The organism is Streptomyces sp. NPDC107575, assembly GCF_055657265.1.
On sequence record NZ_JBVKBG010000012.1, the window covers coordinates 111998 to 168721 of the forward strand.

General features: G+C 70.2%; 50 protein-coding genes and 3 pseudogenes (2 of these 53 only partly in view). 30 read left to right on the forward strand and 23 right to left on the reverse strand.

Annotation, left to right across the window (positions count from 1 at the left end; translation table 11 throughout):
* A protein-coding gene (locus ACZ7L4_RS40800) for a VOC family protein (protein WP_472110132.1) crosses the window boundary here: on the forward strand, positions 1-157 show its end. 182 nt of this gene lie to the left of the window's left edge; 157 of the gene's 339 nt are visible here — the last part of the coding sequence; its start codon lies off the left edge, out of view; its stop codon occupies positions 155-157.
* Positions 158-329: 172 nt separating this feature from the next.
* Here ACZ7L4_RS40800 and ACZ7L4_RS40805 read toward each other — a convergent pair whose 3' ends face one another.
* From ACZ7L4_RS40805 to ACZ7L4_RS40815, 3 genes are all read right to left on the reverse strand, one after another.
* Positions 330-2366, reverse strand: a complete 2037-nt coding sequence (locus ACZ7L4_RS40805; protein ID WP_472110133.1) for a hypothetical protein — start codon at positions 2364-2366, stop codon at positions 330-332.
* 40 nt (positions 2367-2406) lie between these two features.
* Positions 2407-3648 carry an ATP-grasp domain-containing protein gene (locus tag ACZ7L4_RS40810; RefSeq protein WP_450817435.1) on the reverse strand — a complete coding sequence of 414 codons (1242 nt, stop codon included), beginning with the start codon at positions 3646-3648 and terminating at the stop codon, positions 2407-2409.
* Positions 3649-3825: 177 nt separating this feature from the next.
* Positions 3826-4221, reverse strand: coding sequence for a DUF3662 domain-containing protein (locus ACZ7L4_RS40815; RefSeq protein WP_472110134.1), 396 nt, complete (start codon positions 4219-4221; stop codon positions 3826-3828).
* A gap of 219 nt (positions 4222-4440) precedes the next feature.
* Between ACZ7L4_RS40815 and ACZ7L4_RS40820 the strand changes: the two genes are divergently transcribed.
* Together ACZ7L4_RS40820 and ACZ7L4_RS40825 are read left to right on the forward strand one after the other, a co-directional pair.
* Positions 4441-5175, forward strand: a complete 735-nt coding sequence (locus ACZ7L4_RS40820) for a GAF domain-containing protein (RefSeq protein ID WP_472110135.1) — start codon at positions 4441-4443, stop codon at positions 5173-5175.
* Positions 5176-5293: 118 nt separating this feature from the next.
* Positions 5294-5716, forward strand: coding sequence for an ATP-binding protein (locus ACZ7L4_RS40825; protein WP_472110136.1), 423 nt, complete (start codon positions 5294-5296; stop codon positions 5714-5716).
* Positions 5717-5828: 112 nt separating this feature from the next.
* Here ACZ7L4_RS40825 and ACZ7L4_RS40830 read toward each other — a convergent pair whose 3' ends face one another.
* Positions 5829-6719 carry a SigB/SigF/SigG family RNA polymerase sigma factor gene (locus ACZ7L4_RS40830; RefSeq protein ID WP_472110137.1) on the reverse strand — a complete coding sequence of 297 codons (891 nt, stop codon included), beginning with the start codon at positions 6717-6719 and terminating at the stop codon, positions 5829-5831.
* Between the two features lie 380 nt (positions 6720-7099).
* Here ACZ7L4_RS40830 and ACZ7L4_RS40835 point away from each other — a divergent pair, with 380 nt between their 5' ends.
* Positions 7100-8644 carry a diacylglycerol/lipid kinase family protein gene (locus tag ACZ7L4_RS40835; RefSeq protein ID WP_472110138.1) on the forward strand — a complete coding sequence of 515 codons (1545 nt, stop codon included), beginning with the start codon at positions 7100-7102 and terminating at the stop codon, positions 8642-8644.
* 37 nt (positions 8645-8681) lie between these two features.
* Here ACZ7L4_RS40835 and ACZ7L4_RS40840 read toward each other — a convergent pair whose 3' ends face one another.
* A complete protein-coding gene (locus tag ACZ7L4_RS40840) occupies positions 8682-9293 on the reverse strand; it encodes a TetR/AcrR family transcriptional regulator (protein ID WP_472110139.1) in 612 nt (203 codons plus the stop codon).
* A gap of 46 nt (positions 9294-9339) precedes the next feature.
* Between ACZ7L4_RS40840 and ACZ7L4_RS40845 the strand changes: the two genes are divergently transcribed.
* Positions 9340-9804, forward strand: coding sequence for an SRPBCC family protein (locus ACZ7L4_RS40845; RefSeq protein WP_472110140.1), 465 nt, complete (start codon positions 9340-9342; stop codon positions 9802-9804).
* Positions 9805-10123: 319 nt separating this feature from the next.
* Here the strand turns inward: ACZ7L4_RS40845 and ACZ7L4_RS40850 are convergent, their stop codons facing one another.
* Positions 10124-10588, reverse strand: a complete 465-nt coding sequence (locus ACZ7L4_RS40850) for a hypothetical protein (RefSeq protein ID WP_472110141.1) — start codon at positions 10586-10588, stop codon at positions 10124-10126.
* A 139-nt stretch (positions 10589-10727) separates the two neighbouring features.
* Entirely contained in the window at positions 10728-11558 is an 831-nt protein-coding gene (locus tag ACZ7L4_RS40855) for a hypothetical protein (protein WP_472110142.1), read from the reverse strand.
* A 219-nt stretch (positions 11559-11777) separates the two neighbouring features.
* Between ACZ7L4_RS40855 and ACZ7L4_RS40860 the strand changes: the two genes are divergently transcribed.
* Positions 11778-14561, forward strand: coding sequence for a CHAT domain-containing protein (locus ACZ7L4_RS40860; protein ID WP_472110143.1), 2784 nt, complete (start codon positions 11778-11780; stop codon positions 14559-14561).
* Positions 14562-14680: 119 nt separating this feature from the next.
* Here ACZ7L4_RS40860 and ACZ7L4_RS40865 read toward each other — a convergent pair whose 3' ends face one another.
* Positions 14681-15556, reverse strand: coding sequence for an SDR family NAD(P)-dependent oxidoreductase (locus ACZ7L4_RS40865; RefSeq protein WP_472110144.1), 876 nt, complete (start codon positions 15554-15556; stop codon positions 14681-14683).
* Positions 15557-15892: 336 nt separating this feature from the next.
* Between ACZ7L4_RS40865 and ACZ7L4_RS40870 the strand changes: the two genes are divergently transcribed.
* From ACZ7L4_RS40870 to ACZ7L4_RS40895, 6 genes and pseudogenes are all read left to right on the forward strand, one after another.
* Complete coding sequence (locus tag ACZ7L4_RS40870) at positions 15893-16882, forward strand: alpha/beta hydrolase (protein WP_472110145.1); 990 nt, start codon at positions 15893-15895, stop codon at positions 16880-16882.
* A 72-nt stretch (positions 16883-16954) separates the two neighbouring features.
* Positions 16955-18007 (forward strand): alcohol dehydrogenase catalytic domain-containing protein, encoded by a 1053-nt coding sequence (locus ACZ7L4_RS40875; protein WP_472110146.1) that lies wholly within the window; start codon positions 16955-16957, stop codon positions 18005-18007.
* A 127-nt stretch (positions 18008-18134) separates the two neighbouring features.
* The gene (locus ACZ7L4_RS40880) at positions 18135-19163 is read left to right on the forward strand and encodes a hypothetical protein (protein WP_472110147.1); all 1029 of its coding nucleotides are present in this window, start codon (positions 18135-18137) and stop codon (positions 19161-19163) included.
* Between the two features lie 933 nt (positions 19164-20096).
* Positions 20097-20507 carry an ATP-binding protein gene (locus ACZ7L4_RS40885; RefSeq protein WP_472110148.1) on the forward strand — a complete coding sequence of 137 codons (411 nt, stop codon included), beginning with the start codon at positions 20097-20099 and terminating at the stop codon, positions 20505-20507.
* 32 nt (positions 20508-20539) lie between these two features.
* Positions 20540-21145, forward strand: a pseudogene (locus ACZ7L4_RS40890) (hypothetical protein); the annotation flags it as partial.
* A 10-nt stretch (positions 21146-21155) separates the two neighbouring features.
* Entirely contained in the window at positions 21156-21494 is a 339-nt protein-coding gene (locus tag ACZ7L4_RS40895; protein WP_472110149.1) for an ANTAR domain-containing protein, read from the forward strand.
* Positions 21495-22107: 613 nt separating this feature from the next.
* Here the strand turns inward: ACZ7L4_RS40895 and ACZ7L4_RS40900 are convergent.
* Positions 22108-22329 (reverse strand): hypothetical protein, encoded by a 222-nt coding sequence (locus ACZ7L4_RS40900; RefSeq protein ID WP_472110150.1) that lies wholly within the window; start codon positions 22327-22329, stop codon positions 22108-22110.
* A 428-nt stretch (positions 22330-22757) separates the two neighbouring features.
* A complete protein-coding gene (locus ACZ7L4_RS40905) occupies positions 22758-22910 on the reverse strand; it encodes a hypothetical protein (protein ID WP_472110151.1) in 153 nt (50 codons plus the stop codon).
* 262 nt (positions 22911-23172) lie between these two features.
* Here ACZ7L4_RS40905 and ACZ7L4_RS40910 point away from each other — a divergent pair, with 262 nt between their 5' ends.
* From ACZ7L4_RS40910 to ACZ7L4_RS40920, 3 genes and pseudogenes are all read left to right on the forward strand, one after another.
* Positions 23173-23814 carry a hypothetical protein gene (locus ACZ7L4_RS40910; protein WP_472110152.1) on the forward strand — a complete coding sequence of 214 codons (642 nt, stop codon included), beginning with the start codon at positions 23173-23175 and terminating at the stop codon, positions 23812-23814.
* A 165-nt stretch (positions 23815-23979) separates the two neighbouring features.
* A pseudogene (locus ACZ7L4_RS40915) lies at positions 23980-24243 on the forward strand (ATP-binding protein); the annotation flags it as partial.
* Positions 24244-25892: 1649 nt separating this feature from the next.
* Complete coding sequence (locus tag ACZ7L4_RS40920) at positions 25893-26096, forward strand: cold-shock protein (protein WP_472110153.1); 204 nt, start codon at positions 25893-25895, stop codon at positions 26094-26096.
* Positions 26097-26301: 205 nt separating this feature from the next.
* Here ACZ7L4_RS40920 and ACZ7L4_RS40925 read toward each other — a convergent pair whose 3' ends face one another.
* Both ACZ7L4_RS40925 and ACZ7L4_RS40930 read right to left on the reverse strand, forming a co-directional pair.
* Entirely contained in the window at positions 26302-26745 is a 444-nt protein-coding gene (locus tag ACZ7L4_RS40925) for a hypothetical protein (RefSeq protein ID WP_472110270.1), read from the reverse strand.
* Between the two features lie 241 nt (positions 26746-26986).
* Positions 26987-27580: pseudogene (locus ACZ7L4_RS40930) on the reverse strand (DNA polymerase III subunit alpha); the annotation flags it as partial.
* 90 nt (positions 27581-27670) lie between these two features.
* Here ACZ7L4_RS40930 and ACZ7L4_RS40935 point away from each other — a divergent pair.
* Positions 27671-28612 (forward strand): hypothetical protein, encoded by a 942-nt coding sequence (locus ACZ7L4_RS40935; RefSeq protein WP_472110154.1) that lies wholly within the window; start codon positions 27671-27673, stop codon positions 28610-28612.
* A 1107-nt stretch (positions 28613-29719) separates the two neighbouring features.
* On the opposite strand, the gene ACZ7L4_RS40940 is transcribed toward ACZ7L4_RS40935, so the two are convergent.
* The 4 genes from ACZ7L4_RS40940 to ACZ7L4_RS40955 form a co-directional block, all read right to left on the reverse strand.
* The gene (locus tag ACZ7L4_RS40940) at positions 29720-30355 is read right to left on the reverse strand and encodes a response regulator (RefSeq protein ID WP_472110265.1); all 636 of its coding nucleotides are present in this window, start codon (positions 30353-30355) and stop codon (positions 29720-29722) included.
* Complete coding sequence (locus ACZ7L4_RS40945) at positions 30355-31542, reverse strand: sensor histidine kinase (RefSeq protein ID WP_472110155.1); 1188 nt, start codon at positions 31540-31542, stop codon at positions 30355-30357. The genes ACZ7L4_RS40940 and ACZ7L4_RS40945 overlap by 1 nt, the downstream gene beginning before the upstream one ends.
* 89 nt (positions 31543-31631) lie before the next feature.
* Positions 31632-32294 (reverse strand): DedA family protein, encoded by a 663-nt coding sequence (locus ACZ7L4_RS40950; RefSeq protein ID WP_472110156.1) that lies wholly within the window; start codon positions 32292-32294, stop codon positions 31632-31634.
* Positions 32295-32605: 311 nt separating this feature from the next.
* Positions 32606-32767: a hypothetical protein gene (locus ACZ7L4_RS40955; protein ID WP_472110157.1), complete on the reverse strand. Its 162-nt coding sequence runs from the start codon at positions 32765-32767 to the stop codon at positions 32606-32608.
* A 488-nt stretch (positions 32768-33255) separates the two neighbouring features.
* On the opposite strand from ACZ7L4_RS40955, the gene ACZ7L4_RS40960 reads away from it, so the two are divergent.
* On the forward strand, positions 33256-33876 hold the full coding sequence (locus ACZ7L4_RS40960; protein WP_472110158.1) for a DUF4333 domain-containing protein: 621 nt from the start codon (positions 33256-33258) through the stop codon (positions 33874-33876).
* A 104-nt stretch (positions 33877-33980) separates the two neighbouring features.
* Here the strand turns inward: ACZ7L4_RS40960 and ACZ7L4_RS40965 are convergent, their stop codons facing one another.
* The 3 genes from ACZ7L4_RS40965 to ACZ7L4_RS40975 are packed head-to-tail and all read right to left on the reverse strand — an operon-like array spanning position 33981 to position 39020.
* Positions 33981-35495, reverse strand: a complete 1515-nt coding sequence (locus ACZ7L4_RS40965) for an amino acid permease (RefSeq protein ID WP_472110159.1) — start codon at positions 35493-35495, stop codon at positions 33981-33983.
* A 43-nt stretch (positions 35496-35538) separates the two neighbouring features.
* A complete protein-coding gene (locus ACZ7L4_RS40970) occupies positions 35539-35988 on the reverse strand; it encodes a NanQ anomerase/TabA/YiaL family protein (protein ID WP_472110160.1) in 450 nt (149 codons plus the stop codon).
* Positions 35985-39020, reverse strand: coding sequence for a glycoside hydrolase family 2 TIM barrel-domain containing protein (locus ACZ7L4_RS40975; RefSeq protein ID WP_472110161.1), 3036 nt, complete (start codon positions 39018-39020; stop codon positions 35985-35987). Before ACZ7L4_RS40975 ends, ACZ7L4_RS40970 begins: the two co-directional genes overlap by 4 nt.
* A 178-nt stretch (positions 39021-39198) precedes the next feature.
* Here ACZ7L4_RS40975 and ACZ7L4_RS40980 point away from each other — a divergent pair, with 178 nt between their 5' ends.
* From ACZ7L4_RS40980 to ACZ7L4_RS41010, 7 genes are all read left to right on the forward strand, one after another.
* Positions 39199-40224 (forward strand): LacI family DNA-binding transcriptional regulator, encoded by a 1026-nt coding sequence (locus tag ACZ7L4_RS40980; RefSeq protein WP_472110162.1) that lies wholly within the window; start codon positions 39199-39201, stop codon positions 40222-40224.
* Between the two features lie 192 nt (positions 40225-40416).
* A complete protein-coding gene (locus ACZ7L4_RS40985) occupies positions 40417-41313 on the forward strand; it encodes an ABC transporter substrate-binding protein (protein ID WP_472110163.1) in 897 nt (298 codons plus the stop codon).
* A 4-nt stretch (positions 41314-41317) separates the two neighbouring features.
* Positions 41318-42238, forward strand: a complete 921-nt coding sequence (locus tag ACZ7L4_RS40990) for an amino acid ABC transporter permease (RefSeq protein WP_472110164.1) — start codon at positions 41318-41320, stop codon at positions 42236-42238.
* A gap of 59 nt (positions 42239-42297) precedes the next feature.
* Positions 42298-43050 (forward strand): amino acid ABC transporter ATP-binding protein, encoded by a 753-nt coding sequence (locus ACZ7L4_RS40995; RefSeq protein WP_472110165.1) that lies wholly within the window; start codon positions 42298-42300, stop codon positions 43048-43050.
* 5 nt (positions 43051-43055) lie between these two features.
* Positions 43056-44288: an NAD(P)/FAD-dependent oxidoreductase gene (locus tag ACZ7L4_RS41000; protein ID WP_472110166.1), complete on the forward strand. Its 1233-nt coding sequence runs from the start codon at positions 43056-43058 to the stop codon at positions 44286-44288.
* A 170-nt stretch (positions 44289-44458) separates the two neighbouring features.
* Positions 44459-44902 carry a hypothetical protein gene (locus tag ACZ7L4_RS41005; RefSeq protein WP_472110167.1) on the forward strand — a complete coding sequence of 148 codons (444 nt, stop codon included), beginning with the start codon at positions 44459-44461 and terminating at the stop codon, positions 44900-44902.
* A 4-nt stretch (positions 44903-44906) separates the two neighbouring features.
* Complete coding sequence (locus ACZ7L4_RS41010; RefSeq protein ID WP_472110168.1) at positions 44907-45551, forward strand: hypothetical protein; 645 nt, start codon at positions 44907-44909, stop codon at positions 45549-45551.
* Positions 45552-45575: 24 nt separating this feature from the next.
* Here ACZ7L4_RS41010 and ACZ7L4_RS41015 read toward each other — a convergent pair whose 3' ends face one another.
* A complete protein-coding gene (locus ACZ7L4_RS41015; protein ID WP_472110169.1) occupies positions 45576-46514 on the reverse strand; it encodes a LysR family transcriptional regulator in 939 nt (312 codons plus the stop codon).
* A 105-nt stretch (positions 46515-46619) separates the two neighbouring features.
* On the opposite strand from ACZ7L4_RS41015, the gene pcaD reads away from it, so the two are divergent.
* Positions 46620-47426, forward strand: coding sequence for a 3-oxoadipate enol-lactonase (gene pcaD, locus ACZ7L4_RS41020; RefSeq protein ID WP_472110170.1), 807 nt, complete (start codon positions 46620-46622; stop codon positions 47424-47426).
* 44 nt (positions 47427-47470) lie between these two features.
* Here the strand turns inward: pcaD and ACZ7L4_RS41025 are convergent, their stop codons facing one another.
* A complete protein-coding gene (locus tag ACZ7L4_RS41025; protein WP_472110171.1) occupies positions 47471-48616 on the reverse strand; it encodes a Glu/Leu/Phe/Val family dehydrogenase in 1146 nt (381 codons plus the stop codon).
* Between the two features lie 222 nt (positions 48617-48838).
* On the opposite strand from ACZ7L4_RS41025, the gene ACZ7L4_RS41030 reads away from it, so the two are divergent.
* The gene (locus tag ACZ7L4_RS41030; RefSeq protein ID WP_472110172.1) at positions 48839-49762 is read left to right on the forward strand and encodes a LysR family transcriptional regulator; all 924 of its coding nucleotides are present in this window, start codon (positions 48839-48841) and stop codon (positions 49760-49762) included.
* On the opposite strand, the gene ACZ7L4_RS41035 is transcribed toward ACZ7L4_RS41030, so the two are convergent.
* Positions 49723-50673 (reverse strand): LysR family transcriptional regulator, encoded by a 951-nt coding sequence (locus tag ACZ7L4_RS41035; protein WP_472110173.1) that lies wholly within the window; start codon positions 50671-50673, stop codon positions 49723-49725. The two genes, ACZ7L4_RS41030 and ACZ7L4_RS41035, sit on opposite strands and share 40 nt — an antisense overlap.
* Positions 50674-50938: 265 nt before the next feature.
* On the opposite strand from ACZ7L4_RS41035, the gene ACZ7L4_RS41040 reads away from it, so the two are divergent.
* Genes ACZ7L4_RS41040 through amaB form a run of 3 tightly spaced genes read left to right on the forward strand, consistent with a single transcriptional unit; the run spans position 50939 to position 55126 of the window.
* The gene (locus ACZ7L4_RS41040) at positions 50939-52114 is read left to right on the forward strand and encodes an NAD(P)/FAD-dependent oxidoreductase (RefSeq protein ID WP_472110266.1); all 1176 of its coding nucleotides are present in this window, start codon (positions 50939-50941) and stop codon (positions 52112-52114) included.
* Positions 52115-52150: 36 nt separating this feature from the next.
* Complete coding sequence (gene hglS, locus ACZ7L4_RS41045; protein ID WP_472110174.1) at positions 52151-53554, forward strand: 2-oxoadipate dioxygenase/decarboxylase; 1404 nt, start codon at positions 52151-52153, stop codon at positions 53552-53554.
* A 42-nt stretch (positions 53555-53596) separates the two neighbouring features.
* Positions 53597-55126, forward strand: coding sequence for an L-piperidine-6-carboxylate dehydrogenase (amaB, locus tag ACZ7L4_RS41050; protein ID WP_472110175.1), 1530 nt, complete (start codon positions 53597-53599; stop codon positions 55124-55126).
* 109 nt (positions 55127-55235) lie between these two features.
* Here the strand turns inward: amaB and ACZ7L4_RS41055 are convergent, their stop codons facing one another.
* On the reverse strand, positions 55236-55670 hold the full coding sequence (locus ACZ7L4_RS41055; protein WP_472110176.1) for an Lrp/AsnC family transcriptional regulator: 435 nt from the start codon (positions 55668-55670) through the stop codon (positions 55236-55238).
* An 80-nt stretch (positions 55671-55750) separates the two neighbouring features.
* Here ACZ7L4_RS41055 and ACZ7L4_RS41060 point away from each other — a divergent pair, with 80 nt between their 5' ends.
* A protein-coding gene (locus ACZ7L4_RS41060; protein WP_472110177.1) for an aminotransferase class III-fold pyridoxal phosphate-dependent enzyme crosses the window boundary here: on the forward strand, positions 55751-56724 show its 5' portion. It continues 1996 nt past the right edge of the window; only the first 974 of its 2970 coding nucleotides appear in the window; the start codon lies at positions 55751-55753; the stop codon falls past the right edge of the window.

Below are 56724 nucleotides of genomic sequence, written 5' to 3' on the forward strand. Positions count from 1 at the left end.
GATGCACTTCGACTTCCAGGTGGGCGATCTGGACTCAGCGGTCGCCGAGGCGGTCGCCCTGGGCGCCACGTTGGCCGAGGACCAGCCTCAAGAGAACGTCCGAGTGCTCCTCGACCCGGCCGGCCACCCCTTCTGTCTCTGCCTCGACGTGGGCTGACCGGCCCCTTCCGGGCCACGACTCTTGACCATTGCTCAGGTGGGGGCGTGCGGGGCCGCCCCGCTGGGTCGCCGGTCCGCACGTCCGGGCGTAGGCGGCGACACCCCCACCACGTAGGGCGCGTCCCCGCGGGGCTTGCTCGCGTGTCGCCGCCGTTGCCCGTCGTTGCGCGCTAGGTTCCCAGGCCCGTCGGCCCCTCCAGCGCCTGCAACATCCCCGCCGGCAGCCGGTCGTTGCCCCAGCTGCGTTCGATGTAGCCGATGATGCCCGCGACGTCCTCCGCCGGCACCCGCTCCGGTTCGCCGTGTTCGAGGGGGTCGGCGTGGAAGATGTAGAGGCGTGAGGCGAACTGGTCGAAGGGCAGGGAGGCCTCGCCGAAGCGTTCGCCGTTGCCTGCCGTGGAGACGACGACGCCGTCGCCCCAGTCCTGGCCGCTGTCGTTGTTCGGGTTGAAGAAGTACACGCGCATGACGTCCTGCGGGTCCGGGGCGACCCGCAGGATCGTGATGGCGTGCCAGCCGACGTAGCGGGCCGCGCTGTCGGTGACGGCGACGCCGGCCGGCTGCGGGTGGATCAGCGGCTGCTCGCCGTTGTACGACGGGTGGTAGCAGGCGTGGAACTGGCGGAGGAACTCGTCGAGGTCGACCAGGTTCCCGGTCGCGACATCGACGTTGATGTGGAAGCCGCGCGGTGTCCACCAGCCGTGGAATTCGGGGTTGACCCATCGGTGCGGGTCTCCCGGCCGGTCGACGCAGCGACGTCCCATCTCGGCGTAGATGCGGTCCAGGTGGGGCACCACGATCAGCGATACGGGGTCCAGGTCCATCGGCAGCGTGCTCGCGACGCCGGCCCCGCTGTTCCGCGACGAGATCGGCTGGCCCTCGAAGTGCATGAGCACCTCGTCGTCGCGGGCGGCCCAGACCACCATTTGCAACAGGTAGTCCGGGTCGTTGTAGGACCACATCGAAAGGGCGCGGGCCGACTGGCAGGTGGGGTTGTCGCCCTGGCCGACGCCGAGCGGCTGGCCCAGCATCGAGAGCACCCCGGCGGTCAGCCGTGCCCGCGGCTCCACGTCCTCGCCGAAGGCCGCCGTCAGGCGCTCGCGTGCGGCGGGAGCGAGTTCGAGCGAGAGTTGGCGCCACAGCGCGGGCACCAGCGGCGGCTCGTAGAGGATGCCGCGGTCGAGCAGCAGCGCGAGACCGTAGATGCTCTGCGCGGTCTGCGGATGCACGGCCACCTCGATCAGCCGGTGCACCAGTTGGCTGTAGCGCAGCAGGCAGTTGCGGCCGGTGTCGGAGAGGCCGAGCGCCTCACCCAGGAGGTAGTCGCTCTCGCGCAGCAGGAACCGGAGCAGTTCCGCGTGGTACGGCGACACCAGGCCGGTGTCGTGCATCGCCCGCGCGAACCCCGACGCCTCGTACTGCAGGCCGCCGGCGTCCATCGCTTCGAGACGGGAGCGGAAGATCTCCATGCCCGGGTCGTCCCGGCACGCCTCGGTGGTGCCGAACAGGCTCGTGATGAGCCGGTCGATGCCCTGCCCCGACGACACACCGAGATCGACGTCCGGGTCGTTGCGGTACACCGCGATCCGGGTGATCAGGGCCTGCACGGCCTCGACCTGGATCGGGCGCTGGCGCAGGATCCGCCAGATCTCGTCGACCAGATTGTCCAGGACGCTGTCGTAGCCGATCTCCTCGGCGAGGTGGCGGAACAGGTCCCGGATGAGCTGGGCGGTGCGGCCCTGCTGGGCCCGCTCCGCCTCGCTGGGCGCGCTGAACAGCAGCTCCAGGTTGGTCGCCAGGACCTGGGAGAGGAACTGGCGGGCGTCCTCGGCCGGCAACGTCGGATGCGCGTACTCGCCGCGGGCGACCGCGAGCATCCGCAGCTCGCTGGTCGCCTCCATGACGACGGTGTCCGCGTCCGCGCTGTGCAGACCCGGGCCGGCCAGCGCCGGAATGAGGATCTCCGGCGACGCCCAGTCCGTCCCCTGGAAGAGCCCGGCGTCCTCGAGGGCCTGCGCCCTGTCCTGGATCGCCGCGGCTCCGCCCGGCTGCTTGAGCACCCGCCGCAGTGCTTCCAGGAGCCGCCGCAGCTTCGTGTGCTTGCCGAAGTCGCGGGTTTCGGCCATGGCCTGGATGGCCTCGTCGAGTGAGGTCACGCGCTTGTCCAGCGTCGTGGCCTCACCGTTGACGTCGACGGTCGGTTTCAAAGGGTTTCCCTCGGGTTGGCCTCCTGCGTCCACGGGGTCGTCAGACGTAGAAGTCGAGCTCTTCCTGCTTCTTCAACAGATCGCGCATCCGGTAGGGGTCGTCACCGAAGAAGTACACCAGACCCCAGTGGGTGCCGAACGCGGTCCTCTTGGTGACGGTCTCCTCGAGCGGTGTCGAGAGGTCGTGGGACTCGTAGTAGTCGTCGTCCTCGGTCTCCTCGGGGATCTCCAGCTCGCTGACGACACGGCGACGCGGGTAGACGCCGAAGCAGCCGGCGGTCCCGGACGCATCGACGACCTCGCGCGGGAAGAAGGCGTCGATCTCCTCCTCGGTCGTCTTCGGGTCGAACGCCAGGACCAGCGCTTGGTAGGCGTTGAAGCCGTATGCCCGCTCCAGGAGTTCGAACACCTTGAAGCCCGGCGGCCGGTAGGCGACCTCGCCGAAGTACATCTCGCCGTCGCTGGTGACGAAGTACTCCGGGTGCACGAAGCCGAACTCGATGTCGAACGTCTTGATGAGCTTTTCGATCTGCGCCGTGATCTGCGGGCGGTAGCGCTCCAGCTCCGGGGTCGCGGGCACGAACACCGAGTACCCCAGCGTCACGTACTCGGAGATGTTGAGGAACTTGATCTTCCCGTTGTGCACCCACGCCTCGACCGCGAACTCCCAGCCGTCGAGGTGGGACTCCATGAGGACAGGGAACTCCTCGTCCGGGATCGAGTCGATCTCGTCCGGGGTGCGGATGACGCGGTGCCCGAGGCATCCCGCCTTGTCGAACGCCTTGAGGTGGATCGGGTCGTTCGGGTCGCCGTCCAGCTTGAGCAGGGTCTGGTTGACGCGCTTGAGGAAGCGGATCACGTCGTCCCGGTCGTGGGCCTCCTCGAAGATGCCGACCCGGATGCCGCCGAGCTGCGCGCGGCGCTTCATCAGCGCCTTGTCCCGCAGCAGCATGGCCTGACCGTACAGACGCGGGTTGCCGAGGAGGACGGAGTTGATCGCCCCCGCCCATTCGACCGTCTCCTCGTACAGCGGGATCGCGACGTCGACGCCCTCGTTCTGCAGCGTCTCGGCGATCTCCATGGAACGGTCGTTGAGCCGTTCGAAGTTCCATGGCACGTAGGGGATGTCGTGCTCGACGCAGTACTCCTCGGCCCACTCCGGGGCCACGACGACGTATCTGCGATCGAACCGGTCGAGGGCTTCCACTGCGTTGAGACTCCAGCCAAGAAGCGCTACGTAGCCCTTGTCCGGGTTCCTGGTGACCGGTTCGCGCTGCGGCATAGACAGGTTTCTCCTTCGGCGCGTGTGCTGCGCCTATCGGGGGTGTGGCTGAGTCGCCTGCCCGACGATCCGGTGCACAAACGCCGAGCGCGATCTCGTCCGGCGGGCGCCAATCCCCCACGTGTGTATGGGACTTGGGCGGACACCCCCTGGGGGTGGGCGACTGCGGAGCTCCGCTCACTCGCCTCGGCGTTGGGCGGCGAGCGGTGCGATGCGGCCGTGGACACGGAAGCGGCCGACGGCGCTGCTCGTGGAGGGCTCCAGGTGGACCGCCACGGGGCCGGCGAAGGTGTAGCCGGACTCCGCGGCGTGGCGGCGCACCTGGACGGCGAGGTGGCGGCCCAACTCGCCGCCGTGTTCGGTGAGTTGCTGATGGACCGGCGGGGGCAGTTCGACGACGAATCGGTTGGGGACCAGTACCCGTTGCCGGCCGAGGATCAGCGCCTGCTCGTCGCACCGCCGGCGCAGTATCGACACCACCTCGCCCTGCTTGCGCCGAGGCGGCAGCAGCAGCCTCCACAGGGCGTTCGTCCAGCGTTCCATCGTTTGTTCCACGTCGTCGACCACTCTCATCACGGTCGGTTGCCCGTCCTCGTGGGCAGGACACTCGCCCGATGGAGTGGCACGTCACGGGCCCTCGTACGCGAGTGCGAGCCACGATTTGGGACGCGTGAGACCGGCGTACGGGTGGTAGACGGACTTCCATCCCCGCGTCGCGGCAGACACCTCGCCGGGTCGCAGGCGCAAGCGCTGGGCAGGCGAAACCCTGTCCGGGAAGGATGTGTGAGGCCCATGCTGGAGGAAGACCGGTCGATCGTTCATGATGTGTCGCTCGCGGCGGCCGTGGGACGGCGGGCGCTGCCGAGAAGACTGTGCACGGCGTTCGCCGCATCGCTGGGAGCGCAGCACGTGACCATGTCCCTGCTCCCGAGCCTTGAGCAGTGGCAGTTGCTGTACGCCAGTGACGAGTACGCACTGCGCGCCGAGGCAGCCCAGTTCGCCCATGCGGACGGTCCCTCGATCGACGCCGCGCTGGGGACGCGGACCGTCTTCACCCCCGACGTCCACGGCCAGGACCGTCCTGCGCGGGTGCGGCGCTGGTCCGACGAACTCCCCGCGATCCGGCACGTGTTGGCACTGCCGCTGCACCGGCAGCGCCAACGGCTCGGCGTGCTCTGCCTGTACTACACCCACTCCGCCCCGCCGGCCCCGGCACACATCGCGGAGGCCGAAGAGGCCACCGCACTCGCCCGCGAGGAAATCCTGCGCTGGCGCCCCGTGCACGCCGACGCCGGCGGCCCCGAGCCGGTGTGGGCCACCGACACCCGCGCGGCGCGCTGGGAACGCGTTCACCGGGCCGCCGGGTACATCGCCGCGCGCGAGGACTGCCCGGTCGGCGAGGCACTGAACTGGCTGCGGGTCGCCAGCGTGCGCCGACATCAGTCACTGCTCGACACCTGCGACCACGTCCTGCAGCCCGCCGGCGCGCGGGTGGAGGTGCCAAGGCAGGCCACCCTCACGCGCTGAGCCCCCTCGTCCCCCACACAAGGAGGGTCCAAGAGTGCGCACGCAGCAGATACACGCGGACAGCACCACCCACGAACGGAACGACGCTCGTGAACGGAGCGAGGCTCACGAACAGGGCATGGCTCCCGAACAGAGCGAGGCCCACGAACAGGTGGCGCTGCGCAAGCGGCCGGAGGCCGCCGCCGACGCCCGGCTGACGGCACACCGCTTCCTGAGCCGACTGCGGCCCACCGTGGCCGCGCAGGACGCCGCCGGCGTCGAACTCGTCGTCTCCGAACTCGTCACCAACACCGTCCGCCACGCACGCGGCAGCCGCTGCACGCTGCGGTTGCGGGCCCGAGCGGACAGCATCGTGATCGCGGTGAGCGACGCCGACCGGCGGCCGCCCCGCGAACGCTCGCCGGACATGGTGAACGGCACCGGTGGCTTCGGCTGGCCCATGGTCCGCCACCTGTCCCGTTCGGTCACGGTGACCACCGGCCCCGGTGGCAAGACGATCCGCGCGACCCTGCCCCGGGGCGGCTCCCGCGTGAGCGAGTAGTCGCGTGGCCGCGTGGAGGCCCGGGGAGGCGGAGTGGCTCCGCCTCCCCGGGCCTCCACGGGTCTCGATCCTTGATCGGGGGCTTTGTGGCCGACGCTCGTCGGCTACGTCTCTATGCGCTGAGCTGCGTCCGCAGCCGGCCCAGCACCCCCGAGAGGCGGCGGGAGACCTGCATCTGCGAGATGCCCAGGACGTCACCGATCTCGGCCTGCGTCAGCTCGTCGACGAAGCGCAGCGAGAGAAGCTTGCGATCCCGGGGCGTGAGGGCGGCGATCAGCGGCTTGAGGGCCTGAAGGTTCTCCGCCTTGGCCAACTCGGGGTCATGGCAGCCGATGTGGGCGGCCAAGGTGTCGTCGGGCTCATCCAAGTCGGCGGACCGGTCGAGCGAGGCGGCGGTGCAGCCGTTGGTCGCCTTCAAGCCTTCGATGACCTCGTCCTCGTCCAGGCCGAGGTGGGCGGCGAGTTCGGCGACGGTGGGCGCGTGGCCGTTCGCCTGCTCCAGGCGGGTGCTCGCCCGGTCGAGGTGCAGGCTGAGCTCCTTCAGGCGCCGGGGGACATGGACGGCCCATGTCGTGTCGCGGAAGAAGCGCTTGATCTCGCCCATGACGGTGGGCAGGGCGAAGCTCGTGAACTCCGCTCCCCGGTGCAGGTCGAAGCGGTCGATGGCCTTGATCAGACCGATCGTGCCGACCTGCACGACGTCTTCGTAGGACTCGCCGTGCGCACGCAGGCGCCGTGCGGCGTAGTGCACGAGGTTGAGGTTGAGCTCGACGAGGGTGTTGCGTGCGTAGGCGTGCTCCTGGGTGCCCTCCTCGAACTCGTCGAGCCGGGCGAACAGCGACTTGGACAGGTCACGGATGTCCGCAGGCGCGAGCGTGTCGGTGGCGGAGAGTGACGGAGGGCCCGGGACACCGGCCGCCGGAGCGGCGCCGCCAGGGCCGGTCGTATGTCGCTCAGGCGTATCGGGCCGCGGTGCCGGATGGCTGATGGCCTGGGGCGTCATCGTCGCTCCTCAATCCGGAGGCACTCCCCCGTCGGGAGTGCGGCGTGCCCGGCTCATACCCGCAACCTTCCGTTGCACACCTGTGATTTGACGCTCCGTAACATGGGTGGGACTCCCGACCTCGCGCCCACTTGCCCCGCCGGGCCCAACCGCCCTCTTCCCGTGGGCGTCCAACTGGCCGCTGAATTCCGCCTATTGACCATCCCCGCCGCGTACGAGGAAACCGCCGGGGCAGACGGAATGGGGAACTGTGCACTGAGGCCGGACCGGCCACACCTCACACACCGTGACCACACGACTGGCCGGATAGGCTGACCGGACGCCACGGTCGAGCCCGGTCGTCGCGCACTGGACTCGAACTGCAGGGGTGTGGCGAGCGCATGAAGCGACCTGGACGGCCGGGGAAGATACTGGGACGGGGAAGGCTGCCGCAGGCACCGTTCTCCACGAAGCGGACCACGCGCGGCAACTCCGCGACGCGCCTGCTGCTCAACGCCGCCGGACACGATGCCGTGTGGCTGGGCGTCGCTGCCGTGCTCGGCGCATCGGGAGGCCAGAGCGCCCGCCGGGCCGCACTGCGCGGCATCGGCTCCGTGGCCATCGTCGCCGCACTGGAACGGGCGTTGGCCAAACCCGCGGCCCGCGGCGCCCGCCCGCTCATTGACACCCTCTCCGGCAACACGCCCCGGCGCTCCAACCCGGTGGCACCGGCCGCGGCGTTCGCCACCGCGGTCGCGGCGGAATCACCCCGTCACGGTCTCGCCGTGCTGCCCGTCGCTGCCGGACTGACCTACCTGCGAGGCCGCGGGAACCTCCCCCACCGAGGCCGCGCGGTGGCCGGCATCGTCGCCGGGGCGAGCGCCGCGCTGCTCACCTACCGCTGGTGGCCGGCGAAGCCGGACACCGCGGCGGCGGCAGCCCCTCCGCGCAAGCCGGCCCCGGCCCTCAAGGACGGCAAGGGCCTGCATCTGGTGGTCAATCCGTCCTCCGGCATCTCCTGGTCCCAGGACACCGCGACGCTGCTGCCCACGCTCCTGCCCGAAGCCACGATCACCGTCCTCGAACCGGGCGACGACCTCATGGCCCTGCTCGACGGGGCGGCGCTGCGCGCCCTCGCGGACGGCGGTGCGTTGGGCGTCTGCGGCGGCGACGGCACCGTCAACGCGGCCGGCGCGACGGCCGCCCGTCATCACGTACCCCTCGCGGTCTTCCCCGGCGGCACGTTCAACCACTTCGCCGGGGACCTCGGCAACCAGACCATGGAAGATGTCGCCCGCGCCGTCCGGGACGGCGAAGCGGTCACCGCCGACGCGGGCCGGGCAACACCGCCCGCTGTCCGGCGGGACGGTGGGCCACAGACAGATGCCCCCGACGAGGCGCCCGACGCCCCCGACAGCAGCAGCGAACAGCAGCTGTTCCTCAACACGTTCAGCATCGGCGTGTACTCGGAACTCGTGCACGCCCGGGAACGTCTGGAAAAGCGGATCGGCAAATGGCCCGCGCTGGCCGTGGGCCTGGCCAAGGTCCTGGCCACCGGCAGCCCACTCTCGGTGGCCATCAACGGCCACCCGCGCAGCATCTGGCTGCTCTTCGCGGGCAACGGCATCTACCACCCCGCCGGTTTCGCCCCCACCTACCGCACCCAGCTCGACGACGGGCTGCTCGACATCCGCGCCGTGGAGGCCGGCACCCCGCTGGCCCGCACCCGGCTCCTCCTCGCCGTCCTGACCGGCACCCTGCACAACTCCCGGGTCCTGACGACCGCCCAGGTACGCCGACTCGAGCTGCACGTCCTACAGGGCGACCCGCACTTCGCCTACGACGGCGAGGTGACAGAGGCGACCTACCGCCACCTCGTCCTCGACAAAATCACCAACGCGATCACCTTGTACCGCCCCGCCGACCAGAGTCAGTGGCTGCGCTGAACCAGACACCACACACCACACACCAGGCAGCAGCGAGTCACTCCGGCCCGTAGTACAGCCGCAGAAACTCCTCCAACGCCGCGTCGACACCTTCGCGGTCACCGGTTGCGAGGAGGTCGAGCAGGAGGCCGCGGACCGTGGCGAGGCCCACTCTGGCGCGGTTGCGGGCGACTGCCGGGTCCGCGCCCGCACTGACCTCGGCGGCCACGAGCGGTTCCAGCCAGTCCGTCACGAGCCCTTCGAGGAACGGGGCCGCTTCGGGGCGGCCCTGCAACGCGTGCCCGCAGATCTCGAAGAAGAGCCGCTCCTGACCGGCCAGCCGAGGGTCCGCAAGCTGTCGCCACAGTCGGCGCGCGGCGTCGGCGGGCGAGAGTCCGGGCTCCAGGCTCAGCCGGGACAGGAGGTCACGCTGGCGTCGCTCCGACTCCCGGACGATCTCGACGAAGAGCTGCTCCTTGGAGCCGAAGTAGTGGATGAGCATGCGATGGCTGACGCCGATCGCCGTCCCCAGGCCGCGCAGACTCAGCTCCCCGATGCCGTGCGCCGCGACGTGGTCGACGGCCGCGGCCACCAGTTGCGCGCGCCGCTCCTGCCCACGGGTGTCCTGATGGGCCCTGCCGTCGGAATGCGCTTCGCCCGTATTCACCACGCCGCGAGTGTACCAATCGGTACACCCGGGATGTACCGTGTGGTACATGAAGTCTGTCATCGTGTCGATCGACGTACCTCAGACGACAGAGGAGGTCTACGACTTCCTCGATGTCATGGCTCACCACGAGCGGTTCACCGACCACTACCTGACCGACTGGCGCTGCGGCGGCCCCGCCCGCGGCATCGGATCGCGCGCGACGGTCACCGCCGCCCTGGGCGGTACCAAGGCCGACGTCGCCATCGAGGTCGTCGAGGCCCAAGCGCCGAGGCTCATCGTGGAACGCAACGTCAGCGCGGCCGGCAAACGCCTGGCCCAGGGCACCTACAGCCTGGAAACCCGGCCGGCCGGCGGGACCCGCATCGCGTTCACCTACGAGTGGCTACAGGCGCCGCTCACCGACCGGCTCCTGGCCCCCGCCGTCCGCGCCATGATGCGGCGCGCCAACCGCACGGCCATGCGCCGCCTGGCCACCGAACTGGCCCACCCCGCGCCCGCGGCCGGGTCCTGAGTCGTTGCGGCGCCGCTACATGGGCATCGACCGGCGCGTCCGACGACGGCGACGAGCGGCCCGCTCCCCCGCGGCAACCGCATCCTGCTCCGTGGCGCCCCGCGCGCGAGCCTTCTCGTAGGCCTTCGTACGGGACTCGTCCATCTTCCGGGCGGTCCGCTCATGCATGCGAGAAAAGAGTCCCATGATGTCTCCCTGTGCGGGCGAGGGGATGTCGTCCACCCATCATCGGCGGCCTGCCTGGCGCGGGGCATCAACCGATCGGCTGCGATGCCCCTCCCATCGATGGATGACAGATCGACGGATGACGGAACAGCCCTCAGTACTCGCCCTTGATCACGAAGAAGGAGCCACGGATCTCTCCGGCCAGCTTCGACTTCTGGCGGGCGAACTTGAACTTCGACGCCAACTCCTCCGGCACGTCCATGCCTTGCGAAAGCTTGAAGCCCACCGCGCGCTTCGCTCCGTCCTCGATGCCGTACATCACGTTGATCACGAGACCGGACTCGTAGAACACGTAGGCCATCCGGGACCCGCCCGCCTCGAAGGAGGTCGCCTCCAAGGGGCGGGAGGCGATGACGAGGTCGCGCTCCTCGGAGAGCACGCGGGCCACGTAGTCGACCACCTCCGACGCCTCGCTCGCGGGCCGGACCGTGAATTCGTGGTCGAACTTGTTCTTGAAGTAGCGCGCCTCGTTGGCGCGCAGCCCAGCGAGCGCCTCGGTCACCGGAGACGATTCCAGGCCGACGGTGGACACGTTCTTGAAGTCGACGGTGTACGGCATGGTGCCCTCCTGATGATGCGGTTCGTCTGCGGGCCACCGGTGGTGGACCTCCCGGCGACGTCTTCACGCTATGGCCCGCTTCCGCGCCCCGCTTCTCGATTCCTGACCGGTTCGCGGCGCCCTCGGCCGGATCGTCCGCTCACTCGTCCGACCGCGAGGTCCACGACTGCGGCGCGGCCTGTCCGACACGCAGGGTCCCGTCCACGGGGGCGTACCGCAGCAGGCCGAGGTCGACCAGGCTTCTCAGGTGACCCAGGTGCTCCTCGTCGCTCCAGTGAAAGGCATCCCGCAGCTGATGTGCGGTGGGGCACCCGCTCGCACGCCGGTCGTACGAGGCGACCCAGGCGACGGCATGCCGCTGTTCCTGCGCGGACAGCCCGGTCGGCGTGGGCGGCAGGTCGGCCGGCGGCGTGGCACCGAGCGCCAGGCTGTACGAAGCATCGGTGTAGGTCACCACCCCACGTTGAGCGAGGTACTCCAGAACGCCGGCGAGCTCCGGCACGGTCCAGTCGAAGCGCTCCCGCAGGAGGCCCCAGGACGGGCCTCTTCCGTGCTGCTCCCTGAACTCCGCGATGTGCGCTGCCACGAGCGCCTCACGACCGCGCAGCAAGGCACGAGCACGGTGCTTGCGGTACGAGGCCGACGACGGAGGCGACTGCTCAGACGCCGAATTCTTCGGCGGCTTCGCCTGCCACTCCGCGCGCGAAGAGAGGTGCCAGCGCCCGCACTGCGGGCACTCGTACACCCGCTGCGGAACACTGCCCGTGTGCCTCGGGCGCTCGCGGATCTCCTGCAACCGCAGCTCAGCACTCTCACGATCAAGGAACTCGGTCTTGCCCTGGCAGCCGCGCACCCGCGTTCTGCGCGCACGCTCCTGAGCCAGCGCCTGCTCGGCAACGGTCGGGCCTTCGGCGTCGACGCCGGTCAGCCCCACGATGTCGTTGATGCGCGCTTCGAGTTCCCTGTCCATGTGACCCGTTGTACGGCACGCCACTGACAATCTCCTGCCACTCGGCGGCCGTCGCCGGATCAAGGACGCCATCCCCGTCGTATCCTCTGTGCGATGGGGCGGGGGAAGCGGCGAACAGCCGTGTGGGGGCCGGCAGCGCTTGCCGCGTTGACGGGTGGCGTCTGGGGACAGTGGCTGGCGCAGCACCGGCTCTTCCGCTTCGGCCCGCACGATCAGGCCGTGTACGACGTCGAACACCACGCGGTCTACGACCCGGGCCTCGGCGCGTGGCGCGATCTCGACTCCCACACCCTGCACTGGTACACGCCCGACTCACCACTGATGCCGTACGTGCTGCCGCCCCTGGGCGCCGGCTGCTTCGTCTTCTTCGCGCTCGCCGTGAGCTGGACCGTCAAGCACCGCCGCCTCATGGCGGAGATCTGGCTCGGCTTCGTCCGGCGGCCGGTCACGATGCTACTCAGGTACCTTCCGCTCGTGGGCCTGACCTGGCTCTGCGCGGCGATGCCCTTCCTGCGCGCGGGCGAGGACCTGGGCGATCTGCTGGCGGACCGGCCGACCGCGGTGTATCTCGGGTTCTGCGTCGGCCAGTTGGTGGTCCCGCTCCTGCTCGTCTGGGCTCCGTGGGTGGCGGACCGGTTGTTCGTGTTGATGCACATCGTGTTCCGTATTTATGCCGCCCAGTCGGGCCGCATGGGTGATGGCCTCGCCAAGCAGGAGGGCCTGCGCGGGGCGGCGCAGCGGGCCGAGCGGTTCCGGCTGTCCTCCTCCGGTGACCTTTCCGCGCTGACCTGGTCGTTGCGGACCGGGGCATTGATGGACGTGTTGGCGGAGCGAGGAGATGACACGGCCGTCCTGGACGACCTGCTGCGGGGCGGCCCTGCCGCGTTGAGTGCCCCGCAGCACATCTTCGACCGGGTCCTCTCGGCTCTGGGGCGGCCGGAGACCGAGAACAGAGTGGCGCGTGCGTTCGTCCTCCGTTACGAGTGGACGGGGGCGGTGGTCAACCTGGACCGTGCGATCGGCATCCTCGCTCCGCTGGCCGCCAGACCCCGTCCCTGGTTCTGGCTCACCATGGCCCGGTGGTGCGACGTCTGCCTCAATCTGGCTGCCGCCCTCAAGGACCGCTACGAATTGCGCCGCGATCCCGCGGACCTCGACGAGGCTCTCGCTCTGGTCCAGCGGGTGGGTCGCAGATATCCGTCCAGGGTGCCGAACCACCTCGTGGAGCTGCACCTTCTACGACACCGGGATACGGCAGACCCGGCAGCCCTGACCGCCGCCGTCGAGGCGGGCCGCCGCGGCGCGCCCGACCCCGACATGGTCCGAGCGCTCCTCGAACGGTTCGCCCGCGACGGCGCCGGCCAGGACCTGGCCGAGGCCCAGGAGTTGGCCGCGCGGCTCGTGGCGGAGAAAGAGCCCGGCCACCCGTGGCACGCCACCTGCCTGACGGTCCACGCACGGGCGCTCGCCGCGGCGGGTGAGACGGATGCCGCAGCACGGTGTCTGCGGGAGGCGGTCGACAGTCCTTCGTCGCCGCTGCAGGCGCGGCTGGCCGCCGCCATGGACCTCGGTGAACTCGGCGCGGGAGGCCCGCTGTCCGTCGAGGGTTTCGGGGCGGCGGTCGAGCTCCTGCCGCAGCTGGCCTGGATCGGACTGCGCCGTGACGACCAACGGTGGCTGCTCAGCCGCTGGCAGGGCGCGGCCACGGCCGCCGCCGCGGCCGCGATCGCTGCGGGGCAGGTGGAGCAGGCGGTCGAAATGCTGGAACACGGGCGCGCTGTCATGTGGGGGCAACTCGCTCGCCTGCGCAGCGATGTCGAGAGTGTCCGGATCGCGGATCCCGCCGGGGCGCGGCGCCTCGACGAGATCCGCGCCGAACTCGACGTACCCGATGAGCCCGGGTGGCGATTCGACCAGGCCGGCGCCGACGTGGAGCGACGCATCCGGCTGGGGAGGGAATGGGACGAGCTCTCCGCGCGCCTGGGCATGACCCGACGCCGGAGCTGCCGGGAGCTTTCCCAAGCAGCCGCCAATGGCCCCGTCGTGGTGGTCAACACCAGTCCGCTTCGCTGCGATGCGATCGTTCTGCTTCCCGACGACCGCCCCCTTCTCGTACCGCTCGACGGACTCGACCACGCTGAACTCACCGCATGGGCCCGGCAGTCGGCCGACCCCGACGGCCGGCACCAGGCGATGCTCAACGTCATCGCCCCACGGCTCTGGGACGACCTGGCGGTTCCGGTGCTGCGTGCCGTCTCGCCCCACCTGGGAGAAGAGCGGCGGATCTGGTGGTGCCCGACCGGGCCGCTGGCCGCCCTGCCCCTGCATGCGGCGGGGCACCACGCCCGGCCCGACGGCCCCGCCCTGTTGGACGAGGTCGTCTCCTCCTACACCCCCACCATCAGTGCGTTGTTGGAGTCCGCCGAGCGGGTGGTGGCGCCCCGCGGGAGTCTTGCCGTCGCGGCACGCCAGAGCCCGGGCAGACCCGAACTGCCGGCGGTGGAAGACGAGTCAGCGGAGTTCCTGCGGTGCTTTCCCGACGCGGCAGCGCTCAACTCCCCACGTGTGGGGGACGTTCTAGCGCGGCTGCGCGAGGCCCACTGGGTGCACTTCGCCTGCCACGCCGACGCCTCCGGGCTCGCCGTGAACGACGGCACCGTCTCCTTGGAACAGCTCGCCGACCTGCGTCTCGCGGACGCCGAGTTCTGCTATCTGTCGGCGTGCAGCACGGCCGCGCCCGACCCGCGCGCCTACGACGAATCCGTCCACCTGGCCGCTCTGCTTCACCTGCAGTCGTTCGTCCATGTCGTCGGCACCCTGTGGGAGGTCGACAGCGACAAGGCCCTGTGTGCGGCGCGGGAGGTGTACCGGACACTGACGGAGCACGGCGCACCCGACAGCACACGGGCCGCGCAGGCCGTGCACGACGCCGCGCGGTCCCTGCGCCGCGAGGCCCCGCGCGACGTCGACGTCTGGTCTTCTCTGCTGCACATCGGGCCGTAGAGGCTGGGCACGGGAGCCGCCGGACGTGACACCGAACGCCGATGTCATGCATGTCTGCGAGACCGGCGACCGGCACGACGGTCGGGTGTTCTCCGACGAGGTACCGGGCGACGGCCCAGCTAGGACGCGACCGGGTTCTCCCCCTCCACCAGCATCCGGGCCGCCGCGTCCGATCCGTGGCGGCCATCGAAGTCACGGAACGCTTGCTCGATCTCGCCGTGCACGCGGGCGACGAGCGGCTCGAAGTCCCGGTGGGTGACGATCAGGAACTGGCGGTCGCACAGGGCCTCGACGACCTGTTCGCCGACCCGGTCCGGGTCCGCGCCCTGTGCCAGCATCGCGTTGTTGGCCTCGGCGAGGTCCCTGCGCACGGCCCGGCCGAGCAGCTTCGCCTCGCTCTCGGCGGCCGTGGTGGTGATCCTGGTGGCGACCGTGCCCGGGGTGAGGACGGACACGGAGATTTCCGTGCCCTTGAGCTCCTCCCGCAGCGCCATGGAGAAGCCGACGCACGCGAACTTCGACGAGGCGTAGGCGCCCACGCCGGCCATCGGGACGAGCCCCGCCATCGACGCGGTGTTCATGACGTGCGCGCGACCGCCGCGCCGCTTGAAGCGCGGCAGGAACGTCGCCGTCCCGAGGAACGGGCCCTCGGTGTTGATCGCGAACACCCAGCGCCACACCTCGACCGGCGTCCTGTCGATCGTCCCGCCCCCGTTCACGCCCGCGTTGTTGCACAGGATCGAGATCGGCCCGAGCGCCTCCTCGGCACGGTCGGCCGCGTCCGCCCAGCTGTCGGCATCGCTCACGTCGAGTCGCAGCGCCGTCACCGTGCCGCCCGCGTCGGTCAACTCCTGGGCCACGACGGCGAGTCGGTCCTCGTCGATGTCGGCGAGTGCCACCTTCGCTCCCGCGGCGACGAGCGCCCGGCTGACACCGAGACCGATCCCCGATGCCGCACCGGTGACGAACGCTGCTTCTCCTGCCGGCCAGTTCATGCTTTGTCTCCTCCGGTGTGCGCCGCCGCGCGGGTCCGCGGCGGACTGCGCCCACGGTGCGTGGGCCGTGCGATGTGCCGACACCGACGTTCGCGGCGGATGTCGGCCGTTCGACCCGCCATGTACGCGCCGCACGCCCTGCCCGTCCCCGGGCGCGCGATTGGCGGGTGAACTCCCCGCCGACCGCCCTGCTTGTCGGTACCGCCGGCCCCCGGCCACCTTCGACCATGGCCCAGACCGGTCACGCACCACGACGGATACGCACCACGACAGACACGCACCACGACCGGTACGCGTCACGGCAGACACGCCTCACGACAGACACGAGGGAGACCCATGTCCCAGCACGTACGGCCGCCGTTCGATCCCGAGGTCGAGGCGGTCCTGACCGTCCTGGCCGAACAGCTTCCGGCGGTGACGGCCGAGACGATTCCGGCACTGCGGCAGGCCACCCTGCCCGTCATCTCCGACGGGACCCTGAACGCCGCCGGGGTCACCCGCCGGGACGTGACCGTCCCCGGCCACCAGGGCGCCGACCTCGTCGCCACCGTGCTCGCCAGGTCCGATCGCACGGGCACGGCCACGGGTCCCGGCATCTATCACATCCACGGCGGCGGGATGATCGCCGGCCAGCGCATGATCGGGGTGGAGCAGATACTCCCCTGGATCGTGGAGCACGACGCCGTGGCCGTGACCGTGGAGTACCGGCTCGCACCCGAGTTCCCCGACCCGTACCCGGTCGAGGACTGCTACGCGGGGCTGCTGTGGACCGCCGAGCACGCCGCGGAACTCGGCATCGACCCCACCCGTCTGCTCATCGCCGGCGCCAGTGCCGGAGGCGGTCTCGCCGCGGGCACCGCGCTCCTGGCCCGCGACCGGGGCGGGCCCTCGCTCGCCGGGCAGGTCCTGATCTGCCCGATGCTCGACGACCGGGACCGGACCGTCTCCAGCGCCCAGTACGAGGACGGAGGCACCTGGGTACGGGGGAGCAACCGGACCGGATGGAACGCGCTGCTCGGCGACCGGCGCGGCACCGACGACGTATCGGTCTACGCCGCGCCCGCGCGAGCCACCGATCTGTCGGGGCTTCCCCCGGCGTTCATCGACTGCGGTTCCGCCGAGCTCTTCCGGGACGAGGACGTCGCGTACGCGTCCGCGCTCTGGCACTCCGGCGTGCAGGCCGAACTGCACGTCTGGCCGGGCGGATACCACGGGTTCGACATGCTCGCGCCGCACACCGGCATCGCGCGGGCGGCGATCACCGCCCGGAACGAGTGGGTGGCCCGCACCCTCGACACCCGCCCTCCGGGCACCGGCGGGCGGTAGGCGGCACCAACAGCGACCGGCACAGCCGGTGACCCGGAAGAAGAAACGGAAGAGGAAGAAGGAGTCTGAAGGATGAAGGCAGCACGGTTCCACGCCAAGGAGGACATCCGCGTGGAGGAGGTGGCGGAGCCCGGTCCGGGCCCGGGGCAGGTGAAGCTCCGCAATGCCTACGCCGGCATCTGCGGCTCCGATCTTCACCTCTACTTCTATCCCGAGTCGATGCCGTTCGACATGCACCACCCGCATCCGCTGACCGGGGCGATGGTGCCGCAGATCGTCGGTCACGAGTTCGCGGGCACCGTCGTCGAGGTCGGCGACGGCGTGACGGACGTACAGGTGGGCGACCGATGTGCCGTCTTCCCGCACCAGGTCTCGTGCGGCAAGTGCACGGCCTGCCGCCGGGGCCGGCCCTTCATCTGCCCGCTGATGGCCGCGCTCGGGACGAACGTCGAGGGTGGCGGCCTGTCGCAGTACACCGTGTGCGACGCGAGGACGGCGCACGTCCTGCCGGACAACGTGGACCTGCGGATGGGCGCGCTCGTCGAGCCGATGGCGGTGGGCTGGCACGCGGTGGCCCGCAGCGGCGTCGAGGCCGGCGGCTCCGCGCTCGTGGCGGGCGCGGGACCGATCGGCATCGGCGCCTGGTTCGCGTTCAAGGCGCGCGGTGTGGAGCGGGTCCTGGTGTCCGAGCCGAACGCGGAGCGGCGCGGGGTACTGGCCGCGCTGGGCGCACACGTCGTCGACCCGGGGAACGAGGACGTGGCGGCCGCCGTCGCGGCGCTCACCGACGGCGCGGGGGTGGACGCGGCGGTGGACGCGGCGGGCGCGGGCGCCGCGTTCGACGCCGCCCTGGCGGCTCTGGTCCCGGGCGGCCGGTTGGTGGCCACGGCGCTGCACGAGCACCCTTCGGGCTTCGATCCCACCCAGCTGATGCTGCGCGAGACCGAGATCGTGGGCGCGGTCGGCTATCGACCCGAGGAGTTCGACGCGGTCATCGCGGCGATGGCCGACGGGTTCTACGACACCGCCGGCTGGGTGCAGGAGATGCCACTGGAGAAGGTCGTGGACGCCCTCCACGCACTGCGCGGCGGCACCGGCGGGAAGATCCTCCTGACCATCGACTGAGCCAGCCGTTCAGGAACGGTCCGGCAGGGGCGGCATGCGGGCTCCGGCCGGACCGTGGTGTTCCGGCGGCGCTCGCGGCCCGGAACACGCGGGTCGTAGGCTGGTCTCCACACGCCGGGGAGAGAACATGCAGGAACTCGTCGGGCGCCTCACCGCCCTCGATCCCAGGGCAAGCGAAACCCTGAAGATCGTCACCTACTTCGACACGCTCGTCGTCGCGGGGGCGGGCCTCGACGGGCTGCTGCGCGGCGCCGCCGCGCTCTCCGGAGTGGTGGCCGGGGCCGAGCGGCGCGGGCGGGTCGGCCGCCGCGCCCCCGACGGCGGGAAGCCCCCGGCGTCCCCGCCGGCCGCGGAGTGCCCGCGCTCGCCGCGGCGCACGTTCTCGGCGGGATCCGTATGGCTGGAGCGCGACGGCGAGCCCCATGCCAACGACGAAATGATCGTGGAACGGCTGGCGCTGGCCCTGGAGCTGATCGAGTCCCGGTACGACCCGGTCGGCGCGCTGGAGACCGCGATCGATCCGGCGCGCTCCCCCGACGAGCGCACGACGGCTCTGGCCCGGCTGCGACTCACGCCCGGCGCCCGCGTCCGGATCATCGCGTCCGCGCCGGACACGCAGCCAGGCGACGCGCCCTCGACCGTCGTACCGACCCGCGACGGTCTTCTGCGGGCCACCCTGGGCACCGCCACCACCGAGCCGCCGTCGGCCGCGGCGGGACTGGGGACGTGGGTACGGGCCGACCACGCGCCCGAGTCGTGGGACGCGGCGATGATCGCGCTGCGTCTCACCGAACCCTCCATGCCGGTCGTCGACGCCGGCGACCTGGGCACGCTGCTGATGCTGGCCCGGGCACACGACCCGCAGGCGCCCCACGAGGACGTCCGGGCCCTGATGCGTCTGAACGCCCGCTCGGCCCTGGTCCTGCGCACCCTCGTCGAGTCCGACAGCATCCGCTCGGCAGCCGCCGCCCTCGGCATGCACCACTCCACACTGCACGCCCGCCACGAGACCCTGACCCGCGACCTCGGCTACGACCCGCGCACCTCGACCGGCCGCATCAGGTACGGCGCGGCGGAGTTCCTGCGCCGCCTCACGGATGAACGGGCCGGCGATCCCGTATCGACGCACACACCTGACGGACACGGCACGTCGTAAGACGCCTTGCCTCACCGCATGTTCGAGGGGATGGCGATCGAGTCAGGCAACCGGCGCCCCGGCACGTTGACGTCGGACCAGGTGATTTGGTGGCTTGAATCGGTGAACGGCGCCCCGGTCAGGCCGGGTTCGCGCCGCCGCGCACGCGCAGGTGCCGGCGCTTCGTCGAGGCGAGGGCCGGTATACACGTCGAGTCCCCGGCGACCTGGACCAGACGTACGTCACCCGTGTCGACGCCCCCAAGGACCAACGGTCGGTGACCCCGTCGACCGTGGTCGCGGGGCTGCCCTCGCGCACGTTCCCGGCAGCGAGGTGGGCCGGGACATCGGCTACTCGGCGGCCTGGTCCGCGCAGGGCGTGATGACTGCGGTGGGGGACAGCGCTGCCACTGCGAGGCGAACAGAAAAACGCATGTGAGGGGTTCTCCGCTCGAACAGGGGCCCGAACACGGGCCGTGCGATGACCCACTCTTGTCCAGGCCCGCCCCCAGACCGCCCACGCCGGGCCCGGCGGTCACCGGAACAGCCGGGCTGAATCTTCGAAAGTGCCGCACCCGGGCCCTGGGCACAGAGCGGCGACACCCGGTTGGGGAAACTCCCGCATCCCTACACGACGCGCTGTGCGTCACTGAGCCATCCACCGGAAGCCAGCATGAGGTGGCGAATCTGCTCGTTGAGCTCGTCAACGGACCGCGTACCACCAGGAGGTTGAGTGGCGGACATGTGCAGAATCCTATCGGAACCCGTGAAGTCGTGGCCATGGCGCGACGGAAGGCGCACATGCCGCCGCCCCGCCTGGCCGTCCCGGGGCCCTGCGGCCCCGGTTGACGATCACTTCGGGCGGGCAAGAAGGAAGAACAGAACCGGCCCGCACCCTCCCGTGGCCCCGGCATTCAGGGAGGCGGCCGGGACCCATGAGGGGAAGTGAACCGCCATGCGTGCCCCGCAGCACGCCATCCGCGCCCAGTACTCCCTGCCCCCGACGGCCTCGGCCGCCGGCCGGGCCCGGCGACTGGCCCACGCGTTCCTGACCCGGCCGCGACGCCGTCACACGCCCGTCACCCCCGAGCACCTGGGCGATGCCGCACTGATCGTGTCCGAACTGGTGGCCAACGCCGTCGAACACGGCCACGGCAGCTGCCGACTGCGGCTGACCGTCACCGGTCGTCAGGTCACCATCGAGGTCCAGGACGACAACCCCGCGCCCCCACGTCTTCGTCCAGCAGGCCGGCAGTCGGAGAGCGGGCGCGGCATGGTCATCGTGCGTGCTCTCACCCAGCACCTCGAGGTCCTACGCGACGGACACGGCAGCGGCAAGACAGTCCGGGCAGTACTGGCTGACTGATCCTCCCGCCCAACTCCATGCTTCCCCAGCGCATGCGTGGGGTACCCAGGTACCCACGTCCTGGAGCAAAGCGATGGCATAACGTTTCCCGGGCGGAGGGCGTCGGCTGCTTCCCGGGCGGTAGCCGACCTCTGGCCGCCCGTGCGCGGCGGTCGCCACACATATCCAAGCCGTGGTCGCGGACCGCATCGGCGCGTGCGAAACCACCATCCGCGGCAGGAAGGTGGAAGGAGGAACCTGTTGTGGAGGGGCAACAGGACGATGCAGAGGACGGGAAAGGACTCATCCAGCGGGCAGCTGAGGCGGTGACCAGCGCACCGTCCGGACAGCTGGCGGAGCAGTTGTGCCGCTTGTTCCAAACAGGGCTGGGCGCCGACGGGGCAGCGCTGGTGCTGCGCCCGCACACCGAACACGCCCTGCTCCTGCACGCCTCCGACAGCGCCGCGGTGGCGGAACAGGCCCAGTTCACGCTCGGCGACGGGCCCACGATCACCGCCTCGGCCTGCAGACACACGGTCCTCATCGAAGACCTCGCGGACACCAGCTGGCCGCTCAGCATCTGCCTGCACACCCAACTCCCGCAGGTGCGCAGCGTGCTCGCGCTGCCGCTGAATCTGCAGGAACTGCAGCTCGGCGTTCTCACCCTGTATGCGGCCCGCCCGCACGCGTTCACCCCGCTGCAGGCCCAGTACGCCCAGTGCACTGGTCACGGTGGCGCCGCTGGCCGAAGCGCTCGACCAACTCCTCGACGACTGGGAACGGCTGGCACCGGGCACGGCCTACCCCTGGCGCGTCACCCAGCAGGCCATTGGCTACCTCACGGAGCATCACGGATGCAGCCAGACCGACGCCCTGGCCCTCCTGCGCGCCCGCGCCTTCACCCAGAACAGGCCGATCGACCACATCGCCGCCGCCCTGCTCGCCTCCCACAACCGAGGCAGCGACGGACAGGACCCGGGACCTCCACTCGACGCACCGACGCAGTAGGCACGGTTCGCCAGCTCGAAGGCCAGGCCCACCCGAGCACAACCAGCACGCGGGCGCTCCAGTTTGGGCACCGCGCGCCCCTGTCGGATTGCGCGTTCAGTTCGTCCGAGGCTCCTTCGACCACGTGCCGAGGTGAGGGCTGCCGGCCGGTGCCGATAGAGCGGATGCCGCCCTCTTCGTGAGCCATTCCGGTCTCCCGGCCGATGGGGTGGCGCCGGCTCGAGGCCGTGTGCCATCCCCACCGCTCGTTCCACACCAGCGCCAGCATCGGCGCGTTGGGGGCAAGGAGCACGGCGGCGGCCACCACGTCGCCGGGCGCGTGCACCATCTCGACGGCCCGCCGCTCCGCAAGGCACTCCTGGGCGAGCGCGTCCGCGACGTCCTGGACGTACGGGCGCAGCCGCCGGCCGCGCAGCACGGTCCGCGCATACGCGATGGCAGCCCCGCCGCACCGCGACCGGGTACCCCAGGCGCTCCGCGGCCTGCGAGGTGGCCGGCTTCTCCCGGTAGGCCCGCAGAACGCCGCGCGGGCAGTGCTCGTTCTCGTCGACTTCGGGCAGGTCGGGTTGTTCTGGACGCAGTGCGTCGAGCACGGCGCATGGCGACGTCACGATCATGGAGAGCGCCCAGGTAGCGGGCGTATGCGTCCCGGCGATGCGCCTCCGGCGACCGCGCCGAACAGGTTCGACATGGCGCCGAGGTCGCCCCGGGGGAAGAAACGGGCCTTCCACACCGTCTCGACCTCGACGAGGGTGCGGTCGAGCAGCGGCAGCCGCCATACCGGCAGTGCCCGCAGCCTGCGTCGGACCGCGTACCAGTGGAGCCAGACCTTCACGTGCTCGTCCCTTCTTCCTGCCATGCCCAGGGGGCGCAATGCCAACGGCCCCGGGGCGGTGATCAGTACCTCGCGGGCGGGCGGCCCGGACGTCGGCACGCCCACGCAGCGACCCGAGGCCCGCGCGCTTCACCTCATCGGCCCCAGCCGCGAAGGCCACCCGCGTTCACGGATGCTCACGGACCGCTCTTCGCCGCGCGCCTTCGCGTCGCCGGTCGGCGAGGTCATTGCACGAGGCGAGAGCACCGACCACGTCCAGGGTGACGACGTCCAAGACAAGAGAGCCCCAGGTGGCTTGCTTGTCGATACCGTTCGGATTCCCGCCGGGCGCATCAGGCCGGTCGGCGGCCGGGGTGCAAGTTCATGCTCGCGGGTTCCTTTCACGATGCGCCGCATCGGCTGCGGCAGACGGATGTATGCCGGTGCGGTCAGGCCAGCGGGCCGGCCAGTTGTTCGCCGAGGGTGCGGCCGGTGAGCTCGGCATTGCGCAGCCGGACGGCCGAGACCGGCTCGGTGGACACTTCGGCGTAGGTGTCGACGTCCGGCATCCGCAGCAGTCCGGCGTCCAGGTCCTCCACCACCAGGTCGAGGCCTTCGGCCGTGGGCAGCCCGGCCTCTCGGCTGGGGCTCCGGAGGGGGCAGGTTGACTCCGCCCGGTCGGGGCGGAGGCCCTGTCACGGACCGGACTTTCGTCCCGATCTGTCCGAAATCAAGGGGCTGTCACGCGTCTGTGATATTTCATACGGAACATCTTGATATGTCCCCCCTAGCTTCATGAGTACGCGGTCAACACGACGCGGAAGACGCAATCAACTCGCTCGACTCATGGAAAGGGGCCGGCGCATGCAGACCTCTCGTATTGCCCGCACGACTCTGGCATCCGCCGTTCTGGGCCTCGGCGCCGTGACCGCCGTCGCCGCCACCGCCGAAGCCGCTCCGCGGCCCGCTCAGCCCGCGGCCACCGTCTCCGCCGCCTCGCATGGCGACAAGGCCGGCCGTACGCAGACCCTGCCGCTCAGTGACGGCAGCACCGCGCACGTCACCAAGCTGGCGAACGGCACGTACCAGGCCTGGGTCACCAAGCACGGTGTGCGGATCGCGGCGCTCGACTCGGCACACAAGACTCAGCGCGTGCACGGTTACACCTACGTACTCAACCAGGCGAACGGCTTCGCCGGAGTGGTGCACCCTGGCGGCTGGCACAGCGAGCAGGATGTGCCGCAGCACTCGAAGAAGGACGCGCACCACAAGAAGCACGACCACAGGACGAAGCACCACAAGAACCAGAGCGGCAAGACACACGACGTGCGGCTCGCGGATGGTGCCGTCGCCCACGTCACCAAGCTGCCGAACGGTACGTACCAGGCCTGGGTCACCAAGCACGGTGTGCGGATCGCCGCCCTGGACGCCCACCACAGCACGGCCCGCGTCCACGGACACCACTACACACTGAACGCCCACACCGGAGCCGTACACGTGCGCTGATACAGCCGCCGGTCCTCGCCCTGCCCCTCTGCGACCACAGGGCAGGGCGAGAGCCGTGACACCTGCGACACGGATCCCGGGCTCAGTCGGACAGAAGGCCTCGCGCCAGTCGCATCAACAGGCCCGCGACCAGGGCCCGTCTGGACGGCCACCGGGACCGGGTAGATGAACTCGCGGCCGAGGGCGAGCAGCGGCACAGAGGCGGCGACCAGGGGGCATCGACGCAACGCGGTCGCCCACACACCCTGCGGAACGCCCATCCGTATCGACATCGGGGTCAACGACGGGTGCGCGAACCGGCAGGTCTCCGACGACGGCCCGGCCCTGCTCCCCGAACAACACCGGTGGGCCTTCAACCGCTTCTACCGCGCCGAGGCATCACGCAGCCGCGCCACAGGCGTCGGGGCAGGCCTGGGGCTGTCAATCGTTCACTCCCTCCACATGAGAGTTCCCCTTTCGACCGCATGGGCTGAGCCACTTCACCCTCGGCGCACCTCTATGGCAGGTGACGCACCGCGGCGAGTGCTCCCGCGTCAGGTCACCTCGGCTGCTTCGGTTCTGCGGTCAGAACCAGCCGTCGAACCGCTTCACGATTTCTTGCAGGGCGAGCCCGCCAGCCGACGCTCCCACGGCGTACGCGGCGCCGCGCAGTAGTTGGGCTACGAGCGTCCGCAAGTGGCGGCGTCCTCGACGGACCGCTTCGTTCTTCGGTGACGAGGCAGGGGTGGGGTGTTGGGCGGCGCCCCCGTAGACTCGGTCATGTCATCACCTGTCCTTGAATGGGTGGGTGGCACGAGAGAGCCCTGGGCCAGGTTGGGAAGCCGCGAGCAACAGGGCTCTCTTGTATACCCTGAACCTTACATTCGAAGGCCCGCGTCCAGAGTGCGCTCAGTAAGCGCGGTTAACGATTGCTAACTCCTGCGTTATTGAGGTTTCGCGACGCAACACGGCTTCGAATCTAAGGTTTCGCTGGGCGCCCAGGAGTGAACGGATCCCCACCGAACGACACCCACGCCCCGCTGCCATCCGAGAGCAGGACGCCCGACAGGGGGGCCTGCCCAACTTCTTTGCGAACTTTTGACCCCCGGTTGGAAGGTGAGGATCGAACTACGCCTGCAATGCGGGCAGTTGAGGATTTCCCGGCAGCCACCAGAGCGCTAAGCCGCGGCGTCTCCACGGTCCGCGGGCATCACGTCGGCAGCACCAACTCCGACCCGGATCGCGCAGCTTGGCGTCCGCGCCCGGGACATCGTTCGACTCCGGCCTGTGCGCCCGCACCTCGGCCGTTCCCGACTGGCTGGCCCGCCTGGAGGAACTCACACGGCGCCCGGTCGTGCTGACTCTCGCTCCTCTGTATATCCGCCCTGTACTACGTAAGAGGGACGAACAGCTGCGCCGACTTCGCCACGGGCTGTTTTCCACCAACCCGGTTGGCAGCGGCCTGGGCCCCGTCCTGTCCTCCGACGACGTGGATGAGCTGCGGGCACAGGGGCAGAGCATGCCGCATCGCTTCGGTCGGGCGCGCTCAGTGACCGACCGGCATGCCGTCCTCACCCTCGTCGGTGACATCACCGACCAGGCCGTGCCCCTTGAACGACCGGGTCGGGAGAGAAGCGTGCTGCCCCTGTCGATCGCCGCGCAGCACAACCCGCTCAGCACCCGGCAGGCCGTCGACCCCGTCTACTTCGCCGGCCCCCCTGAGCGGCGTTGCATCGGCCGGGACGCCGGCTTCGAAGACGCGGGGGACGCAATACTTCTACCCTTTTCTGGGCCCGGACGGTGTCCCGCACGCCAGCCGGAGCATCAGCTGGGCGTGGCGCTGTCGGCACGCAGCGAATGGCTTCACGAACTGAGCGGCGACGGTCGGCACGCCGCCCCGACAAAAAGTCTGCGCGAGACCGCCACAGGGGAAGTCGGTCCGTGTAGCGTCAAGATCAGCTGTCATGGTTCCGAAGTACCGGTCGCCCGTGAGCACGAATTCCGGGCGTTGCGCTGTTCCACGTCCCGAAGGACCAGGACGATCACCTCCGGTTCCCGCACGGTGCGGGAACCGTTATCGAGTCTCCTTGGAGGACGACATGGCTATCGGAACCGTGAAGTGGTTCAACGCGGAAAAGGGTTTCGGCTTCATCGAGCAGGACGGCGGAGGCCCCGACGTCTTCGCCCACTACTCCAACATCAACGCCTCCGGCTTCCGCGAGCTCCAGGAAGGCCAGAAGGTCAACTTCGACATCACCCAGGGCCAGAAGGGCCCGCAGGCGGAGAACATCACCCCCGCCTGAGCCCGCAGCTCCTCGACGCCCGCCCCGGGCTTGGCCGGGGCGGGCGTCGTGCGTCGAAGGGCCGCGTCATCGGCGTGTCAGCAGAGGGCACACGCCAGGACAGCCGACCGGCTGTGACGGTCCGCCGCGACCGCTCCAGGTTTACAGGCCTGCCGCCACGACTGGCGGCTGATGGCGGCTTAAGATCCGCTTTGTGGCGATCGAACTACCTGACGACTTGATTGAATTGCAGCGCGCGGCCGACGACGAGGGCCGCAAGCTCGAGCACCTCGATTCCGATGAACGTGAGAAGCAGCGCGAAGTCTGGTTCGAGGCCGCGGCGAAGGCCCAGGCTGCGGTCTCCACGTACGCGGTCAAGAACGGCCTCGACCGGTTCGACGTCGAGAAGCAGCTCCGTCAGGTCGCTCGGAACCCACAGGCTTCGCAGGAGTAGGCCACTCACGGAGCGGCCACTCCTGCCGCTGTCCCACTCCGTCAGGAGCAGGTGCGCGTCGGCGTGTTCCCCAAGCTGTGCCTGCAGTCCGGTGAACTTGCGGTCGGCCGTCTCCGGATCATTCCACCAGCCGTCCAGGATCCGTGCGCCGTCGCGTTCGAGAGCGACGTGGTAGCGGCCGGGCGGAGCTTCAGGCTCAGGTCGCTGTGTGGTCATCGTGATTCCTCGGGCGCGACGCGGTGGCGGCGGGGCGGATGGTCTGCGCGCCGAACCGGATGCGGGCCGCGTCGGCGACGGTTTCGAGGCGGCGGGCACGCTCGTCGTGGCCCTCGTCGAACAGCAGCTGGTGGTGGGCGTCTTCGTCTGGAGTGCGCTGGTCGGTGCGCAGGGTCCCTCTGGCGGACCCGGGCCCGCTGCAGTCCAGGCTGGCGTAGAGGGTGTAGACGAGCGCGCCGAGGGCGAGGGCGTGGCGGGCGACGTCGCCGGCGGCGCGGTCGCAGCCGGTCATCATGACGAGGATCGCGATGATCTGCTCGTGCCAGATCACGACGCCGTTGGTGTCGTCGAGGATCGGCACGAGGTCTCGGTGCGGGTAGTGCGGCGGGGCGCCGTGCCGGGCGGCGATGAAGCGGGCCGGCATGCCGCCCTTGACCGGGCCCGGCCGGAACAGGCTGATGTCGGCGATGATGTCCTGCAGATGCTTGGACTGCAGGCGTGACACCAGGTCCTGCTGACCGGGTGATTCGATCTGGAAGCACCCCAGCACGTCGGCGCGGCGGATCATCTCGAACGTCGCCGCATCGTCGAGGGGCACGTGGTCGGGGTTGTCGAGGTCGAGGTGGCGGCCGGTGGTGCGGCAGATCTCGTCGACGGCATGGGCCATGGACGACTGCATGAGCACGCCCAGGACGTCCAGCTTCAGCAGCCCGAGGTCCTCCACGTCCTCCTTGTCGGCCTGCACCATCGGGTAGGCGCCGTCCGGCGTGGGCTGGACAGGTAGCCGGCCCAGCAGCGACGCGTTGGAAACGATGACCCCGCAGGTGTGCCTGGCGACATCACCTGGTAGCCGTCCTCTGGCCAAGAACCCCGATCTCGGCTTTGACTTGCTCGAACACGGCAACGGCAGTGAAGGGACACGGACGTGCGCGCACGGGGCATCAACTACGACACAGGGTTCCTCCCAGGAGAAGAACTCTCCCGCAAGAGCTTCACCCCTGAGACGGTCCGGCACGATATGGCGGTGATCTCCAGAGATCTCCACTGTGACGCCGTTCGCATCTCGGGCCGAGAGCCTGAACGGTTGAGCATCGCTGCAAGGCACGCTGCAGACGCGGGCCTTGAGGTGTGGTTCGCCCCCTTTCCCGTGGACCTCCCCCGCGACCAGTTGCTCCCGTTCTTCGCCGACTGCGCCGCTCGGGCCGAAGCCGTGCGGGAGGCCGGCGCTGATGTGGTGTTCGTCGCCGGCTGCGAGATCAGCGCATTCTGCGGCGGTTTCCTCCCGGGCGACACCTACGGCGACCGTATGCGGGCCATGGCTGCCGCCGACATGGAGTGGTGGTCCTCCCTCGGACCGGTGCAAGAACGCCTCAACGACTTCCTCTCCCAGATCGCCGCGACCGTCCGTATGCACTTCGGCGGGCGGGTCACCTACGCATCGGCTCCCTGGGAGTTCGTCGACTGGGGTGCGTTCGACCTCGTCGGCATCGATGCCTATCGGGCCGCATACAACGCCGACAGCTTCCGTGACGAGCTGCGTGGGCATCTCGCCCACGGCAAGCCCGTCGCGGTGACCGAGTACGGAACCTGCGCGTACCGGGGCGCGGGAGAACGTGGCGGCATGGCCTGGCAGGTGCCGCTCGGCGCGGCCCCGGACGAAGACGAGCAGGCGCGCTACCTCACCGAATTGCTGGACATCTTCGAGGACGAAGGCGTGGACACCGCGCTCTGGTTCACCTTCGCCGGTTACAGCAGGCCCGGGGAGCAAGACCTTGGCTCCTACGGCGTCGTCAGGATGCTCGACGAGAAGCGCTGGGAACCGAAGAAGGTGTTCCACACAATGGCAGCCAGACACCAACGCGGCTGACGCACCACGACCTCCAGTCCTTAATAGCACCCGCTCTACAGCACCGGATCATCCGTCACACTGGCGCGCGGGGCGCCGGATGATCTACTGCTCAGCCTGCCGCCCCTAACCGGCATGAGCACCCCGAACGACCGTCACACCAGCCCTTTGACCTGCGGCTTCAAGTTGACGGAGGCTCAGTGGGGAGGGCATCGCGATGGTGGCGGTATCGCGGCGATGTCGACACGACGTACAGAATCAGCGCCGCGGCGCTGCACGCGCATCGCATCCGAAAGCCGTGGCAGCGGAGCCAGTTCGGATGCCGGACTGACATGTTCGGCTCTTCCGGTCGCCCAGCAGGTGCTGAACCTACGGCGCGACTTCGGCTCCCCCCGAATGGGGAAACACCCTTGCTCAGGATGAACGGTCGGGCCTTCGCGTGAACCGGCCGTCATGAATTAGGACGCTGCGCCGCCGCATGAGCACCACCGGCAAGGGCACTCGCATTGCGGGCCCCACCGTTTCTCCCCCGTCGCGGCGGGGCCTCGTCTGCGACACCGCACTGACGGGCGGCATCGCAGCCCCCATTACTTACCTGCGAGTAAGTCGTGTCAGGATGTCTCCAGAGGGCTCCGCCGTGCATCCCCCGTCGCGGCGGAGCTCTCTTGCGACGCAGGCCCAGGCACTGCCCCCTTCCGCAGGAGCCATCCGAGGAGGGCTGTTGTACCAAAGCTGCGCCGAGGAGGGTCGTTACCTGGCCGTGGCGATCCCATAGGCCCCGAGCACGACAGCTGTGACAGCGCAGAACGCCACGACTAGGCGGGCCGTCCAGTTGTCCTCCACGATGGCCATCTGAATCGTCCGCCAGAATTCGGTTCCCATAGCGCCTCCCTGGCATCGTGCGAGTTCGTCGTCCGATGACCAGTCGACTCACGTCGCACTGCGCCACAGCGCCTGGAAACGTCACACGCGGTGGAAAAGCTCGCTTCCAGTAGGCCAGGGCAGCCGGGCCATGTAGCAGGGGGCCGGGGGAGCGAAGCTGGGTCGTGCCCACGTAAGACGGCTGTCGGGCCACTGATGGCGACGCGCCGGGCGGCGGGGATGACCCGACGCCCGGCTCACCGCACGTCAGGACTCCAGGTACCGCAGTACGGCCAGGATCCGGCGGTTGTAGCCGGTGGCGTGGACGAGTTCGAGCTTGTCGAAGATCATGTTGAGGTTTTTCTCGACGGTGCTCATGGAGACGTTCAGTTTCTCCGAGATCGCCGCATTGGTGTGCCCCTGCGCCAGTGTCTCCAGGACGCTGCGCTCGCGAGGGGTCAGCCGGTTCAGCGGGTCGCTGTGTACCGTGCGGATCACCAGTTGCCGTACGACCTCCGGGTCGATGGCGGCGCCGCCCGCCGCGATCCGTTCCAGCGCGTCGAGGAACTCCTCCACTTGGGCGACCCGGTCCTTCAGCAGGTAGCCGACCCGCTCCGCGTTCGACGCGAGCAGCTGCGCGGCATAGTTGCGCTCCATGTGCTGGGACAGGACGAGCACCCCGACTCCGGGCCACCGCTTGCGGATCTCGAGCGCCGCCCGCAGCCCCTCGTCCGTGTGGGTGGGAGGCATCCGGATGTCCACGACGACGATGTCAGGCCGCAGCAACTCGATCTCCCGCAGGAGGGCGACGGCGTCGCCCACCGCGGCCAGGACCTCGTGCCCCTCCTCGCTGAGGAGGCGGACCAGTCCCTCCCGCAGCAGGGTTGAGTCCTCGGCCAGCATTACGCGCACGGCAGCTCCGCGGTGATCGTGGTGGGTCCCCCTGAGGGGCTGTGGACGTGCAGACGGCCGTCCAGGGCGCCGACCCGGCTGTGCAGCCCGGTCAGTCCGCTGCCCTCCGGCTTGGCGCCGCCGACGCCGTCGTCCTCGATCTGGACGACGACGACCGGTCCGTACTTGCGGACGCTCACCTGGATCTCTGTGGCGGCCGAGTGCTTGGCGGCGTTGGTCACCGCCTCCGACACGACGAAGTACGCGGCGGTCTCCACGGAGGCGGGCAGCGGCTCGGTGAGCGCGAAGTCGGTCCGGACGGGGATGGTGCACCGCTGCGACACCCCGGCGAGTGCCTCTTGGAGTCCCAGGTTGTCCAGCGCCGTCGGATACACCCGCCAGGCCACTTCCCGCAGTTCCGTCAGGACCTCCTGTGATTCCTTGTGGGCCTGCTCCAGCAGGCTGCGCGCCTGCTCAGGCGTGCGGCCGCCGCGGCGGGCCCGCCCGAGGAGCATGGCCAGCGCGACCAGGCGCTGCTGCACGCCGTCGTGCAGGTCTCGCTCGATGCGCCGCCGCTCGGTGTCGACCGCCTGGAGCACCGCCGCCCGGCTGGTGGCCAGTTCGTCGATTCGCTGCTGCAGCAGTTCGCGCTCCGAGAGCCCGAAGCACTCGCGGGCTAACCGCGCGTCGAGCGCCCCCAGCGAGAACAGGCCCTGCACGTCCAGAAAGAGAAGCACCCCGCCGAGCAGGACCTGCGTGACCAATTCCCAACCATCGAGAGTGCCCCGGGCCAGGCCCCCGACGAGCAGACCCGCGAGGACGGCGCCGAAGACGAGGAGGCCGAGCACCACGCCGGTGATCAGGCCCACGCAGGTACGGGCAGCCAGGTAGCGCAGGATCCCCTGGTCGAGCACCGGGCGAACGGGGAAGGAATCCCCGAAGAACACCGAGCGGCGCCACCGTTCGAGGGCCGCCAGCCGCCGGGCTCCGGAAGTGAGGACGACGAACGCCCAGCGCCGCGTACGCGGCCACAGCAGGAGCGGGCCAAGCGGGACACCAGCGACGACGAAGTACAGCAGTCCCAGCAGCCCGGTCAGGCACCCGAGGAAGACACCGACGGCGCGCAGGGGAAACGTCGGGGCGGGCTCGCCAACTGCCAGCGCGGTTCCGGACACCGTCGGAAGGGACCGGATGGTCATGTCCGCCCCCTCCCCCAGCACGCTCGCCGAGCGTAATGGGGCGGCGCAGCCGGGGCAAGATCGCTCCGTCCGGGTCGAGACTGGACCGGTCACGACGGACGGCGGTGCTGGGCGGTGCCGCGCGAGCGCAGCCGGACCACGATGTAGAAAGCCAAGGCGAGGGCCACCGCGGCCAGAACGGCCTTGCTGATCACACCGACGTAGTCGCCGACCTTGTCCCACTGATCGCCCAGCCAGTACCCCGACATGATGAGCACGGTGTTCCACATCAGCGTGCCCAGGCCGGTGAGGGCCAGGAAAGTCGGCAGGGGCAGGCGCTCCAGGCCGGCGGGCACGGAGATCAGGCTGCGAAAGATCGGCACCATGCGGCCGAGGAAGACAGCCTTGGTGCCGTGCTCGGCGAACCACTCCTCTGTCCGCTCCAGGTCGGAGGTCTTGACCAGGGGCAGCTTCGCCCAGATCGCGTACATCCGCTCGCGGCCGACCAGTGCGCCGATCCAGTAGAGGATCGCGGCACCCGCCACGGACCCGAGAGTGGTCCAGAAGAGGGCCGCGAACAGGCTGATGGCTCCCTGTCCGGCGGCGAAGCCGGTCAACGGCAGGATGATCTCGCTCGGCAGCGGCGGGAAGATGTTCTCCAGGGCGACAGCGAGGCCGGCACCGGGTGCGCCCATGGCGTCCACCAGGTCGGCGGCCCATCCCGCGATGCCGTCCGCGGGCTCTTGTGGCAGCGCGAGGGTGACGTGGTCCATTCGAAGTCTCCAGGTACGAAGCGCACGCCGCGGACAGGTGCCGCGATCCGTTGACCACGCTAGAAGTGTCAGCTCAGTGCCGGTATGCGGATAGCCGCCGAACTCGTACGGTTCCCCCTACCTCGGACCCTGAGGTTTTCCGCAGGGTCCGAGATGGGACGGGCAGGGGCGGCAGCAAAGTACCTGCGAGAAGGCGGTAGTTGTTCGGACCTGCCGCGCCCTCAATCAGGGACGCCTGGCCCGCCACACCACGGACCGCTCGTCCCTGGGACCGCCGCTCGACGTCTCCCCCCCGAGGCTGCTATATCGCGTCAAGCGGTTGAGGAGAGATCTTCACGGGCGAGCTCCGTGTCCGCCTCGGTGCGGAGCTGGTCGGCGTAGACATTCGCCAGTACGGCCTCGCCTTCCTGTTTCGCCTTGGCGCCCTCCCCCTTGCCCTTGCCCTTGGCGTGCGCACCCCTCGCTGCCAGCACACGGGACACCCCAAGGAGGAGGGCGCCCCCGAGGGCTGCCGCACCCGTCGCAGCGGTCGTGATGAAGCCCGGTTCGAGAGGCCCCATGTGGTTCGCACCGGCGCCGCTCATCCCTGCCCTGAACCCGAGCCCTGATTGTGGCGATCCGCGCCCCGCGCCAACTGGGGTACGCCACAGGGCACGCAACCCCCGTCGGTCAAGGAGTGTGGCAGGCTCATGATGATGACGGCGGCTGCGGAACCGTGCGGGGTCACGCTCGACGAAGCCTGCAGAGGATGGCTTGAGGAGTGGTTCGGGACTCCCCTGGGACCTCGGGCCGGTATGCGCGCTGACGGTGCGGCACGTCGGCGCCTACCTCGGCGCGGGCGAGCGGGACGTCACAGCCATCGGGAAGTCGTTGTAGGTCAAGATCGTGGCCGGAACCAGGGGGAAGGCTTTGCGCGTCCCGGAGCTTGACCTGAACTGTTTTTGACCCAAGAGGAGACCCCATGCAGCAGGCAACCAACCGACGGATCGCCGTGCGAGCAGCAGGGGCGCTGTTGGCGGTGGCGTTCGCGGCGGGTTGCTCGGCGAGCGTGGGTGCGAAGAACGTGAGCAAAGACGAGGTCGCGAAGCAGGCCTCGACGGCCCTGGGCAAGCAGATCGGCCGGGAGCCGGACAAGATCATCTGCGGGGACGACCTCAAGGCCGAGGTGGGCGCCACCGTGCGCTGCCAACTCACCGACGGCGGCCAGCGGATGGGCATGACGGTCACCGCGAAGTCGGTCGACGGCGACAAGGTCAACATGGACTTCAAGGTCGACGACGCCGCGGGCGCGGGCTCCTCCGCAAGTCCGGAGCCCACCGACGCGCCGAGCACCGGCACCGGTGGCGGGGCGGTCAGCAGCGTGGAGGTCGCCCGCCAGGGCAAGGCCGCCCTGACGGCGCAGGTCGGCAAGGCACCCGACTCCTTCACCTGCCCCGACGACCTCCCGGCCAAGGTGGGCGCCGTCGTCCACTGCCAACTGGCGTCGGAGGGCAAGCAGTACGGGGTGACGGTGACCGCGAAGTCGGTCGTCAACGGCCGGGTCAGCATGGGCTTCAAGGTGGACGACACCGCGACCGGCTGACCCCGGTCCGCCCCGCCCGCCCGACACATGCAGAACACGCCGCCGGGGAAGCCGACTGGCATCCGGCCTCCCCGGCGGCGCGCACCCACCCGGGGCACATCGGCCTACGCCGTCGTCGCCACCCCCTCCGCCTCCCCCTCGCGCAGCGACTGCGCGTTCTCCTCGGACCGCACCGGGGCCGACGGCGCCAGCTCGGCCGCGGCCTCCTCCGGGGACGTCTCCCGCAGGCGGCGCAGGTAGCGCTCGTACCAAAGGAGTGAGGCGCCGAGGAAGACGACGAGGCCGCCGACGTTGTAGGCCAGCGTCAGCCACAGCGCCTGGCCCTCGGGGAACGTAGACGCCACGAAGGCGACCGCGAACACCGCGAGGAGGAAGACGGACATGCCGAGGCCCACCGCCCGGGAACCGAACCGGAATTCGCGCACCGCGCCCTCGAAGCGGGCCCGCAGCATCAGGTAGGCGACCAGGATGAGGGCCGGCGGGAGCAGCGCCGTGGCGGCCGTCATGTTGGTGACGATCTTCAGCAGGTCGTCGATCGAGCTGCCCGCGCCGAGCGTCGGGATGAACAGCAGCGGCACGACGATCGCGAACTGGATCCAGGAGCCGACGACCGGCACCCCCTGGTCGTTGAGCGCCACGACACGCTTGCCGAAGACCTTGTCGGGGATCTCCGAGAAGAAGATCTTCACCGGTGCGGAGGTCCAGATCAGCAGGCCGCCCAGGGTGGCGACCAGCATGATGAGGCCCACGCCCCGCACCACCAGGTCGCCCGACAGGCCGAAGTGCCCGGCCGCCGACTGCATGGTCACGAAGATGCCGTTGCTGTACGAGACGCTGCTCTTCTTCACGAAGACACCCATCAGCCACGTGCCGACCGAGTAGAGCAGGCCGATCGCGATGCCCGACACGACGATCGTGCGCACGAAGGCGCGCACACCGCCCTTGAGGTCGTTCAGGTACACACCGATCGACTCGGCGCCGCCGACACCCTGGATGATCCACGCCAGCGTGCCGAGGAACGCCCACGCCGTGATGCCGGAGTCCGGGTCGAGGCGCATCCCGCCGGGCGACATGTCATTGGCCGGGGTGATGCCGCCGAGCAGCGCACCCACCCCCGCGACGACGAACAGCAGCGCCATGACCATCATCAGGGTCGACCCGAACGAGGTGACACTGCCGATCCAGCGGGCGCCCTTCGTCGACACGTAGGTGGCGATGAAGAAGATCACCACGGAGAGTACGGCGATGAGCCACGGCTGGATGGCCCACTCGTGGCCCAGGATCATGTAGCCCGCGTACACGAGCACGATCGGCAGCAGCGAGATGAAGTAGAAGAGGTTGACGAACCAGTAGCAGAACGCCGTGAAGAACGCCCAGCGGCCGCCGAGCGAGGACTTCACCCACTGGTAGACACCGGACTCCGAGCGGCGGTTGAGGCTCACCATCTCGGCGATGACGAGGGTGAAGGGCACGAAGTAGAGGATCGTGGCGATCAGGAAGATCGGGGCGGCGAGTGTGCCGATGGCGACGTAGTTGTTGACCACGTTGCGGAAGTTGAAGACGGCCGCGATGACCATGCTGAACAGGATCACCGCACCGATCGAACGGCGATTCGTCATTGAATGCTCCGTTGAAGTCGGGGAGGGTGGCGGGGCGGTGCGGCTACTTGTTGTGGAAGGTGGCGCCCTCCACGGTCACGTGGGCGACGACCGCCGTCGTCGCGGGTGCCGACAGGACACGGACCGCGTCGTCGGGTCCTGCCACGAGGACGGCGCCGCGCGGGACGGTGTGCCGCTCCCCCGTGCCGCGCAGATACTGACGGTCGGTCAAGTCGCTGTATCCCACGGCCCCTTCCAGCGCAGCCACGGGGGCCGACTCGATCTCGGCGTCCCCGTCGACGGGCGACAGGACGTACAGGTACCGGCGGCGGGCGACAAAGGCGTCCGTGGCGAGCGCGTCGGTGTGCTCGCGCATCGTCGTGAGCGAGTCACCCACCGAGTACATGACGCCGAGGGGGCGTCCCTCGGTGCGCAGCGCCTGGAGCGTCCGCTCCCACTTGGTGACACCGCCGAGCACCTCTTCGAGGTGGGCATGGTCGCGGAAGATCCTCACGAGGCGGTCCCTTCGTCGTGGTGGGGCGCGGCGGCGGACACCGAGCGCAGGTCGAGCTCGAAGCGGAACGGCTCGAAGCGGACCCGGTGGGTGTCGAGGACCTCGCTGCCCCACGAGTTGGAACCGAGGCCGAGCACACGGTGGTTGATGTTCACGGTCACGCGGTCCTCCGCCGCGAGGTCGGTGCGGTGCCGCGCGGCGTCGATCGCCGCCGCGGAGTACGGCCACGCCGAGAACGCGAAGGGGCCCGAGGCCACCGCCCGCACGGCCAGCCCGTCACCGTGCGGGTCGGTGAGGGCCGCCCAGCGCACCTCGCCGCGGTTGGCGCAGTCCTGGGGCACGACGTACGGGGTGAACATGTCGTCGACGGAGGTGTGCCAGCGGCCGAGGGTGGCGGCCGCGCGGGAGTCCGGGTAGTTCTCGCCGGGCCCGAGGCCGTACCAGTCGACGGCGCGCAGCTCGCGCGGGACCGCGAAGGACAGACCGATGCGGGGCACGATGTCGCGGTAGTCGCCGACGGGTTCGCCCGCGACGACCAGGTGTACGCCGTCGGCGGCGAGGGTCCAGGTCAGCGAGACACGCATGGCGATGTCGAGGGTGGGTGGCGCGATGCGCTGGGCCACCTCCACGACGACCGCGCCGTCCTGCTCCCGCCACGAGATATCACGCGTCGAGGTCTGCAGGTGCGCGAGGAACCGGGGCGCCCACAGCTCGTCGTTCTCCTGCTGGTGGTTGTCGATCAGGGGCTTCCAGAAGCCGACGCGGGGCGGCTCCTGGAGGAGTTCGCGCCCGTGGCTGCGCCACGACAGGGCGCCGGTGAGCAGGTCGACCGTGTACCGGTCGCCGGCCGGGGTGGTGACGGTGAGCGAGGTGGCGTCGGCCTCGGCGGCGACGGCCGCGCGCTTCACCGGCCCTGCGGTGCGGCGGGAACGATCGGCGACGAGCGTCTGGAACCGGCCCAACTCCCGCATCGGCTCCGCCCATTCGTGCGCGGTGGTGGACAGGACGCGGGCGCTGACATGTGTCTCGCCGTGCGCCGCGACGTCCGTGTGCACGACCTCGCTCCATGCCTTGCCGGGCGGCACGGGGCCCGGGGTGAGTGTGCGGGAGCCGACGACGCGGCCGTCGTGCAGCGTTTCGAGGACGACCAGCACGTCGGACAGGTCGGTGAACCAGCGCCCGTTCGTCACGGTGCACACCCCGTCCGCGTACTCGACGCGCACAGGGCAGATGACGTGCTTGTACTCGACGAGTCCCGGGCTCGGCTCCTGCCACGGGAAGACCAGTCCGTCGATGCAGAAGCTGCCGTTGTGCGGGAAGTCCCCGTGGTCGCCGCCGTAGGCGTGGTACTCGCGGCCGTCGTCCGTGGTGGCGACGAGGCCGTGGTCGCACCACTCCCACAGGAAGTGCCCCTGGATGCTGTCCCAGGTCTCGAAGACCCGCTGGTACTCGGCGAGTCCGCCGGGCCCGTTGCCCATGGCGTGCCCGTACTCGCACAGGATGCGCGGCTTGGGGTGCGGGTGCTCCCCCATGTCGTTCATCTGCGAGACACGCGAGTACATGGTGGAGATGACATCGACGACCTCGGCGTCCCGGTCCTCCTCGTAGTGCACCGGGCGTGTGGGGTCGAGTTCCTTGCAACGCCGGTACATGGCGGGGATGTTGCGCCCGTACCCGGACTCGTTGCCCAGGGACCACATGACGATCGAGGCGTGGTTGCGCTGCGCGAGCACGTGCCGCTCGATCCGGTCGACGTACGCGGTCTGCCACGCCTCGTCGTCCGTGATCCGGGACAGGTCGCCGATGTTGGCGAAACCGTGCGTCTCCAGATCCGTCTCCGCGAGCACGAACAGGCCGATGCGGTCGCACAGTTCGTAGAAGCGGGGGTCGTTCGGGTAGTGCGCGGTGCGCACGGCGTTGATGTTGTGCTGCTTCATCAGGTGCAGGTCGCGCTCGACGCGGGCCATGCCGACGGCGCGCCCGTGCCGGTCGTCGTGGTCGTGCCGGTTGACGCCGTGCATCTTGAACGGTGTGCCGTTGAGCAGGAGGCGTCCGTCGACGATGGTCACCTCCGCCAGGCCGAGGCGGTGCGGCACATGCTCCACGGTCCCGTCGGCGGCGCGGGCCGTCAGGCGCATGTCGTACAGGTACGGGTCCTCGGGGTTCCAGAACCGTGCGCCCTCGACGACGAGCGTGGCGTCCGTGCCCGGTGTGACGGCGCGCGAGGCGACGAGGCGCTCGCCGTCGTACACCTCCCAGGTGACCTCCGGCTCCCCGACGGCACTGGTCGTCAAAACAAGTTCGGCGCGGTCGTCCGCGAGGCGGTGGGTGCGCACGAAGAAGTCGGCGAGGTGCGCGGCGGGCCGGCTCAGCAGATAGCAGTCGCGGAAGATCCCGGACGCCCACCACATGTCCTGGTCCTCGAGGTACGTGCCGTCCGAGTACTGGAGCACCTTGACGACGAGGTGGTTGGTGCCGGGGTGTGCCACGTCGGTGACATCGAACTCGGCGCTCAGGCGCGAGCCCTTGGTCATGCCGACGTAGGCGCCGTCCCAGTAGATCTCGGCGTAGCTCTCGACCCCGTCGAAGCGGAGCACGGTGCGCTCGCCGTCCGGCGTCTCGGGCAGTTCGACGGTGCGCTGATAGACGCCGGTCGGGTCGTCGGCGGGCACCCGCGGCGGGTCGACCGGGAACGGGAAGCCTTCGTCGGTGTACTGCAACCGCCCATACCCGTCGACCTGCCACAGGTGCGGCACGCGCACGGTGTCCCAGCCCTCGGACTCCTCGGCGAGCCCGGCGGCGGGGACGCGCGCCGGGTGGTCGAAGAGCCGGAACCGCCAGTCGCCGGTCAGATCGACGAAGCCGCGCGAACGGCGGCGGTCCATGGTGCGGGCCAGCTCGGCCGTCTCGTAGCCGAAGAAGTACGCCCGCGCGGGCAGCCGATGGCGTCCGGTGAGGGCGGGGTTCTCCCAGTCCGCCGACTCCCGGTCGGCCCGGTCCCGGTCGGCCGGGTCCGTGAGGTGGATCGTCATGATCCGGAATGTAACCGGTTACATTCGTGCGTCACAACAGCCGTCGAATGTGACCTGGATCTCACCTCGCGCGTCCGCACCCGCCGTCCTGACAGCACGTCATCTGGGCGATACTGAGCACTGCACTTCGTTGTTCGTCCTGGTCACGGGCTCCCTGCCCGTACGGAAAGGTCCCCCGATGCCCCGAGGCAGGCCCGGCGCTCCGCGCTCCGTGACGATCGCCGATGTCGCCCGCGAGGCGGGGGTCTCGCGCGCGACGGCCTCCCGCGCGCTCAACGACTCGGACCTCGTCACGCCCGAGACGAAGCGCGTCGTGCAGGAGGCCGTGGAGCGCACCGGCTTCGTGCTGAACGCGCGCGGCCGCGCCCTGGCCACCGGCCGCGCGGAGACGGTGGGCGTCCTGGTGACCGAGCCGCTGGACGAGCTGTTCGACGACCCGACGTACGGCAGGGTGCTGCGCGGTGTCGCGGAGGGGCTGACGGGCAGCGGCTTCCTGCCGGTGATCATTCAGGCGTCCAGCGAGTCGGAGCGCGCGCTCGCGCTGCGCAGCTTCGGCCGGCGCTCGGTCGACGCGGTCGTCCACCTCACCCCGTACCGGGGCAGCGACCTGCTGGAGTCCCTCGCGGGCACCGGGCTGCCGGTGGTCCTGTGCGGGCAGCTCGTCGACTCGCCGTACGACGGGATCTTCTCGACGGTCTACTCCGACGACGTGCGCGGGGCCCGCCTCGCGGCGGAGCGGGTGCTCGCCGACGGGCGCGAGCGGGTGGCCGTCGTGCTCGGCCCGGCGGACAACCCGGCGACCGTCGACCGCCGGCGCGGCTACGCGGAGGTGCTCGGGTCCCGCCTCGACGAGGCGCTCGTCGTGCACACCGGCTGGGACACCGCGGCCGGACACGCGGCGACGGCCCGCCTGCTGGAGGCGCACCCCGACATCGACGCGGTTCTCGCGGGCTCCGACCGCATCGCCGTCGGCGCGCTGGCCGCCCTGCACGCCGCCGGGCGGCAGGTCCCCGGGGACGTCGCCGTGGTCGGCTTCGACGGCCATGCCATCGCCGAGACCTCGGAGCCGCCGCTGACCACGGTCGCGCAGCCGCTCGTGCAGGAGGGACATGTCGCGGCGCGTCTGGCCCTCGACATGATCGGCGGTGCGGCCCCGCGCACCGAGGTGCTCGAGATGAGCCTGGTGTCTCGCGTGTCCGCCTGAGCGCGTCTTCCTTCCCCACCCCGCGGCCAGGGTAAGCAACGCTGCGCTTCGGCAGTCATTTCTGTGGTGCTGCTGAGCCTTGTGGAGCGAACCGTCGGTTCCGGATAGTGGCCTTGATCGGCGCAGCAGTGGTGTCCCCACACGTCGCCACGCGTCGCACCACGTCGCCGCAAGTCGTCGCGAGGGGAAGACATGAAGGCCAGGAGGCGTCGGGGCACAGCCGCCGCGCTCGCCCTGAGTTGCGCCGTCGCCCTGACGGGATGCGTCAAGAACACCGAGCACACCGGCAGCCCGGCCGGACCGAAGGTGAAGGTCGCCGCGGAAGCCGAACTGGCCGGACTGGTACCCAAGTCGGTTGCGGACAAGGGCTACTTGAAGATCGGCATCGGACCCAACTACTTCCCGAACGAGTACCGCGACTCGCACAACAGAATCGTCGGCTGGGACGTCGAGATCGGCGACGCGATGGCCGCCAAGCTGGGCCTGAAGGCGAAGTACGTCGAGTCGAACTTCCCCCGGATCCTGTCGGGCCTCGGCGTCGGGGACTACGACATCGGGGTCTCGTCCTTCACCGACACCGCCGAGCGTCGGCAGAAGGTCGACTTCGTCGACTACTACAAGGCCGGCACCCAGTGGGCGAGCGGCACCAGGACCGAGAAGGTCGGCCCGGACAACGCGTGCGGCAAGACGGTCGGCGCGCAGAACAACACGTACCAGCTGCTCGACTATCTGCCGGCGCTCAGCAAGAAGTGCCTCAGGGCCGGGCAGCCACCCATCAAGATCGACTCGTACGACGACCAGACGCAGTCCACGACCGCCGTGGCGGTGAGCAAGGCCGACGCGAGCGTCGCCGACTCGCCGGTGACCGCGTACGCCGTGAAGCAGAGCCACGGCCAACTGCGCCTGTCCAGCGGCATCTTGGAGGCCGCGCCGTACGGGACACCGCTCAAGAAGGGCAGTGATCTGAGCCGCGCCCTGGTGGCGGCGTTCGAGGCGATCGAGAAGGACGGCACGTACGACAAGATCCTGAAACGTTGGGGGGTGCAGGCCGGTGCCGTCGACACGTTCGAGGTCAATGGAGGCTCCTGAGCCGGTGTCAGCGGGTACGGCGCTCCGGCCCGGGGCGGACACGGACGACATCCACGCCGTGCCGCTGCGGCACCCGTGGCGGTGGGTGTCCGCGGCGGTCGTGGTGGTGCTGGCGGTGCTGTTCGCCATCAGCGCCGCGGGCAACGAGAACTATCTGTGGCACACGTACCTGAAGTACCTCTTCGACCAGCGCATCTCCAAGGGCGCGGGCGTGACGGTCCTGATCACCCTGATCTCGATGCTGATCGCGACCGCGGCGGGCCTGCTCGCGGCGGTGGCGCGGATGTCGGAGAACTTCGTGCTCCGCTATGCCGCCTGGCTGTACATCTGGGCCTTCCGCGGCACTCCGGTCTACGTACAGCTGGTCTTCTGGGGCCTGTTCACCAGCCTGTATCCGCGGATCGGGCTCGACATCCCCGGCGTGGGCCTGCTGTTCGGCGTCGACACCAAGCCGTGGTTCACGCCGATGGTGGCCGCCTGCATCGGACTCGGCCTGAACGAGGGCTCGTACATGTCCGAGGTGATGCGCGCCGGCATCCTGTCGGTGGGCCAGGGGCAGCGCGAGGCCGCCGCGGCGCTCGGCATCCCCCGCGGCAAGATGATGCGCCGCATCGTGATGCCGCAGGCCATGCGCGTCATCATCCCGCCGACCGGGAACTCCCTGATCGGGATGCTCAAGACCACGTCGCTCGTGGTGGCCATCCCGGTGTCGGTCGAACTGTACGTCCGGGTGCGGGACATCTCCGGGGTGCTCTACCAGCCGGTTCCGCTGCTGCTCGTGGCGTGCACGTGGTACCTCGCGATGACGAGCGTACTGATGGTGGGTCAGCACTTCGTGGAGAAGCACTACGCGCGCGGTGACGCGCGGGCGGCGCGCGGGCGTCAGCGGCGCGCGGCGGCCGACGAGGACGGTGAGAAGGCGTGACGGCAACCCCTGAATCCCGTACGGACAACCGGACTTGCGGCCCCACGGACAGCCCACTGATGGTCGAGGCACGCGCCGTGCGCAAGCGCTTCGGCGACGCGCAGGTACTGAAGGGCATCTCACTCGAGGTGGCTCCGGGCACCGTGACGGTCCTGGTGGGCCCCTCCGGCTCCGGCAAGTCCACCTTCCTGCGCTGCATCAACCACCTGGAGCAGGTCGACGGCGGCCGTCTGTACGTGGACGGGCGCCTGGTCGGATACCGCGAACAGGGAGGCAAACTGTATGAGTTGCACCCCAGGGAGGCGGCCCGTCAGCGGCGTGACATCGGCATGGTGTTCCAGCGCTTCAACCTGTTCCCGCACATGACGGCGCTGGAGAACGTCATCGAGTCCCCGGTCCAGGTGAAGCGGCAGAGCAAGGCCGCCGCGACCCGGCGCGCCCGTGAACTCCTCGCCGAGGTGGGCCTGTCGGAGCGCGAGCACGCCGATCCCTCCCAGCTGTCGGGAGGCCAGCAGCAGCGCGTGGCGATCGCGCGGGCTCTGGCCATGGACCCGAAGCTGATGCTGTTCGACGAGCCGACGTCGGCGCTCGACCCGGAGCTGGTCGGCGAGGTCCTGGAGGTCATGCGCAAGCTGGCCAGGAGCGGCATGACGATGATCGTGGTGACACACGAGGTCGGCTTCGCGCGCGAGGTGGGCGACCACATGGTGTTCATGGACGACGGCATGGTCGTCGAGCAGGGCACACCCTCGGCGGTCCTCGACGACCCGCGGCACGAACGCACCCGCGCCTTCTTCTCGAAGGTGCTGTAGACGACGTGGGAGCAACGGTGACGTACGACAGCACAGTCGCGGCCGGAGTCGGCTGGGACACCGTGGACGTGGCCCGGGACTGGGTCGGTCTGCCGCCCCTGAGGGGCGATGTGACGGCCGACGCGTGCGTGGTGGGCCTGGGCGGCAGCGGACTCGCGGCCGTCGACGCGCTCCTCGACCGCGGCCTTTCGGTGGTCGGCCTCGACGCGGGCCGGGTGGCGGCGGGCGCGGCGGGCCGCAACGGCGGCATCCTCTCGGGCGGCGGCGCCATGTCCCTCGCCTCGGAGGCGAACGGTGTGCCCCGCGCCGACCGGATCGCGCTCTACCACGACAGCGACGCCGAGCTGCGGCGCCTGGAGACACAGCTCGGGCCCGCGGTCGTCGAGCGCGCTCCGCTCTACCGGATCGCCGGCTTCGTGCGCGGCCCGCGGGACGACGCCGAGCGGGCCCTGGAGGCCGAACACCTCGCCGCCCTGCGCGCGGACGCGGCCGTCATGCGCGAGGCGGGCATCCCGGTCGAGGACTACGACGGCGAGATGGGCCGCGGCCTGGTGCTCCCGAACCGGGCCCGCATCAACCCGACGGTACGCGCCCTGAAGTTGGCGACCCACTGCCTCGAGCGCGGCGCGGTACTGCACGAGAACAGCCACGTCGCAGGCATCGAATCGGGCGCGGCCCACACCGGCGAGGGCACGGTTCGGGCACGCGTGATCCTGGTGGCGGTCGACGGCAAACTGGACGCGATTCTCCCCCAACTCGCGGGCACGGTGCGCTCGGTACGCCTCCAGATGCTCGCCACCGCACCGCTCTCGCGCCGCATCCTGGACGGCCCGCTCGGCTGCCGCGACGGCTTCGAGTGGATGCAGCAGGACGCCGAGGGCCGCCTGCTCATCGGGGGCGGCCGCGACCGGTACGAGTCCGCCGAGAACACCCTCGACGACCACCCCACCGCCCCGGTCCAGCGCTGGATCGACCAGCAGGCCGAACGCGCCGCGGGCGAACCCGTGCGGGTCACCCACCGCTGGGCGGCATCGGTCGGCTACACCCCCGACCAGCGCGCCCTGTGCGTCCCCGTGCACGACGGTGTCATGGCGGTGGGCGGCTACTCGGGCTCCGGCAACCTGGTGGGCCCGCTGGCCGCGCGGACGGCGGTGGGGCGGCTGCTCGACGGGGCGGAGGTGCCCGGGTACTTCCGGGCGCGGGTGTTGGGAACGGTGAACGAAGCTCCGGCGAGGTGACTCGCATAGCACGGACGATCTCCCCAGTGACCGACCAAGAGTCATCAGAAACGGCCTAGCCGAGCATGCGGTTCGCCTGGGAAGTGCGCCCGATATGACAATTGGTCAGTTCGAGGGGAAGTCACCTAGGGTGCTTACGTAGCCCTCCTGGGCATGTCACAGTCTGCGACGTGAAGAAGATCACTGCACTCGTGTCACCTGTCGCGGCGGCGACAGTGCTCCTCGTCGGCTTCTCTGCTCCAGCCCAGGCGGGTCCGCACTGGAACAGGAGTGTCAAGTGCACAGCAACCGATCCTGACGGTCGGCACGTCCCCACCCGCGTTGGCAACGGTGAGCTGGGATGGAGTCACTTCTCCGGCAAGCACAACATCAAGAGGTGCGCCATCGTCAACATCCCGATCCAGGGGAACGTCGACGATGTACAGGGGCACAACATCCAGTACTGGGGATGGGCCTCGAACAGGGCTCACGGACGCGTGAAACTCATCGTCAAGGTGCGGTACGCGCGCAAGACGGCCGACAAAAGGTACGACGCAGGGCGTGGCAACGTGGTCGGGGTAATCACTGCTTACTGCAAGGGCATGCAGAAGTGTCCAAACTGGGTGAATGAATAGTTTCGTGAGCGAGGACGACCGAGAGATCGAAGAGCTTCAGGTGGAAGTGGTCGACCTCCTGTTGAACTTCGTCTACGCGCCACTACTGGAGGACCAGCACGTACGCGGGGTTCTGCCCGCGCCGACTTGTTCCCCGGCGGTGCGAGCTGTTCTCGGCGACCGGGGCGAGTGTGCCCCGGATCGACTGGCCGCGTACGAGATTCCGCTCCGGCAGGATGACGAACTGCGTACCGCGCACGACGTCGTCGCTTTGCTTCGTGCGGTGCACACCGGCACGCACATCTACCCCGCAAATGGGATTACTTCCACCATGGGGATGGACCTGTACCTGGTCGATCCGGAGCACGTGGAAGAGGCCCCCTTCACCACGGACGACTGGTCTGCCACGTTGCTGCGGAGCCTTGCTCATCCATCCGAGGAGCGGGCCAGGTCACACCTTCGCGGGTTCCTTTTTCGCGACGACGGCCTGCTGCGTCTGTACATGGACAGCGACGAGGTCCCCGGTGTGATCGCTGCGGACGTGCGGCCCGGCGGTGCGCTGACTGCGCTGTTGGCAGCACTTCCTTCCTTGCTTGAAGAGGAATGGCGGGCGGCCGATGCCGGGGACGACCCGCACTGCCGATATCTGGTAGATCTCACCGGCTGGTGAGCAGCCTCGCACCGGACGTGCGCGTTACGTCAACTCCCGGTCAGGCACGGGGTGGGCGACGGGAGGCGGTTTCAGCACCGGTGCCTGGCGGGCCAAGAAGTCCCACAGTTGGTCGGCGACCGGCCCGTGCGGCCGGTCGCGCCGACGTGCTGCGGAGAGTTCCTCGACGACACCGGGAAAGTGCCGTCCGGCGATGGAGATCAGGCGTCCGTCACTCAACTCGGTCTCGATCATGAATCGCGGCACGTGCCCCCACGCCATGCCGTGCAGGATCAGTTCCTTCTTCATGAGGTGGTCAGGTACGGAGCTCTGGGGCGCGCCCTCGACCAGGAAGTGACCTGGCTCGGACGGATGCCGCGCCGAATCCCGGATCACGCATTGGGTGAAGGTCTGCATCCGCTGCGGGGTGATGTCGGTGTCCGGAGGGAAGGGCAGGAAGCCGGGTGCCACGACGGGCACCAGCGCGATGCGGCCGAGGTCGATCCACTCCATCCGCACGTCGCTCTTGGGGACCCGGTGGACGATGAGGTCGGCTTCGTCCTCCAACAGCCGCTCCCAGGGGCCGGTGACGGTCTCGGACTGCAGATGGAGGCGTGTCTGCGGGCGTTGCGCGAAGAAGCCGCTGAGCAGCTCGAGGACCGGTGGAAGCGGGCACAGGTCCCCGAGTACCACGCGCAGCTCGGCCTCTTCGCCCATTGCCAACTGCGCGGCGTAGGTCCCCAGTTCCTCGGCCTCGTGCAGCAGGACGCGCGCCTTGCGGTGAAAGGCGTGTCCGGCATCGGTGAGCCGCACCCGATAACCCGAGCGATCCAGCAGTTCCAGACCCAGCTGGCGCTCCAGCTTGGCGACCGCCGCGAACACGGACGGGTGCGAGCGGTGCAGCAGATCGGCGGCGGCCTGGAAGCCGCCGCCGCGCACGACGGCGTCGAAGCACTGCAATTCGTGGAGCGTGAAGTTCGACATCGACATTGTCCAGCGAACCTACAGTCTGCGTTCGATCTTTGTAATAGAAGTCTGCAGACGGTGTTCCTAGGCTGAGCACATAGCCGCCGGATCACTGGAGTTGCCATGACTGCGCACACCCCCACCGCCATCACCACCGGAGACGGTGTCCGCATCGCCTACCGCTTCGACGGTGACGAGGACAAGCCCGTACTGCTGCTCTCGAACTCCATCGGCACCGACCTCCACATGTGGGACGGCCAGGTGCCGGCCCTGACCGAGCGCTTCCGGCTGCTGCGCTACGACGCGCGCGGCCACGGTGCCTCCGATGCCCCGAGCGGCCCGTACTCCCTGGACCGCCTTGGGCGCGACGTGGTGGAGCTGCTGGACGCCCTGGACCTGCGGCGGGTGCACGTACTGGGTCTTTCGCTGGGCGGAATCGTCGCCCAGTGGCTGGGGATCCACGTCCCGGAGCGCGTCGACCGGCTGGTGCTCTCCAACACCGCCGCACACCTCGGCCCGGCGCACCAGTGGGACCGGCCGATCACGGAACTGCTGGAGGCCCCCGACATGCAGGCCACCGCGGAGAACTTCCTGCACAACTGGTTCCCGGCCCACATGCTGCGCGGTGACAACGAGGTCGTCGAGGGCTTCCGCCGCACTCTGCTCGCCACGCGGCGCGAGGGCGTGGCCGGGAGCTGGGCCGCGGTACGGGACTACGACCTGCGTCGCACGGTCGCCCTCATCCACAGCCCGACCTTGGTCATCGCGGGCGAGCACGACACCGTCACATCGGCCGACCACGGCAAGGAGCTCGCCGCGGCCGTCCCCGGGGCGCGGCTCACCGTCCTTCCCGCGGTGCACATGGCGAACGTCGAGGGGCAGGCGGAGTTCCTGGAGGCCGTGGTGGGCTTCCTCACCGACGGGTCGTGAAGCGGAGGGCGGGTCACGCCCCGCCCCAGGACAGCCTGCCTCCGCTACGCCCGGATCCGCCCCTTGCTCACCATCGCCTCCCGCACCCGCTGTTCCGCGAGACCGCGGCCCGCCGCGTGCGGGGTGATGGCACGGCGGGCGGCCTCGTCCAGGACCGTCACCGCGTTCTCCCGCAGGCGTTTGCTGATCATGTCGAAGATGGTGGGTGTCTCGGGGCGGAAGCCGGAGTAGCGGGCGTCCATGGCGAAGGCCGCCGCCACGACGCCGCCCGCGTTGGCCACGAAGTCGGGCAGCACGTGGACGCCCCGGTTCTCCAGGACCTCCTGGGCCTCGGGTGTGGTCGGCAGGTTGGCTCCCTCCACCACGAGTTTCGCCTTGACCTGGTGGGCGGTCGAGGCGTCGATGACGTCCTGGAGGGCGGCCGGGACGAGGATGTCGCAGTCGACGGTCAGCTCCTGGCCCGGTGCGATCGGGGTGCCCGCGGGGTGGCGGGTCACGAAGGCGTCGCCGTGTTCCTCGCGGGCGGCCTCGAGGGCGGTCACGTCGAGCCCGGCCGGATCGTGCAGGGCGCCTTGTGCGGTGGACACGGCCACGATCGTGGCGCCGAGTTCCGCGAACCGCCGCGCCGCCGCGTGCCCCACGGCCCCGTACCCCTGGAGCGCCACCCGCGCCCCCGAGAGCGGCAGCCGCAGGTGGTGTGCGGCGGCGTCGGTGGCCTCCGCGACGCCGTAGCCGGTGACGCCGAGCCGGTCGTAGGCGACCCCGCCGAGCTGGGCCGGGGTGCCCACCGCCGCGCCCCGGTCGCCGAGTTCGTCCTGGATGACGGCGGCGTCGTTCTCGGTCAGGCCCATGTCCAGGCCCATCACGTACTCGCGGGGCACCTCGTTGGACAGCGCGCGGGCGAAGGCGCGCAGCACCGCCTCCTTGTCGGGCGAGGCGGGGTCCGCGACGATGCCGGCCTTGGCGCCGCCGTAGAAGAGGTCGACGCTTGCCCACTTCCATGTCATCACCCGGGCCAGGCGGGCGACTTCGCCGACGGAGACGGTGGGGCTCATGCGGGTGCCGCCCTTGCCCATGCCGCGCGCCGTGTTGTCGATGACCAGCACGCCCTTCATGCCGGTGCGGCGGTGCGAGACGACGACGATCTTCTCGGGGCCCCAGTCGTCGACGAGGGAGAGTGCGTCGGTCACAGTGCTGGTCCTTGTCTCTACGCAGGATGGCTGGGTCTGCCCGGGGTGGTGGCCGGTGTGGCAGGTCCGGTCGCGCGACTTCACCCTCCGCGTCCGACGCCGCGCCTCACAAGGGTCAGCAGCACGAGACTCTTCTCCTTCCAGCCCCAGTGATGCTTATGCTGTCCGCGCACGCTGTCGGAGCGCCGCCGTGGGGTCCAAGTTCCGGGAGGTTCCGGGTTGTTGAAGCCGCAGCACCTGCTCACGCTGAGGACCGTCGTGCGTACCGGATCGTTCGTCGACGCGGCGCGCGAGCTCGGCTACACCTCGTCGGCGGTCTCCCAGCAGATCTCGGCGCTGGAGAAGGACACCGGCCTGGTGCTGTTCGAGCGGGAGGCGCACGGGATCCGGGCGACCTCGGCGGCGGACCGCCTCGTCGAGCTGGGCGCCCCGCTCCTGGCCACCCTGGAGGAGCTGGACCAGCAGGTGCGACGGCTCGCCACGGGGGCGACCGGACGGCTGCGGCTCGGCAGCTTTCCCACCGCGGGGGTGCGGCTCGTGCCCGCCGCGCTGTCGGCCCTGACCTCGGCCCATCCGCACGCCGAGATCCAGTTGCAGGAGGGCGAGCCGAAGGAGCTCGTCGCCGCCCTGGACGCCGGTGATCTCGATGTGGCCCTGGTGTACGAGTACGGGCTGAGCCCTCAGCAGTGGCCCCCAGGCCTGACGCCTCACCAGCTGCTGCGCGAGGACCTCGTACTGCTGCGGGCCCCGGGCAGCAGCCGCGGCACGCGGCTTTCGGGCCTGTCGGGCGAGCGCTGGATCACGAGCCGGGAGGACACCGCCGGGGCGCTGTCGCTCGACCGGCTGTGCGCGGCGGCCGGCTTCCAGGCGAGCGTCGCCTTTCGCAGCAACAACTACGACGTCGTACGGGAGTTGGTGTCGACGGGACAGGGCGTGGCGATCGTGCCGGGACTGGCCCATGTGCCGAACGCGTCGGTGCGGGCGAGCCGGGTCACCCAGCGCTCGGCCTTCCGCCGCGTGCTCGCCCTGCACCGCCGCGGCAACACCAACCCGCTGCTCAAGGCGGCGATCTGCGCGCTGCGCGGCGCCGTGCCGACCGGTCGGCCCTATGTGCACGGGGCGGGCGACGGGGACGGCACCGTGTAGGGCCGGTCTCCTGGATCGGGCTGGGCACCTTTCCGCAGGACGTCGACGAGGGCCGCCACCGCCGGGCGGTTCTCGGCGAAGGAGCGGAACACCACCACGATGTCGCGCTCCATGACGTCCTCCAGCGCCAGCACGTCCAGGTGGGAGGGGCGCAGCCTGAGCATCAGGTCCGTCACCACGCTCACCCCGACGCCCGCCTCGATGAGGGCCAGCGTGGCCGCCGTGTCCGTGACCTCGTGCAGGACCCGGGGCTCGAACCCGGCGCGGCGGCAGGCGGTCAGCACGGCGCGCCCGTAGTAGCTGTCGGCGAGCGGGAGGATCCAGCCCCACTCGGCGGCGTCGGCCAGGGCGACCGTCCGGCGGCCGTGCGCGGTGCCGGACGGCACGGCGAGCGCGAACCGTTCGCGGGCCAACCGCACCATTTTCAGCGCGGGTTCGCGCCGGATGGGCACGTCCGGGTAGTCGAGGCCGATGGCCAGGTCCACCGTTCCGCCCGCCACGGCGCCGTACACCTCGTCGACGTCCATGTCGCGGCTGCGGACGGTCACCGCGGGGTGCAGTTCCCGGATGCGGCGCAGGGCGGGCGGCAGGATCTCGGCGGCCGCGGAGGCGAAGAGACCCACCCGGAGCGTGCCGGACACCTCGTTGCGGGTGCGCTCCAGCGCCTCGACGGCCTCGCCGTGCGTGGTCAGGATGCGTTCGGCGTGCGCCGCCAACACGGCGCCCGCGTCGGTGAGTTCGACGCGTCTTCCGGTGCGCCGCAGCAGCCGGGTACCGGTGGCCTTCTCCAGCGCGGCGAGCTGCTGCGAGACCCCGCCCGGCGTGTACCCCAGGGCGTCCGCGACGGCGGTGACGGTCCCCCGCCGGGTCAGTTCGACCAGGGACCGCAGCTGCGCACTCGTCCAGTCCATGCCGGGGACTCTAGGTGACTCCCAGCGGGCCGGCGGCGGAAACCGTATAGATCCACTAGACGATCGTGAACAGTAACTGTTGATGGACGTCAACGGTTCGGCTGCTGCACGATGGCCTCCAGACAGCTGATCGGCATCGCCTCCGCACCCCGACTGCCCTCGCCACTGACCGCCCTCGCCGCCCCGGACGTCCGGCCGAAGTCCACGCCCGGCAGCGGCTGTTGGAAGGGATCAGCACGTGAAGCATGTGAAGCCCGTGAAGCCCGTGACCTCCTCAGCTTTCCGGACCGTTCCTTCCACCGCCTCCGTCGTGATCATCGGGGGCGGGGTGATGGGCGCCAGCACCGCCTTCCACCTGGCCGAGGCCGGGGTCCGGGACATCGTCGTCGTCGAGCGCGGCGATCTGGCGTGCGGCAGCTCGGGCAAGCCCATCGGCGGGGTGCGCGCCCAGTTCTCCGACCCGCTCAACATCGAGCTGGGCCACCGCAGTCTGCACGCCTACCGGGACTTCACGCGCCGCCCGGGCGCCGACATCCGGCTCGACACCGTCGGCTACCTCTTCCTCCTCAGCACACACCAACAGGCCGACGAGTTCCGCGAGAGCGTGGAGATCCAGAACGGCCTCGGCGTGTCCAGCCGGATGATCGACCCCGCCGAGGCCCGGAAGCTGTGCCCGTACATCAGCACCGACGGCCTCGTCGCCGCCGCCCACTCCCCCGAGGACGGGCACGCCCGCCCGGCGCTCGTCGTGCGGGGATACGCCGACGCCGCCACCCGCGCGGGTGTCACCATCGCCACGCACACCACGGTCACCGGTCTCGACACCACCGGCGACCGGGTCACCGCCGTGCACACCAGCGCGGGCCGGATCGCCTGCTCCGCGGTCGTCTGCGCGGCGGGTGCCTGGTCGGCGCACATCGGTGAGATGGCCGGCGTCGATCTGCCCGTCCGGCCGGTGCGCCGCCAGCTCGCGTTCACCGCGCCGCTCGCGCCGCCCGCCCCGCGCATCCCCTTCACCATCGACTTCTCCTCCACCGGGTACTTCCACAACAGCGACGACGGCCTGCTGTTCGGCCTCGCCGACCCGGCCGAGGAGGACGGCTTCGACACCACGTGGACCCCCGAGTGGCTGGACCTGTTCCGCACCGCCATGCGTGACCGGGCCCCCGCCCTCGCCGACATGGAGACGGTGAGCGGCTGGGCGGGCCTGTACGAGAACACGCCGGACCACAACGCCGTCATCGGCCGCTCCGGCGAGGTCCCCAACTTCCTGTACGCCGCCGGGTTCTCGGGCCACGGCTTCCTCCAGGCCCCGGCGGTCGGGGAGCTGGTGCGCGACCTGTACCTGGAGCGGGAGCCGTTCACCGACATCTCCCCGCTCAGCGCCGACCGATTCAGGACGGGCGCCGCGGTGAGCCGCCCCGAGGCACACGTGGTGTGACACCAATTGCCCACCAAACCGAGCGAAAGGGAGCCCATGTCCACCGTTCCGCAATGGCGCCTGCGGGCCGCGTTCGCCGCCCGCCTCTCCGAGATGTACGGGCGCGAAGTGCCCGCCTACACCACGCTCGTGGACGTCTCGCGCGAGGTCAACGAGGACGTCCTGGGCGAGCGCGGCGCGGACGCCGAACGCCTGGGCTCCATCGGCCGGGTCACCGCCGAGCGGCACGGCGCCATCCGGGTCGGCACACCCCAGGAGCTGTCGCAGGTGGCCCGGATCTTCGCCGCCGTCGGCATGCACCCGGTCGGCTTCTACGACCTGCGGGAGGCCGCCGCCAGCGCCGTCCCGGTCGTCTCCACCGCGTTCCGTCCGGTCGACGGCGAGGAGCTGGCCCGCAACCCGTTCCGCGTGTTCACCTCCCTGCTCACCCCGGCCGACCCCCGCTTCTTCGACGCCGACCTGCGCTCGCGCCTGGAAGCCTTCCTCGGCGCCCGCGAACTCTTCCCGCAGGAGCTGCTCGACCTGGCCGACCGCGCGGCCACCGAGGGGGAACTGCCGCAGGCGCAGGCCGACCTCTTCCTCGAACTGGCCGTGGCGGCCTTCGAGTTGTCGCCGGAGCCGGTCGACCGGGCCTGGTACCAGGAGCTGGAGCGGGTCTCGGCCGTCGCCGCGGACATCGGCGGCGTACGCAGCACGCACATCAACCACCTCACGCCCCGCGTCCTCGACATCGACGAGCTGTACCGCCGCATGACCGACCGCGGCATCGAGATGATCGACACCATTCAGGGGCCTCCGTCCTGGAAGGGCCCCGACGTGCTGCTGCGGCAGACCTCGTTCAAGGCCCTCGCCGAGCCGCGCGCGATGCGCGCCCCCGACGGCAGCGTGACCAGCGGCGCCCTGCGCGTCCGCTTCGGCGAGGTGGAGGCGCGCGGCATCGCCCTCACCCCGAAGGGCCGCGCGCTGTACGACGACCTGCTCGGGCAGGTCGACCAGCAGGCGGCGGGGCATCCGCCGCAGCGGCGCGGCGACATCGCGCGCGAGGTGTGGGAGCAGCACATGCCCGCCGACGAGGGCGAACTGGCCGCGCGGGGGCTCGCCTACTTCACGTACGAGGCGGTTCCCGGGCACGCACGTGCGGGGCATGCCCCGTCCGATGCGGCCGAGTTGGTGCGTAGTGGCCGGCTGCGCGCCCGGCCCATCGTCTACGAGGACTTCCTGCCGCGCTCGGCCGCCGGCATCTTCCAGTCCAACCTCAGCGGCGAGGGCACCCGCGACAGCGCCCAGGAAGGTGTCGCCTACGACGCCGCCTGGCTCTCCGGCGCCATCGGCCGCGACGTACTCGACCCGTACACCCTCTACGCGGAGCAGCAGAGCCGATCGCTCGCGCGGGCCGCCCGAGAGCTGGGGCTCAAGGGCGCCATCGCCCCCACCGGCTGACCCGCCCACCCACTTCCAAGACGACACGACGAGGAGCACACCATGACCGGGACCACCCTCCCCACCACCGACGAACTGCGGGAGCGCGCGCTCGCCGCGCTGGGCCGCGTCGGTGTCACGCCCGAGGACGGCAGCGACTTCCACGCCCGCACGCCGATCACCGGCGAGGACCTCTTCGGCCTGCCGGCCGCGGGCGAGGCGGACGCCGAGGAGGCCATCGCCGCCGCCCGCGCGGCGTTCCTCACCTGGCGTACGACGCCGGCCCCGCGCCGGGGCGAACTCGTGCGCCGTCTGGGCGAGTTGCTGCGGGAGCACAAGAGCGACCTGGCCGACCTCATCACCATCGAAGCGGGCAAGATCCGCTCCGAGGCGCTCGGCGAGGTCCAGGAAATGATCGACATCTGCGACTTCGCCCTTGGTCTGTCCCGCCAGCTCTACGGCCGCACCATCGCCTCCGAGCGCCCCGGCCACCGCCTCGCCGAGACCTGGCATCCGCTCGGCGTCGTCGGTGTCATCTCCGCGTTCAACTTCCCGGCCGCCGTCTGGTCGTGGAACACCGCCGTCGCCCTCGCCTGCGGCGACACCGTCGTCTGGAAGCCCTCCGAGCTGACCCCGCTCATCTCCCTGGCCTGCGACCGGCTGGTGGCCCGGGCCGCCGACGACGTCGGTGCGCCCCGTGATGTGCACCGGCTGCTGCTCGGGGACCGTGGGGTCGGCGAGCGGCTCGTCGACGATCCGCGCGTCGCGCTCGTCAGTGCCACCGGGTCGACGCGGATGGGCCGTGAGGTGGGTCCGCGCGTCGCCGCCCGCTTCGGTCGCAGTCTCCTCGAACTCGGCGGCAACAACGCCGCGGTCGTCACCCCCTCCGCCGACCTCGACCTCACCGTCCAGGGCGTCGTCTTCGCAGCCGCGGGCACCGCGGGCCAGCGCTGCACCACGCTGCGCCGCCTCATCGTCCACCGCGACATCGCCGACACGCTCGTCGAGCGCCTCACGGCCGCCTACCGCAAGCTGCCGATCGGCAACCCCTTCGACGAGAGCACCCTCGTCGGGCCCCTCATCTCCCCCAAGGCGCTCGACGGCATGCAGGGCGCGCTCGACCGCGTCCAGGCCCAGGGCGGAACGGTCCTCGTCGGCGGCAACCGCCGCCTCGCCGACCAGGCGCCGGGGGCCGCCTATGCCGAGCCCGTGATCGTACGCGTCGACGAACAGAACGACGTCGTGCGCGAGGAGACCTTCGCCCCGATCCTGTACGTGCTGACCTACGACACCTTCGACGAGGCCATCGCGCTGCACAACGACGTGCCTCAGGGCCTGTCCTCCAGCATCTTCACCCGCGACCAGCAGGAGGCCGAGCTCTTCCTGTCCTCCGCCGGTTCCGACTGCGGCATCGCCAACGTCAACATCGGCACGTCCGGCGCGGAGATCGGCGGCGCGTTCGGCGGCGAGAAGGAGACCGGTGGCGGCCGCGAGTCCGGCTCCGACTCCTGGAAGGCGTACATGCGCTCCGCCACCAACACCATCAACTACTCGAGCGAGCTCGCCCTCGCACAGAACGTCAGTTTCCTTTGATGTCGCTCGCCGAGGCCGTGGACCGGTTGCGCGCCGAGATCGGCGGCAGCGGCGACGACGTGGAGTGCTCGTGCGTCCGCACCTCGCGCGGCCGGGCGACACGCCCTGATCAGCCGGACCGGCTCACGAGCTCGGTGAGCAGGATCTGGGTGCGGGTGTGGGCGAATCCGGGCATCTGCTGCAACCGGAGGATCACCTGTTCAAGGTGGTCGGTGTCCCGCACCTGCACCAGGACCTGGGCGTCGGCGTTGCCCGCCGTCGTCCAGGCCCGCACGATCTCCTCCTGCTCGTTGAGCGAGGCGGTCAGCTCCGCCCGCGAGGTGCTGGGGGCGACGTAGAGCCCGATCAACGCCTGCACGCCGAGGCCGAGTTGACGCTGGTCGACCCGCACAGTGTACCCGCGGATGACACCCGTCTCCTCAAGGCGCGCGATGCGCCGCTTGACCGAGGAGGCGGCGAGCCCGGTGATCCGCGCCAGGTGTTCCAGCGAGGCGCGGGCGTCTATCGCCAACTCGCGCAAGATTCCGCGATCCGTATCGTCCATGGGCCGAATTCTTGCACCAGGACGCCGAGTTGCGCAGGATCCATCGACAGCCGGTGCACCCGGAATCTAGCTTCCAGCGCATGCAGACCACGATGCTGTCCGCCCTCGCCGCGGACCTGTTCGACGTCCATGCCGAGGCCGTGCCGCTGCCCGGCGAAGCCACCGACAACACGCGTCTGGACGTGGCGGGCCGGCCCCAGTACCTGCTCAAGATGTACCCGGCCGGCACCAGCCCCGTGGAGATCGAGCTCCAGGAGGCCCTGCTCACCCACCTGGCGCGCACCGAATCGGCCCTGCCCACGGCCTCGTTGGTAGCCACCAGCACCGCGACCGTGGCCGGGCACGACCGCACCGCGCACCTCCTCGAATGGATCCCGGGAACCCCGTACTCCCAGGCGGGCCCGGCGGACGCGGACAGGCTGCACGCGCTGGGATCCGCGGTCGCCACCCTGGACGGCGTCCTCGCCGGATTCGAGCACGCCGCGCTCGACCGCTCCTTCCGCTGGCACCCGCTGCACGCGGGCGACCTCGCACGCGCGCTGCCCCATGTCGCCGACGACGTACGGGAGTTCACCGCGAACGCCCTGGCCCGGCTCGGCGAGCTGATGCCCGAGCTGCGCGCCCTGCCGCAGCAGGCGATCCACAACGACGCCAACGACAACAACGTGCTCCTCGACGCGGACGGGCGGATCGCCGCCATCATCGACTTCGGCGACGTGGTGCGCGCCCCGCGGGTGTGCGGGCTCGCCGTGGCGGCGGCCTACGCCCAGCTCGGCCAGGCCGATCCGGTGGCCGCCGGCTGTGCGGTGGTCGCCGGGTACCACGCCGAGGCCCCGCTGACGGCGGACGAGTTGCGGCTGCTGCCGGACCTGATCAATGCCCGCCTGGCGATGAGCATCGCCAACTCCGTCGAACAGCTCGCCGCCGACCCGGACAACGCCTACCTGGACAGCAGCCAGCCGCAGATCCGCGAGCTGGTGCGGTTGCTCGGAGCCGAACCGCGCGAGGTGCTCGTCGCCCGTTTCCGCGACGCCTGCGGCTACCGCCCCGTCCC

What these genes read in the sequence shown, in the direction of transcription:
- ACZ7L4_RS40810 (WP_450817435.1), bottom strand. Translation starts at nt 3,648, where the DNA reads ATGCCGCAGCGCGAACCGGTCACCAGGAACCCGGACAAGGGCTACGTA.
- ACZ7L4_RS40815 (WP_472110134.1), bottom strand. Translation starts at nt 4,221, where the DNA reads ATGAGAGTGGTCGACGACGTGGAACAAACGATGGAACGCTGGACGAAC.
- ACZ7L4_RS40820 (WP_472110135.1), top strand. Translation starts at nt 4,441, where the DNA reads ATGCTGGAGGAAGACCGGTCGATCGTTCATGATGTGTCGCTCGCGGCG.
- ACZ7L4_RS40825 (WP_472110136.1), top strand. Translation starts at nt 5,294, where the DNA reads ATGGCTCCCGAACAGAGCGAGGCCCACGAACAGGTGGCGCTGCGCAAG.
- ACZ7L4_RS40830 (WP_472110137.1), bottom strand. Translation starts at nt 6,719, where the DNA reads ATGACGCCCCAGGCCATCAGCCATCCGGCACCGCGGCCCGATACGCCT.
- ACZ7L4_RS40835 (WP_472110138.1), top strand. Translation starts at nt 7,100, where the DNA reads ATGAAGCGACCTGGACGGCCGGGGAAGATACTGGGACGGGGAAGGCTG.
- ACZ7L4_RS40845 (WP_472110140.1), top strand. Translation starts at nt 9,340, where the DNA reads ATGAAGTCTGTCATCGTGTCGATCGACGTACCTCAGACGACAGAGGAG.
- ACZ7L4_RS40850 (WP_472110141.1), bottom strand. Translation starts at nt 10,588, where the DNA reads ATGCCGTACACCGTCGACTTCAAGAACGTGTCCACCGTCGGCCTGGAA.
- ACZ7L4_RS40855 (WP_472110142.1), bottom strand. Translation starts at nt 11,558, where the DNA reads ATGGACAGGGAACTCGAAGCGCGCATCAACGACATCGTGGGGCTGACC.
- ACZ7L4_RS40865 (WP_472110144.1), bottom strand. Translation starts at nt 15,556, where the DNA reads ATGAACTGGCCGGCAGGAGAAGCAGCGTTCGTCACCGGTGCGGCATCG.
- ACZ7L4_RS40870 (WP_472110145.1), top strand. Translation starts at nt 15,893, where the DNA reads ATGTCCCAGCACGTACGGCCGCCGTTCGATCCCGAGGTCGAGGCGGTC.
- ACZ7L4_RS40875 (WP_472110146.1), top strand. Translation starts at nt 16,955, where the DNA reads ATGAAGGCAGCACGGTTCCACGCCAAGGAGGACATCCGCGTGGAGGAG.
- ACZ7L4_RS40880 (WP_472110147.1), top strand. Translation starts at nt 18,135, where the DNA reads ATGCAGGAACTCGTCGGGCGCCTCACCGCCCTCGATCCCAGGGCAAGC.
- ACZ7L4_RS40885 (WP_472110148.1), top strand. Translation starts at nt 20,097, where the DNA reads ATGCGTGCCCCGCAGCACGCCATCCGCGCCCAGTACTCCCTGCCCCCG.
- ACZ7L4_RS40895 (WP_472110149.1), top strand. Translation starts at nt 21,156, where the DNA reads ATGCGGCCCGCCCGCACGCGTTCACCCCGCTGCAGGCCCAGTACGCCC.
- ACZ7L4_RS40910 (WP_472110152.1), top strand. Translation starts at nt 23,173, where the DNA reads ATGCAGACCTCTCGTATTGCCCGCACGACTCTGGCATCCGCCGTTCTG.
- ACZ7L4_RS40920 (WP_472110153.1), top strand. Translation starts at nt 25,893, where the DNA reads ATGGCTATCGGAACCGTGAAGTGGTTCAACGCGGAAAAGGGTTTCGGC.
- ACZ7L4_RS40925 (WP_472110270.1), bottom strand. Translation starts at nt 26,745, where the DNA reads ATGACCACACAGCGACCTGAGCCTGAAGCTCCGCCCGGCCGCTACCAC.
- ACZ7L4_RS40940 (WP_472110265.1), bottom strand. Translation starts at nt 30,355, where the DNA reads ATGCTGGCCGAGGACTCAACCCTGCTGCGGGAGGGACTGGTCCGCCTC.
- ACZ7L4_RS40945 (WP_472110155.1), bottom strand. Translation starts at nt 31,542, where the DNA reads ATGACCATCCGGTCCCTTCCGACGGTGTCCGGAACCGCGCTGGCAGTT.
- ACZ7L4_RS40950 (WP_472110156.1), bottom strand. Translation starts at nt 32,294, where the DNA reads ATGGACCACGTCACCCTCGCGCTGCCACAAGAGCCCGCGGACGGCATC.
- ACZ7L4_RS40960 (WP_472110158.1), top strand. Translation starts at nt 33,256, where the DNA reads ATGCAGCAGGCAACCAACCGACGGATCGCCGTGCGAGCAGCAGGGGCG.
- ACZ7L4_RS40965 (WP_472110159.1), bottom strand. Translation starts at nt 35,495, where the DNA reads ATGACGAATCGCCGTTCGATCGGTGCGGTGATCCTGTTCAGCATGGTC.
- ACZ7L4_RS40975 (WP_472110161.1), bottom strand. Translation starts at nt 39,020, where the DNA reads ATGACGATCCACCTCACGGACCCGGCCGACCGGGACCGGGCCGACCGG.
- ACZ7L4_RS40980 (WP_472110162.1), top strand. Translation starts at nt 39,199, where the DNA reads ATGCCCCGAGGCAGGCCCGGCGCTCCGCGCTCCGTGACGATCGCCGAT.
- ACZ7L4_RS40985 (WP_472110163.1), top strand. Translation starts at nt 40,417, where the DNA reads ATGAAGGCCAGGAGGCGTCGGGGCACAGCCGCCGCGCTCGCCCTGAGT.
- ACZ7L4_RS40995 (WP_472110165.1), top strand. Translation starts at nt 42,298, where the DNA reads ATGGTCGAGGCACGCGCCGTGCGCAAGCGCTTCGGCGACGCGCAGGTA.
- ACZ7L4_RS41015 (WP_472110169.1), bottom strand. Translation starts at nt 46,514, where the DNA reads ATGTCGAACTTCACGCTCCACGAATTGCAGTGCTTCGACGCCGTCGTG.
- pcaD (WP_472110170.1), top strand. Translation starts at nt 46,620, where the DNA reads ATGACTGCGCACACCCCCACCGCCATCACCACCGGAGACGGTGTCCGC.
- ACZ7L4_RS41035 (WP_472110173.1), bottom strand. Translation starts at nt 50,673, where the DNA reads ATGGACTGGACGAGTGCGCAGCTGCGGTCCCTGGTCGAACTGACCCGG.
- hglS (WP_472110174.1), top strand. Translation starts at nt 52,151, where the DNA reads ATGTCCACCGTTCCGCAATGGCGCCTGCGGGCCGCGTTCGCCGCCCGC.
- amaB (WP_472110175.1), top strand. Translation starts at nt 53,597, where the DNA reads ATGACCGGGACCACCCTCCCCACCACCGACGAACTGCGGGAGCGCGCG.
- ACZ7L4_RS41055 (WP_472110176.1), bottom strand. Translation starts at nt 55,670, where the DNA reads ATGGACGATACGGATCGCGGAATCTTGCGCGAGTTGGCGATAGACGCC.